Annotated in this window: 39 protein-coding genes (1 of these 39 running past the window's edge); 10 read left to right on the forward strand and 29 right to left on the reverse strand. The window is 41.7% G+C overall.

The window, feature by feature from the left end; genetic code table 11:
- The 10 genes from Q0E03_RS03650 to Q0E03_RS03695 form a co-directional block, all read right to left on the reverse strand.
- Positions 1-241, reverse strand: a 241-nt coding sequence (locus tag Q0E03_RS03650) for a TnpV protein (protein ID WP_297129649.1), incomplete at its 3' end; no start/stop codon positions are given.
- Positions 166-2,286 (reverse strand): recombinase family protein, encoded by a 2,121-nt coding sequence (locus Q0E03_RS03655; RefSeq protein WP_297129651.1) that lies wholly within the window; start codon positions 2,284-2,286, stop codon positions 166-168. The genes Q0E03_RS03650 and Q0E03_RS03655, both read right to left, overlap by 76 nt.
- A gap of 172 nt (positions 2,287-2,458) precedes the next feature.
- Positions 2,459-7,663 (reverse strand): DEAD/DEAH box helicase family protein, encoded by a 5,205-nt coding sequence (locus Q0E03_RS03660; protein ID WP_367270230.1) that lies wholly within the window; start codon positions 7,661-7,663, stop codon positions 2,459-2,461.
- Between the two features lie 44 nt (positions 7,664-7,707).
- Positions 7,708-8,247, reverse strand: a complete 540-nt coding sequence (locus Q0E03_RS09085; RefSeq protein WP_367270231.1) for a TnpV protein — start codon at positions 8,245-8,247, stop codon at positions 7,708-7,710.
- Between the two features lie 645 nt (positions 8,248-8,892).
- On the reverse strand, positions 8,893-9,108 hold the full coding sequence (locus Q0E03_RS03670) for a hypothetical protein (protein WP_297129653.1): 216 nt from the start codon (positions 9,106-9,108) through the stop codon (positions 8,893-8,895).
- 171 nt (positions 9,109-9,279) lie between these two features.
- A complete protein-coding gene (locus Q0E03_RS03675) occupies positions 9,280-9,552 on the reverse strand; it encodes a hypothetical protein (RefSeq protein WP_297129655.1) in 273 nt (90 codons plus the stop codon).
- Positions 9,545-13,273 carry a SpaA isopeptide-forming pilin-related protein gene (locus tag Q0E03_RS03680; RefSeq protein WP_297129658.1) on the reverse strand — a complete coding sequence of 1,243 codons (3,729 nt, stop codon included), beginning with the start codon at positions 13,271-13,273 and terminating at the stop codon, positions 9,545-9,547. The genes Q0E03_RS03675 and Q0E03_RS03680 overlap by 8 nt, the downstream gene beginning before the upstream one ends.
- Positions 13,191-13,727 (reverse strand): hypothetical protein, encoded by a 537-nt coding sequence (locus Q0E03_RS03685; RefSeq protein WP_297129660.1) that lies wholly within the window; start codon positions 13,725-13,727, stop codon positions 13,191-13,193. Before Q0E03_RS03685 ends, Q0E03_RS03680 begins: the two co-directional genes overlap by 83 nt.
- A 206-nt stretch (positions 13,728-13,933) precedes the next feature.
- Complete coding sequence (locus tag Q0E03_RS03690) at positions 13,934-14,872, reverse strand: ParB/RepB/Spo0J family partition protein (RefSeq protein ID WP_297129662.1); 939 nt, start codon at positions 14,870-14,872, stop codon at positions 13,934-13,936.
- The gene (locus tag Q0E03_RS03695) at positions 14,826-15,662 is read right to left on the reverse strand and encodes a ParA family protein (RefSeq protein WP_297129664.1); all 837 of its coding nucleotides are present in this window, start codon (positions 15,660-15,662) and stop codon (positions 14,826-14,828) included. Before Q0E03_RS03695 ends, Q0E03_RS03690 begins: the two co-directional genes overlap by 47 nt.
- A 466-nt stretch (positions 15,663-16,128) precedes the next feature.
- On the opposite strand from Q0E03_RS03695, the gene Q0E03_RS03700 reads away from it, so the two are divergent.
- A complete protein-coding gene (locus Q0E03_RS03700) occupies positions 16,129-16,458 on the forward strand; it encodes a hypothetical protein (protein ID WP_297129666.1) in 330 nt (109 codons plus the stop codon).
- Between the two features lie 21 nt (positions 16,459-16,479).
- Positions 16,480-17,517: a type II TA system antitoxin MqsA family protein gene (locus tag Q0E03_RS03705; protein WP_297129668.1), complete on the forward strand. Its 1,038-nt coding sequence runs from the start codon at positions 16,480-16,482 to the stop codon at positions 17,515-17,517.
- A gap of 285 nt (positions 17,518-17,802) precedes the next feature.
- Here the strand turns inward: Q0E03_RS03705 and ppdK are convergent, their stop codons facing one another.
- The gene (ppdK, locus tag Q0E03_RS03710; RefSeq protein ID WP_297129670.1) at positions 17,803-20,445 is read right to left on the reverse strand and encodes a pyruvate, phosphate dikinase; all 2,643 of its coding nucleotides are present in this window, start codon (positions 20,443-20,445) and stop codon (positions 17,803-17,805) included.
- Positions 20,446-20,676: 231 nt separating this feature from the next.
- On the opposite strand from ppdK, the gene glmU reads away from it, so the two are divergent.
- Both glmU and Q0E03_RS03720 read left to right on the forward strand, forming a co-directional pair.
- On the forward strand, positions 20,677-22,065 hold the full coding sequence (glmU, locus tag Q0E03_RS03715; protein WP_294835943.1) for a bifunctional UDP-N-acetylglucosamine diphosphorylase/glucosamine-1-phosphate N-acetyltransferase GlmU: 1,389 nt from the start codon (positions 20,677-20,679) through the stop codon (positions 22,063-22,065).
- 16 nt (positions 22,066-22,081) lie between these two features.
- Entirely contained in the window at positions 22,082-22,954 is an 873-nt protein-coding gene (locus Q0E03_RS03720; protein WP_297129672.1) for a VanW family protein, read from the forward strand.
- Positions 22,955-23,056: 102 nt separating this feature from the next.
- Here Q0E03_RS03720 and Q0E03_RS03725 read toward each other — a convergent pair whose 3' ends face one another.
- The gene (locus tag Q0E03_RS03725) at positions 23,057-24,538 is read right to left on the reverse strand and encodes a fibronectin type III domain-containing protein (RefSeq protein ID WP_297129673.1); all 1,482 of its coding nucleotides are present in this window, start codon (positions 24,536-24,538) and stop codon (positions 23,057-23,059) included.
- A 105-nt stretch (positions 24,539-24,643) separates the two neighbouring features.
- Here Q0E03_RS03725 and Q0E03_RS03730 point away from each other — a divergent pair, with 105 nt between their 5' ends.
- Positions 24,644-25,558 carry an NAD(P)/FAD-dependent oxidoreductase gene (locus Q0E03_RS03730; protein WP_297129674.1) on the forward strand — a complete coding sequence of 305 codons (915 nt, stop codon included), beginning with the start codon at positions 24,644-24,646 and terminating at the stop codon, positions 25,556-25,558.
- Positions 25,559-25,625: 67 nt separating this feature from the next.
- Here Q0E03_RS03730 and Q0E03_RS03735 read toward each other — a convergent pair whose 3' ends face one another.
- The 13 genes from Q0E03_RS03735 to Q0E03_RS03795 form a co-directional block, all read right to left on the reverse strand.
- Positions 25,626-26,849 carry a permease gene (locus Q0E03_RS03735; RefSeq protein WP_294835952.1) on the reverse strand — a complete coding sequence of 408 codons (1,224 nt, stop codon included), beginning with the start codon at positions 26,847-26,849 and terminating at the stop codon, positions 25,626-25,628.
- 385 nt (positions 26,850-27,234) lie between these two features.
- Positions 27,235-28,839, reverse strand: coding sequence for an FAD-dependent oxidoreductase (locus Q0E03_RS03740; protein ID WP_297129675.1), 1,605 nt, complete (start codon positions 28,837-28,839; stop codon positions 27,235-27,237).
- Positions 28,840-28,852: 13 nt separating this feature from the next.
- Complete coding sequence (locus Q0E03_RS03745) at positions 28,853-29,530, reverse strand: 4Fe-4S dicluster domain-containing protein (protein ID WP_297129676.1); 678 nt, start codon at positions 29,528-29,530, stop codon at positions 28,853-28,855.
- Between the two features lie 20 nt (positions 29,531-29,550).
- Complete coding sequence (locus Q0E03_RS03750) at positions 29,551-30,378, reverse strand: FAD/NAD(P)-binding protein (protein ID WP_294835959.1); 828 nt, start codon at positions 30,376-30,378, stop codon at positions 29,551-29,553.
- Complete coding sequence (locus tag Q0E03_RS03755; RefSeq protein ID WP_297129677.1) at positions 30,378-31,397, reverse strand: 4Fe-4S dicluster domain-containing protein; 1,020 nt, start codon at positions 31,395-31,397, stop codon at positions 30,378-30,380. Before Q0E03_RS03755 ends, Q0E03_RS03750 begins: the two co-directional genes overlap by 1 nt.
- A complete protein-coding gene (locus Q0E03_RS03760; RefSeq protein ID WP_297129678.1) occupies positions 31,397-32,377 on the reverse strand; it encodes a 4Fe-4S dicluster domain-containing protein in 981 nt (326 codons plus the stop codon). The genes Q0E03_RS03755 and Q0E03_RS03760 overlap by 1 nt, the downstream gene beginning before the upstream one ends.
- Positions 32,362-32,805, reverse strand: coding sequence for a hydrogenase iron-sulfur subunit (locus Q0E03_RS03765; RefSeq protein WP_078767539.1), 444 nt, complete (start codon positions 32,803-32,805; stop codon positions 32,362-32,364). Before Q0E03_RS03765 ends, Q0E03_RS03760 begins: the two co-directional genes overlap by 16 nt.
- Entirely contained in the window at positions 32,796-34,790 is a 1,995-nt protein-coding gene (locus Q0E03_RS03770; protein ID WP_297129679.1) for a CoB--CoM heterodisulfide reductase iron-sulfur subunit A family protein, read from the reverse strand. Before Q0E03_RS03770 ends, Q0E03_RS03765 begins: the two co-directional genes overlap by 10 nt.
- A 20-nt stretch (positions 34,791-34,810) precedes the next feature.
- Positions 34,811-35,197: a 4Fe-4S dicluster domain-containing protein gene (locus Q0E03_RS03775; RefSeq protein ID WP_297129680.1), complete on the reverse strand. Its 387-nt coding sequence runs from the start codon at positions 35,195-35,197 to the stop codon at positions 34,811-34,813.
- Between the two features lie 12 nt (positions 35,198-35,209).
- Positions 35,210-35,995, reverse strand: a complete 786-nt coding sequence (locus tag Q0E03_RS03780; RefSeq protein ID WP_297129681.1) for a CoB--CoM heterodisulfide reductase iron-sulfur subunit B family protein — start codon at positions 35,993-35,995, stop codon at positions 35,210-35,212.
- A 49-nt stretch (positions 35,996-36,044) separates the two neighbouring features.
- Positions 36,045-37,421 carry a class II fumarate hydratase gene (fumC, locus tag Q0E03_RS03785; RefSeq protein WP_297129682.1) on the reverse strand — a complete coding sequence of 459 codons (1,377 nt, stop codon included), beginning with the start codon at positions 37,419-37,421 and terminating at the stop codon, positions 36,045-36,047.
- A 352-nt stretch (positions 37,422-37,773) separates the two neighbouring features.
- Positions 37,774-38,727: an L-lactate dehydrogenase gene (locus tag Q0E03_RS03790; protein WP_297129683.1), complete on the reverse strand. Its 954-nt coding sequence runs from the start codon at positions 38,725-38,727 to the stop codon at positions 37,774-37,776.
- Positions 38,728-38,941: 214 nt separating this feature from the next.
- Positions 38,942-39,982: a 3-deoxy-7-phosphoheptulonate synthase gene (locus Q0E03_RS03795; protein WP_078767533.1), complete on the reverse strand. Its 1,041-nt coding sequence runs from the start codon at positions 39,980-39,982 to the stop codon at positions 38,942-38,944.
- 250 nt (positions 39,983-40,232) lie between these two features.
- Between Q0E03_RS03795 and Q0E03_RS03800 the strand changes: the two genes are divergently transcribed.
- The 4 genes from Q0E03_RS03800 (at position 40,233) to Q0E03_RS03815 (ending at position 44,227) form a co-directional block, all read left to right on the forward strand.
- Positions 40,233-40,589, forward strand: coding sequence for a cell division protein ZapA (locus Q0E03_RS03800; protein WP_297129684.1), 357 nt, complete (start codon positions 40,233-40,235; stop codon positions 40,587-40,589).
- 65 nt (positions 40,590-40,654) lie between these two features.
- Complete coding sequence (locus Q0E03_RS03805) at positions 40,655-42,655, forward strand: U32 family peptidase (protein ID WP_297129685.1); 2,001 nt, start codon at positions 40,655-40,657, stop codon at positions 42,653-42,655.
- Entirely contained in the window at positions 42,655-43,200 is a 546-nt protein-coding gene (locus Q0E03_RS03810; RefSeq protein ID WP_367270224.1) for a nucleoside triphosphate pyrophosphatase, read from the forward strand. The genes Q0E03_RS03805 and Q0E03_RS03810 overlap by 1 nt, the downstream gene beginning before the upstream one ends.
- A gap of 121 nt (positions 43,201-43,321) precedes the next feature.
- The gene (locus tag Q0E03_RS03815; RefSeq protein ID WP_297129686.1) at positions 43,322-44,227 is read left to right on the forward strand and encodes a PHP domain-containing protein; all 906 of its coding nucleotides are present in this window, start codon (positions 43,322-43,324) and stop codon (positions 44,225-44,227) included.
- 70 nt (positions 44,228-44,297) lie between these two features.
- On the opposite strand, the gene Q0E03_RS03820 is transcribed toward Q0E03_RS03815, so the two are convergent.
- The 4 genes from Q0E03_RS03820 to Q0E03_RS03835 form a co-directional block, all read right to left on the reverse strand.
- Positions 44,298-45,500 (reverse strand): leucine-rich repeat domain-containing protein, encoded by a 1,203-nt coding sequence (locus Q0E03_RS03820; RefSeq protein ID WP_297129687.1) that lies wholly within the window; start codon positions 45,498-45,500, stop codon positions 44,298-44,300.
- A gap of 98 nt (positions 45,501-45,598) precedes the next feature.
- Positions 45,599-46,996 carry a hypothetical protein gene (locus Q0E03_RS03825; RefSeq protein ID WP_297129688.1) on the reverse strand — a complete coding sequence of 466 codons (1,398 nt, stop codon included), beginning with the start codon at positions 46,994-46,996 and terminating at the stop codon, positions 45,599-45,601.
- A 14-nt stretch (positions 46,997-47,010) separates the two neighbouring features.
- Entirely contained in the window at positions 47,011-53,586 is a 6,576-nt protein-coding gene (locus tag Q0E03_RS03830) for an Ig-like domain-containing protein (protein ID WP_297129689.1), read from the reverse strand.
- Positions 53,587-53,967: 381 nt separating this feature from the next.
- Positions 53,968-55,131: a PAS domain-containing protein gene (locus tag Q0E03_RS03835; protein WP_297129690.1), complete on the reverse strand. Its 1,164-nt coding sequence runs from the start codon at positions 55,129-55,131 to the stop codon at positions 53,968-53,970.
- Between the two features lie 239 nt (positions 55,132-55,370).
- Here Q0E03_RS03835 and Q0E03_RS03840 point away from each other — a divergent pair, with 239 nt between their 5' ends.
- A protein-coding gene (locus Q0E03_RS03840) for a phosphoribosylformylglycinamidine synthase (protein ID WP_297129691.1) crosses the window boundary here: on the forward strand, positions 55,371-57,671 show its 5' portion. It continues 1,455 nt past the right edge of the window; the window shows 2,301 of its 3,756 coding nt (coding positions 1-2,301); the start codon lies at positions 55,371-55,373; its stop codon lies beyond the right edge, outside the window.

The raw sequence follows: 57,671 nt of genomic DNA on the forward strand, positions 1-57,671 counted from the left end.
GATACTCCGCCATATTACACGCCGAAGTATCAATTTCAGCAAGGTGTTCATATAACTTTCCGCTTGTAAGCAGATTGAAATATAAGACTTTCTTGTGTTCCCTTAAATATTTTTCCCTCGTTCTTCCGTATTTTATGAGCGTAGACGGTTCTTCGTTTTCTATCGTCAAGCAGGGATAGTAATAATCTCCGATGAGTTCGTACTGGATACCAGTTCTTTCGTCTGTAATAAATCTTTGCATTCTGATTTCTCCTTTTGCTTCTTGTGATAAAATTCCAAAGATTTCTCGTTGTGATTTTGCTTTTGACATTCTTCGGAACAGAATTTCTGCTGACTGTGTGTAGGCCAGTAGGTACTGCCACACACAGCACATACACGCTGACGATAATAATGATTTCCTTTTTCTGCTTCTCTGTCGGCTTTTGTCTTATCCTGCCTTGCCTGATAGCAACAATCCTTTGAACAGAATATCTGTCGGTTACTTGTAGGCACAAACTCTTTTTGACAGTGAGGACATATCTTTGTCTTGACGATTTCTCCACCGTTTTCAGCGAGTTTTTTCGCCTTTCGCTTCTCTCGGTAGGCTTTTTCACGCTCACGCTGTTTTGCCAAGCGTTCCATCTCGATCTGTTCTTCCTGTGCCTTTATTTCAGCAAGTTCTTCTTCTGTATAGGCAATATCGACCCGCCCGACATAGTTGAAGTAAATATCAACCTTTTGTGTCCTTGCTTTTCCCACACCCTCTGCTTCATATACCACAATCTTGTCAATGAGTTCAGCAAACATCAAATCGGAAATTTCTGTCGGCTCTTTGCACTTGCGAATTAAAGAAATGAAATGCTTAATATCAACAGCATTTACTTTTTCTTCGGCAAGTTCCTTTTCCATTACTTCAATCTTCGTTTCCAATTCAGCCTGCTCGTCATCGTACTGCTTCATCAGTTGCTTGTACTGTCTTTCGGGCAGTAAACCCGAAACAAGATTTTCATACAAACCACGAATAAGTTTGGATAGTTCATCGTATCGCTTCTGAAAACGGAGCAATTCCGATTTATTCTGCTTTGGCTTTTCTGTCTGCTTTTCATTCCATAAGGCTTGAAGTTCTTTTGCAAAGGCTTCTTCGTCATTCAGAACAAATCTTGATAATCGTTTTACAGCCGATAATATCAAGGTTTCAACATTATCAGCACTAATTGAATGGGCAGAGCAGGAGTTTACTTTGCTTGCATACCCACCGCAACGGTAAGAATACTGCACCGAACGGTCTTTTTTACTGTAATGCGTTTGCAGGGTCATTCTTCTTCCACAATCTGCACAGTACAGATAACCGCTTAAACGGTTGCTATGCGTACCTTTTGTGGCTGTTCTGTTTGCTCGTTTCTTTCGCTTCTGAACGCTGTCCCAAAGTTCCTGCGTGATGATAGGCTCGTGCGTATTATAAAATACATACTGTTCATCTTCATCGGTATTCTTCCTTTTGTGCAGTTTGAAATTCGTACTGACCGATTTACGCAAAACGGTATGACCGAGATATTCCTGTCTGCTTAAAATCCCTCTTATGGTTGACATTCCCCAAAGATACGGGTCTGTAAACTTTATTCCATTATACTGTTCGGGGTGATATTCCCTTGCGTGTGCCGCCGGAATTAAAACCTTTTCTTCGGTAAGCAATTCAGCGATTGCTCTCGGACTTTTGCCCTCGTTGGCAAGCAGAAAGATACGCTTTACTACCTCAGAAGCCACAGGGTCAACGACAAGCGTTTGTTTGTCGGTTGCTAATCGGTTATATCCATAAGGAATAGAACCGCTGCAACGCTTTCCGTCTTTCATACGGGCATCAAACACAGCCTTGATTTTATTGCTTGTGTCTTTGGCGTACCATTCGTTCATTATATTCAAAAATGGGGCAAAGTCATTATCCGAAGCATTATTACTGTCAATGCTGTTGTTTATTGCAAGAAAACGGACATCTTTCTGTGGGAACAGAACTTCCGTATAAAAGCCGACTTGCAGATAGTTTCGTCCTAATCGGCTCATATCCTTAACAATAATCGTTGCGACATTTCCTGCTTCTACTTCCTTAATCAACTCCTGAAAACTCGGACGATTGAAATTCACACCCGAAAAACCATCGTCAGTAAAATGGCGGATATTCGTAAAGCCATTTCTTCGGGCGTAATCTTCCAAGTATTGTTTTTGGTTGGTTATTGAATTTGACTCACCATTAAGGTCATCATCTCTTGATAAACGCTCATAAAGTGCTGTAATCTTTGAAGTCCTTGACATTCTCTTAACCTCCTTTCCTTATGTAATCTGTTTAGTATTAAAAGTATTACTCCCTCTACTAATAGGAGAAAATAGGGGTACAAAGCGGAACTGTTTTTCAAGAAAATCAAAAAAAATCTTGAAGTTCCAAAACCGATTTTGATATCCTATTTTCAATTTAGGAACGCATTATTTATCGTCCTACTAAAGTATAGCCCTCCGGCGTAAGCTCAATAGTAGTTACTGTTTCGCCGTATTGAGCCGCCCAACTGTCAAAATTGACATAACCGTACTCTCTCAATAAATCGTACTGCAAGTATCGTTGCATTGTGTAAAGCTCAACCATTGAATTGCTTATCGGTGTACCCGTAGCAAAGGTTATACCTTTGCTGTCTGTAAGCTCGTCAAGGTATTGGCACTTCATAAACATATCACTTGACTTGTTTGCCTCAACCTGTGATATACCGCCTACATTTCGCATTTTTGAATACACAAAAAGGTTTTTGTAGTAGTGTGCCTCATCAACGAAAAGGCGGTCAACACCGAGTTCTTCAAAGGTTACTACATCGTCCTTGTCGCTTTGGTCATTGAGCTTTTTAAGTTTAGTCTCAAGCCTTGTTTTCGTAGCCTCCAACTGCTTGACGGAAAACCTTTCGCCGTTGCTTGCCTTTAATTCGGAAATACCCTCAATAATTTCATCAATTTGTTTTTGCAGAGTAAACATCTGTCTGCCTATGCTCACGGGTATCTTTTCAAACTGCGAATGACCGATTATGATTGCGTCATAATCTCCCGTTGCAATCCTGCCGCAAAACTTCTTTCTGTTCTTTGTTTCAAAGTCCTTTTTAGTTGTGGCAAGTATCTTTGCAGAAGGATAAAGAGTTAAAAATTCGCTTGCCCATTGTGATACAAGATGATTAGGTACAACAAATAAAGACTTGGAGCATAAACCAAGTCTTTTGCTTTCCATAGCTGTTGCCGCCATAGTGTATGTTTTACCTGCACCTACAGTATGAGCAAGAAGTGTATTACCACCATACATTATGTGTGCTATTGCATTTATTTGATGAGATCTTAATTTGATTTCAGGATTCATACCGTAAAAATTGATATGTGAACCGTCATACTCACGGGGACGAATAGAATTAAATCTTTCGTTATATATCTTACAAAGTTCTTCTCTGCGTTCGGGTGATTTCCATATCCATTCTTCAAAAGCTTGTTCAATTAACTTCTGTTTTGCCTGTGCAACAGAAGTTTCTTTTTTATTGAGAACAGCCTTTCTTTTACCGTCTTCTTCAAAATAGTCAAAAACCTTAACGGTTTTCTGATTAAGCGTGCTTTCAATTATATTATAGGCATTTGCTCTCACAGAACCATATGTGTTTTTCGCTTTAACATTACCTTTATCATAACTTTTACCCTCTATGTTCCATTCACCCGTGTATTTAAAATAATGCACCTTGATAAGAGGTCTTGTATATTGTGACGGCTCAAGTAATTCAAACACAAATTCTTGTATATATTTGCTTGGTATCCAAGTAGCACCAAGGCGAACGGAAATTTCACTTGCTGTTAAATCTTTAGGTTGCACCTTTTCAAGACATTTGACATTAACGGTATAAAGTTCAGGATAAATTTCGGCATTTTTTTTTGCAGTGCACAATTTTTCTCGTACATTGCCGGAAAGATATTCATCTGCAGGAAGATATTCAGGCTCGTTGCTGTTTGGAGAATATATAGGATTGAGAAATATAACACCTTGCAAATCTGAATATATTTCATCTTCGCTTTTACCGGTAAGCGATTTCATATATTCAATGTCAACACTTGCTTTCTCACCGATTGATACCGCAAGTGCTTCGCTTGATGTATCAACCGAAGTGATTTCCTTATGAGGTTTAATAGTTCTTTTAGTGAACATATCGGCTTTTCTTTCAAGATTACCGTTTTCATCAAGTATTTCAAGTGCAGATAAAAGCGAATATGAACTGTCTTGTGAAAAAGCAGATTTATTACCTCTGCTTGAAATCAAGCCGTAATCTTTTATGAATTTATCATAAAGATTGTTTAAGCGTAATTGTTCTGATTTAATTTCATCCTCGGAATAATCTTGTTCCTGCATAGCGATAAGACTGCGAACGGTATCCCGCAAGGCAATCATACCTCGTATACGATTTTCGGCAGTTGCAGATACATCAATAGGCGTCATTCTTGAATTTTCTCTAAAGTATATCTTTCCGTCTACAAAAGTATATGAAAAATTTTTTACTGTCGGGTCGGCAGGAATAAAGTTATCAATTGAAACATCATCACTAATACCATAATCAATAATCTCGCCTTTAATATTATCTACAGCTTTATCAAGCAATGTTTCAAGGTTGGTATCTTCATGGGCTTTGCAAGCAGTTTCAATACCGAATCTGCCTGTTTGCTCGACCATTTCGCCAATAATCATTTTGGGATGGGAAACAAAATACGAATTCATTTTAATACCGTTTTCATCGGTATCAAGATAAATCCAATCGCTTTCAATATCAACTATTCTGTCTCGTTTTTGGAGTATGAGAATATCAGAAGTGACTTCGGTTCCGGCATTACCTTTAAAAGTATTATCGGGCAGTCTTATTGCACCGAGAAGGTCTGCTCTTTGAGCAATATATCTCCTGATATTACTGTTTTCTTTATCCATAGTACCTTTAGAGGTAATGAGTATCATTATGCCGCCTGTTCTGACTTTATCAAGTGACTTCATAAAGAAGTAATCGTGAATAAGCGGGTTGTGCTTATCATATTTCTTGTCTAATACTTTAAAATCGCCAAAAGGTACATTAGTAGTAACAAGATCATAGAAGTTATCGGGTAGTTCCACCTTTTCATATCCGTTATTAACAATACTTGCAGTTTGATAAAGCTGTTGTGCAATAGCTGCCGAAACCGAGTCAAGTTCAATACCGTACACCTTACTGTCAGCCATACTCTTTGGTTTCATACCGATAAAATTACCGATACCACAAGACGGCTCAAGAATATTGCCTTGCTTGAATCCAAGATTTTCAGCAATATCATAGCAAGCCTTAACTACTTCTTGAGGAGTATAGAAAGCCGTTAATGTACTTTCTCTTGCTGCATTGTATTCTTCGGGCGATAAAGCAGATATGAGTTCGTTATATTCATTTGCCCAAGACGAGTTGTTTTCATCAAACGCTTCGGGAATACCGCCCCAACCGACATATTTTGAAAGAACAATTTGTTCATCGGGAGTTGCAAAACGGTTATCGGCTTCACATTTCTTCAGAACCTTAATAGCTTCCATATTCCTGTGAAAGCGTTCCTTTTTGCCTACAACCTCAACAGGATGTGCGGCAAAATCAAAATCGTGCCTTTGCTCAACAGGAATTTCGGGATGAATATCCCACTGACTATGTTCAGTATGCTGTTTTGTGTTTTGAGCGGGAATAATCTGTTCTTTTTCTGTCGGTAAATATTGTCTTACAAATTCAACGGTCTCTTTGCGAAAGATAGGAAAGCCTGTCCCGTCGGCAAAAGTTTGGTCCGCCATAGATACATAACCGTTACTGACGGAATCAACAACAAAGTGCCTGCCGTCAATATCTATTTCTTCACCGATTAAGTCTAAACCTTCATCAACCTTTTCTTTTTCTGCCGGTTTAGCAAACTTACTCGGTTGCTTAACTTTTGGTGCAAGGTTGGGATAATCATAAAGTTTGAATGTGCCGTTTTTGTAAGCTATAAAGTCATCATAGATTTGCTTACGGTACTGATACATTCTGTCCTCTTTATCCATAAGAGCCAAAGCATTTGACATCATATTTTCAATATCATCAAGTGCCTGTGGGTTGTCAAGTTGAGCCTTAATAACTCTTGAAATCTTGTATGGTTCAATATCATTCGGATAAGGCTTTGCATCGTTCTCGGATAAATTTTCAAAGAACGATTCCAAATCTCTTGCTATTTCGTTTTTATATATATCGGGTATAGCGTCAATATCCTCTTGCGTTACGAATTTGTCTTGCTTGATAAGGGTATCTATTCTTTTTGCGACATCGCTCCATTTAATAAGGACTTTTGCATAAGGCTCCATAACCGAGCCGTGACTGAATTCGATACCTTTTGTTGTTTTATTAACGCTGTCATTACCGCCTAAATATCCGCTTTGATTATCCTTGCCTACATATTTAATTCTGTCTGCTTTATCAGGGTGATTAACAAAATAGGTGTAGGTTTCAAGCCTATAAGCGTGGCTGTTTTTACCGTTTGTGATAATCTTGTCTATCTCATCTTGCGAGATGAACATTTTTCTGTCAGGAAGATAACCCGATTCAGCTTTAAACCTAATAGGCTCTCGTTTCATACCCTCAATAATTTCTGCAATATATGGTATAGAATATTGAGCTGCATAATTAAAGCGAATGATTTTTATACCGGCATTGTAGTCATCCATCAGACTGCCGTACTCTTTGAAGATTTGAGTACGCTTTTCATCATCCTTGAGCATATCGGTGATTTTTTCAACCATATCGGGATAACCGAAAACACCATCAATTTCTTTTTGTATTGATTGCAGACAATTATCTTTATTGGGATAATCGTCACTCAAATCTCGGATAAATTCTGTAAGCCTGTCGGCAACTTTATTGAGTTCGTAGTCATCGACCTTGTCAAGTTCATACTGCGGCATATATCTGCCTACATCAAGAAGTTCACGAATACGAACAGCCGCTTGTTCCCAAGTGAGATGTGTTGCCGTACTTGTTTTAGCCGATGTACCTTTAGCAATATTTATACCGTTTTCGTCATACCAAAAGGATACTTTTTCGCCGTTAAAGACAAAGCCTGCACCGTTAGTACCGTAAAGAAATTTGAGCATTCTTGCGTTATACTCAACACCTCTGTCCCGTCTGAAATGCATAGCAATTTGCACTCTGCTGTTTTTATCATTAAAGCCACAGCAAAGTGCTTCATCAATAATCTGTTGTGAGATGCCAAAATCGGTAAAAAGTGATGTTTGAGGTATTTCATCATATACAGGCTCGTTATCATAAGAAAAGCTGAACAAATCAAGCTGTGTTTTTTCTTCCTTTTCTGCATTAAGATACTTGCCGTCATTGATAAGTTCTTTAATGATACCGATAACAATATCCCATGAAAAAACGGACTCCTTAGTTCGGGTTTTGTAGTTACCCTCATACATAAGAAGTCCGTTATCGGCTAAAGTAAAGCCAAAGTGTTTATTGAATTTATCGTACTCATCAAACCGTCTTGGATACAGCGTTTTGGTATAGTTTATGAGTTCATTATCCTTTTTGGTGGTTTGATAAGCCTTTATGATTGCAGGCTTTCTTTGCACCAAATCATCATCGGGATTGCTAAGCATATACCTGATAGCCTGTTCGTCAACAAAAGGTGGCAGCTCATCGGTTACATTGTGAAAATCAGTTCGTTCAAGACTGTTTCCCTCGCTGAGTTCTTGATATTGTTCATCATTCCCACCCAAGTCATCATATCCGTTTGCTTGAGTTTCTCGGTCACTCCTTGTGCTTTTGCCATCTGAGTTATGATTTGTTCTTCCATCTGCTGTGCCTGTTCCTGAATCGACATCAGGTGTTCCGTCAGTTTGCAGGTTGTCAATAAAGTTGTGAATGTCGCTTTCTTGTGATTTTTGAGATATTCCTGTCTTTTCTGTGCGTAATATCCCATTTGTTCCGTCTTTGTCGGCATAATCAGGTTCGGATAAAGTTGCCCTCCGACTTGTGTGTATGTTATCTTCATTTGAAGTGCTCCTTTCGTTTTTGTTTTCATCCTTATTGTAAGGACTTGTTGAAGTTTTTTCAAATATGCGATTTTCTTTTTCAAGTGCAAATATGGTTTTTGATATTTCAAGGAGTGCTGTTTTTGAAATATTGTTTGTTGCTTCACCGAGGGCATTAAAAGTATTCGGTGTATTGAAATTAACAACATCCTCAAAATCTTCCGTATCAAGCATTAAATCAGCGTCAACACCAAGCCTTAAGAGAACTGTATACGAAACGCTGTTTGAAACCAATTTACGAAACTTTGATGAAATAATATCATCGGAGAAATCTTCAAGAAAGCTGTCTTGCTTTGCACTGCAAAGTTCAAAAAGATAATCGGACAAATTGTCGCTTACAGCGTTTTCACAAGCAGAGATGACAGCACTGCCTAAATCGGATTTGTTATCAACTGAACCGAAAGTATTTTCAAGTGTCTTAATCACATTATCGGTGTATTCATCTTTCATATGCCAAATAGGGACTTCTTTTGCCTGCTCGACTTCGTGTGTATCGCTGACATCAAACACATATTTAAGCCTTGGATAGTTTTGATTTGACACATCAAAAAGTGCAATGCCTTTAGCACCTTTATTGACCCATCTGCCAAATTTCCTGTTCCAGCTTGCCATAGGTAAAACTGCAACAGCGTCAGGCTTTTGAGCATAAACAAGAAGTTGTTCACTAAACGGCAAGCCGTAGTTATTGCAAGAACTTTTTAAAAACTCCTGCCAATTACTCGGCGAACGGATAACATCCTTTGAAACATCATCATAAAGAGCAGAAATGAGTTCAAACCTTGTAGCCATAGTCATCACCTTTCATCTTGTTTACCTCCGAGATATGAATAGAGCGTGTGCTTTTTAACATTTTCTTTAATGGCACATATAACCTTAATTTCTTTAATAGAAACATTCGGCAAATCAAGCATCTCTTCCGTTTTCATATTCAAAATATCTGCCTCACTGCATTTACCTGCCTTAAACAGCTTTAAAAGTACTTTCGTTTTTGTTTGGAAATCTGTATCCATTTTTACCTCCGTATATATTAAAAGCGGCAACCGAAGTTACCGCCCAAATAAGTTTATTTATCGTTTTTATTTTTATTCCTGACTTGAAGAAATACAAGCCCTGCAACAATAAAGACAACGAGTACAATAGACACAATCGTTTTAACTGTCATTATCTTTTACCTCCTTTTATTATCGTTCATCACGTTCTCGGTTATGTCGTTGTCTGTCTTTGTCAAAGGAGCGATACATTTCAGCCTTATCGGCAACTCTTTGACCAAAGTCTTTTAACGCATCAAATTTGTTTTCAATATAATGACCGTAATAATACGAGCCGTTATTACATTCCCAAGTGACATATTGCTTTTCTTTATTTGCGGTAGTCCTTTCGCCGAGTACGATTTCACCTTTACCGATGGTTACGGCATTGATAATGGTGTAGCCTGCATTAGTTCTGTCACTCATTATCTGTGTCTCCTTTTTTCTTTCTCTTGATAAAGAAATATACACAGCCTGCGATACCGACAAGTGAAGCACCTGCAACACCTAAAATTTGATTGATATTCCTTTCGTCTCCTGTCTTTGGATTTTCAAGTTCAGGGACTTTAATCGTTACTGTTTGTCCGTCATCGTTAATGTCAGCGTGAGTAGTTAATTCAACCCTGTCACGATACAATGTCTCAAAGACTACAAGTTCGGTATCCTTTTTAATAGCCGAACCGTCAAAAGTAAAGGTAACCTCTACTTTGCCATCAGCCTTATCGGGTACAAACTTAACTGTTGAAGTGATTTCTTTGCCTTTAACTTTGAACGGTTTACCTGTGGATTTATCCATCAATGTGCCTTTGATAACATATTCGGTATTAGGTACTAAATGCTTGTACTCAACAGTATCTTTTATGGATATTTCGCCTTTTGCAACTGCTTCCTTTTTACCATTAACGGTTGCCGTTGTCTTCAGTTCGGGTACTTTATTATTGATTGCAGTAAGTTCAACCACTTGCTCATTATCTTTGATTATCACGGTAAAAATATCTTCATTATCAAGATAGCCGTCGGCAGGTTTGATTTCTTTGATAAGGTATTCACCGTAAGGAATATTGCTAAAGTTGAAGATACCGTTTTCATCGGTAACGGCAGTTAAAATTGCTTTATCTTCTGTAAATTCGGTAGTGTCCGATTTAAACAAACCAAAGGTTGCACCCTTGATTACTTCCTGCGTTTCTCTATCGACTTTTAAGCCTTTAACAGAACCATAAATGAGATTGTTTTCGATAGCTTTATCGTTATTGACTTTAATATCAATAACCTTGACATCTTGACCTTGATATTCGGTATCGAACTCATATTTTGTATCAGACAAGATATAGTGCTCATCGGTTGCGATTTCTTTTACATACCACTTAAAGCCTACCGGTAAATCACAATCAAAAGATATATTTCCGTTCTTGTCACAATTTGCAAAGGTAATTAAAGCGTCTTTTGGAATAACATCGCCGTTATTTGCTTTGATGTCTTCACCGGCATAAATACCGAATCTTACAGAAGTAATTTCACCGTTATTGCCGATACCGAATGTCTTATCATTTGCCATAATCTTTTTAAATGAAACCGAAACCTTTTGTCTATCGTTATACACCGAAAGGTCGATTGAGGTAACGGAAACATTCTGTCCTGCATAGGTGAGTTCAGCATCATACTTGGTGGCATTATGAACATATCCGTTTGGTGCAGTCTTTTCAATCACAGTATATTTACCGAGATAAAGTTCTTTTGATTTAGCCACACCGTCATCATCGGTTGTGATAGTATCAACCAATGAGCCTTGATCGTATCTTACAGTACCATCAAGTGTAGTAATATCTTCAGCAGCATAAATTTCAAATACCGCACCTTTAAGATTGCCTACGCTGTATTTTGGGGTATATACACCGTTATTTTCTTCAACAGATAAAAAAATCTCACTGGTTTTTGTAATGTTGATTACGCCCTTTTGAGCCATATCCTTTGCTTTGACCTTTACTACGGTTACGCCTGTATCGGTTGAAGCGTTTTCCTGTGAAATTACAAACGGAATAGGAGTATCGTCAAGAACATATCCATACGGTGCTTGTACTTCTTTGAGTGTGTAATATCCATACGGCAGTTTTTCGGGCGTGATTAAATATCCATCCTTGTTTGTGTAAAAGGTATGAATCGATGTTACTTGAGGGTAGGTGTACTGCATTGTAATTCTATGATTGTTGCTATCGTAAATTTCAAAAGCAGCACCTTCGTATGGGATTCGTTTACCTGTTTCTTTATCAAGTTTGACCACCTTGAGATATGATTCAAAATTCTTATTGTTGATAAGGAATTTGTAAGTCTTGCCGTCTGTATTGATAAACACATCAAAATCGGTTATTTTTTCTCTGCCATCCCATCCCTTTGTTTGATGAACTGTATATATACCGTATGGAAGTAGTTTTGTACTTGCAAAACCATCCTGATCACAGACGATTGTATCTCGCTCGTCTTTATCGGCATTTACAAATGAGCCTGATGATTTAAGATAGACTTGAAACTCTGCACCTTTTTCGGGTGTTTCGATTTGAGTTTCACCATCATCCGTATGTTTGATAATGCTGATTTTACCCTTGATAACTTGCTCCATAACAGTCATATCGGGTGCTGTGTTATATTCAATGTTGTAATCCCTTGGATCCGCACCGACTCTATACACAGTATCATTTAAAAGATAACCTTCACTTGGACTGATTTCTCTAACAGTCCAGTCTGTACCGCATACGAAATAGTCTGTTGTAAAAGAGCCGTTACTGTCGGTTGTATATTGTGCAACAAGTTCATCGCCTTTATACAAACCATAAACAGCACCGCCTAATTTTGCATCACCTTGTGCGTGACCTTTTTCGTAGTCTTGTTTTGTGACATTAACCCTAAATTTTTTAAGTGTGTTATGAAACGCTACCGAAGTTGACTGATTACTTGCAATAGTAATTGTCTTAGACTGATTTGGTACATATCTATCCATATTTTCCTCTGTGATAGTGTATGTTCCCGGTGCTAATCCTGAAAGTGGTATTTCTCCGTTTTCATCTGTTGTGAATGTTTTTGAAAAATCTTTTGGACCCGTAAAATGGAATTTTATTCCACTTATAACTCCATCTTCGGATGTCTTAATGAGTTTCATTCCACCGACAGAAGTTATTGAACCTGAAAACGCTATTGAAACAGGGTCATAATATGCCGAATAGATAAGCTTTTGATATGATTCACTTCCATAGGGATAGTAAAGCAAAAGTTCATCGTCATCGCCTGTACCGTCTTTGTAATATTCACCGTTAGAAACTCTAAAACTTGATGCTGTACAAGATTCATCAACCTTAACAGTCAATGAATTAGAATTCTTTTTATGAATAATGCTCCAGCCGTTACCTTTTTTAGTAAAGGCAGGATAATCACACAATACTTTATTTGTGTCTGTAACAATAAGGCTTCCTCCGGGAAGAACTCTACCAACATTTGTTTTATTAAACGAAGGCTTTTTATCAAGTTTACTCATACGCTTTTTTGCATTATCACACCAAGTTTGATAGCCGCTGTCACTAAAAGTCCAATTTGTATTTGAACCAAAGATTGACCACACTTTTTTCTGACAGTAAGCCATATCCTGCCAATCTATCGAGTTTCCGTGTTCAAGGTAATATCCTGCAAATATCCATTTTGCCGCTTTAATTGCATTATCGCTTGCCATAGCTTTTTTGCCTTTAAGATATGACGAACTCGGCGATGTTGTGCCGTATTCAATACAGAAAAGGGGATAAGTTGTACCGCCTTTTTTCGTAATATGAACTTCGTGTCCGTAATGCTTTGAAACGCTTACATCAAGTTTGTTTGCACCCGACACCGCACCGAGGTTTTCCGTTGCTGCAAAAGCACTTAACGGAAACATCATTGTAACTGTTAATACCGACAAAAGGATCGCCACAATTCTTTTGCCAAAACTTTTGAATTTATCTTTCATAACTTTTCCTTTCTGCCTGTTTTTAGGCATAAAAAAAGAGAAGATTGTTACATCTTCTCGGCTTTGATTTATGATATTGTTATTTGAAATTGCCTGTCCATTTACCGCAGTAACCGCAACTCCAGCATTCATAACCTTGTGGGCAGTTAGCAAAATATTCATTGTCGGATATTTCTCCGCTTTCCCATTTGTCTGCCCATGATTTCATTACCGAATCAACATATGCTTTAACATCCGATTTGCTGTCAAACCATCTGCCCATATTGCCGCATTTCATTGAATGATTATTGTTATTACTGCATTGGCTTGCTTTTTTGGTTGTTGGTTGTTTTGATGTAGTTGTCGGTTTTGTTGTGTTTTGTATTACCTTTTGAATTGCAGTTGTTTCTTTTCGTGAGGAAGTTTCAGCAGTTGTTGGCTCTGTTGTAGTAACCTCTGTACTACTTTGATTTTCTTTGACAATTTCACTATTGTTATTTTCTGTATTACCAACCGAAGAAGAAACAGCCAAGCTTTCATTAACTGTTGTCTTATTATCAACGTTATTGCTATTTCCATAACCTGCAATAAGCATTGTTGCAATCACAATCGTTGCTATTAAACCGACTCTTTTCATAATTAATCGCTCCTTTCACTTTCATATTATTCCTGTGTAATTTTAAAAGCAATAGTGCGATTTTAATTAGTTCATAAGCATCATTCCTTTTAGTTTTGTATTGTTTATATATACTCTCTTATATAGAGATGTTTACTCTTTTCGGTAGGTTATTGAATTATTAGGGTTAGGGTGTGGGAAAGGGATAGAAAAAATTTGTAATTACATTACCTGCTTTCTCTATCCCTCATTCTTTGCAAATGTTTACCGTAATGCTCCAAAGCCTTGCATATATAATCTTGCCTTTTCTCAGGTGCAACAGATTTTGGAATATACTTTTCAAGCGTCTTATGTGGAATTATGAGCCTTTCCTGTTGATTTGGTTTCAATTCACACATAACCTCAAGAATAGTATCGCTGTTTAGTTCTCCGTCATTAAACATCTTGTGCATACGAATAGCCTGTGCGTGAGACGGAGTACAACATTCGCTTTCTATTGCTTCCAACAAATCTTGCTGACATTCCTTATCAAGAAATGATATTTCAACAGCCGGTAACATTTTCATTTTACCCTCGTCAACCATTTGCAACAGTTCGGGGATAAGATAGGTAAGGCGAATATATCTAAAGACTTGTCTTGTACTTTCGCCTGTGTTTTCTGCAATTATTTGAGCAGAATTTAACTTTGTGCCAACTTGGCATAAAGTTAAATCGTTTCTTTTACCTTGTCTATTCATCGCATCCAATTTCATTTTGTATGCAAACGCCTTTTCGCTAGGCAAAATGTTTTCTCTTTGGATATTGCTGTCAACCATAATAACGGTTGCGGCGTCATCGTCCAAATTTGAAACGATACAACGCAATGTGCTTTTACCGGCTATCTCACTTGCAAATTTTCGTCTGTGTCCTGAGATAATTTCATAATCACCGTTATTTTTCTCACGAACAATGGCAGGAACCAACACTCCATTTTCAGAAACACTTTCAACAAGTTTATTCATTTCTTCATCGTCACGCACTTTAAATGGATGATTCGGAAATGGTACAAGTTTTTCAAGCGGAATATCTTTTATAGTCGGAGTAAGTCCGTTTTCTCGTTCGCTTTGTGATGTAAATAAATCATCGAGCCTGTTCAGACTGAAATCTGTTTTTCTCTTTTCGCTCAAGTTTCAACACCTCCTTTGTAAAGTCCTCATACGCTTTTGCGACCTTACTGTTTTTATCATAAGCGAATATTGATTTACCGCTTATTGCAGTTTCAGCCGCTTTAATACCCATAGGTATCTGCGTATCAAAAATTTTAAGATATTTGCCGTAGTCATTTACGATAGCTTCCTTTGTACTTTTAGAAAGATTAGTTCTGCCATCTACAAGTGTAAGCAAGATACCGTCAATTTTAAGCGATGGGTTAATTTGTCTTTTAACCTTGTCTATGGTTTTAACAAGTTGTGTCATACCTTTAGCTGCAAGAAATTGCGACTGCACAGGAATGATAACCGAATCGGCAGCAACCAAGGCATTAACTGTAAGAACACTCAAAGACGGCATACAGTCTATAACCACATAATCATACGCAGTTTTGATTGAATTTACATAACCTTTCAGCACAGTTTCACGGCTCATTGTGTTGACCAAGCTAAGTTCAAGTGCCGACAAATCAAGGTTAGCCGGAAGCAAATCAATATTCTCTTTATGGTGAAGAATACCGTTTGTGGGATTCTTGTTTCTTTCTTCGATATACTCGACGAGTTTGTCTGCAAGAGTAACCGAAAGTTCGTCTGTATCTCTCCAACCCAAAGCTGTTGTCAAATCACCTTGTGGGTCACAGTCGATAAGCAAAACTTTCTTACCCTCATTTGCAAGACCGACTCCAAGATTTAAGGCGGTTGTAGTTTTTCCTACGCCGCCTTTTTGATTGCATATTGCAATTATTTTTGTTTGTTTCGTTAAAAACACCTCCGTTTTAGTTCTATATATACAAAAAAGCCTGCCGATTTTAACCGACAGGCTTTTAACTATATACAGATGTTTGGTTGTTAATAAATATTGATTTAAAATTATTACAATTTTGGTAAAGGAAAATCAATGAGAAAAGCTTATGTTTTCAAATTAACATAATTCATATTTTAATAAATGTGATATTGAAACTATTATCAACAATAGAATGTCTATCATACTACTGTTTCAATAAACTATTCAAAATATAATATAATTAAGATTATCTATAGTGATATAAATTTTTTCATAAAACATTTCAAATAACACCAAAAATACGTACTACGGTTAAGATTTCGCTTGACAACTATCAATTGATAGTTTATAATAAAATTGAAAAAAGATAGCAAAAAGGAAGTGATTTCATATAGCTAAATTACATAGTTTAAAGTCAGATAAAAAATATATAAAAGACGAGTTACATAAATTGAATAAAACAATTTGTGATGCCAATTTCGACAAAACTAGTCAATTGAAATTTACTGAAAGTGAAAAGAGCACTAATACTTTGCTTGATTTGGAATACGATACTAATGATATAATTGACACATTACTTTCTTTGAAATTAGATAATTATTCAGAAACACTGATGGATAAAAACAATAGCGATCCACCACTTCTCCTTGTTTTTGGGAAATTAATTAACGGCAAAGAAGTTTATATAAAATTAAAAATCAGAGAAAAAACAAAAAATTACATTATTTGTGTTTCTTTCCATTACTCTGAATATAAAATGAATTACCCTTACGCAAATTGAATATCGAAAGGACTGATTTGAATGAAAAGAAATGATAAAGTAAGAATAAAAAAATATTGTCCTATTTGCGATTGTGAACATGAAATAATTATTAACGAAAAAGAATGTATAGCAACTATAAAAGGTGAAGAAATAAAATACATGAAGAAAGTGTATTTTTGTCCAAATGCTGATGAAGCTGAATGCGAATTTTCTGATTCAAAAATTATGGACAGTAATCTTTTAGCTGCAAAAGATGCGTATAGAGTAAAAACCGGACTTTTGACATCATATGACATTAAAGATATTAGAAGCAAATATGGTCTTACACAATCCGAATTTGCTTTATTATTAGATTGTGGCGAAATAACAATAACAAGATACGAAACTAAACAAATTCAAGACAAATGCCATGACGAACAAATGAGATTATTTAGAGATAATCCTAGATATGCTTTTGAATGTTTAAAATCACATAAAGAACTATTTGATTACAAAAAGTATTCCGAATTGAATGATTGCTTTTTAAACATTGTCGAGACTGAAGGTAAAGAAGCTTCAAGCAGAGAATTGTTAAGGACTATATATTCTAAATATGATTCTCCGTCACTTGATAACGGAAATAAAACATTAGATATTGACATACTTGAAGCAATAATATCTTATTTTGCTAGTAAAATTAAATATTTGTACAAAGTCAGGTTGATGAAACTACTGTGGTATACCGACATGATTTTCTATAATAATTATGGAGTCTCTATGACGGGATTAGTATACACACACAAACAATATGGAGCACTACCTATTGGACATCATGAAATTATCGGATTATATAATGTCTATACTGAAGAAGAGTATGATCAAAGCTCTGAAAACTTTCTTACAAGAATATATGATAATAAAAATTTAAACTATAAATTCACCGATGAGGAATTAAAAGTATTAGAATTGGTAAAAGATAAATTCATACAGTATAGTGGTGCTGAAATTGCTGAATATATGCATAAAGAAAAAGCATACATTCATACTAATTTTGGAGATATTATTTCATACGAATGGGCAAAAGATTTAAACAACTAGAAAAGAGGAGCATTTGCTCCTCTTTTTATAATTTTATTCCAAAATGGTTGTACTTGTGATATTGGATAACAAAGTATTCAACCATATTCCACGCCTCAATTCTTTATTATCTATATAAAGAGCAAATATAAAAGCAGGTATGCTATTTTTCAATAACATACCTGCTAATTTCATATTACCACGCTTACGGTTATATCTTTCCATTGATATGGACGAAGATATTGATTTGTTGCGTGTCTAAAGGCTTTTGCCTGCTCAAAACCAATCTTAAAACTAAAAGTAAGATTAGTCCTCCATTTCTGCAATAGCAGCCTGAGCTGCTGCAAGGCGAGCGATAGGCACACGGAATGGTGAGCATGAAACATAGTCAAGACCAATCTTGTGGCAGAATTCAACTGATGTTGGGTCGCCGCCGTGCTCACCGCAGATACCGCAGTGGAGTGATGGACGAGTTGCCTTACCGTTTTTAACTGCCATTTCCATAAGCTGACCAACACCTGTTGTGTCGAGTCTTGCGAATGGGTCGCTTTCAAAGATCTTCTTGTCATAGTAAGCGTTGAGGAACTTACCTGCGTCATCACGGCTGAAACCGTATGTCATCTGAGTAAGGTCGTTTGTACCGAAGCAGAAGAACTCAGCTTCCTTAGCGATGTCAGCTGCTGTAAGAGCTGCACGAGGAATCTCAATCATTGTACCAACTTCGTACTTCATTTCTACGCCTGCTGCTGCGATTTCTGCATCTGCAGTTGCAACAACGATATCCTTAACATACTTGAGTTCCTTAGCGTCACAAGCAAGAGGAATCATAATTTCAGGAGCTACTGTCCAATCAGGATGAGCCTTCTGAACATTGATAGCTGCACGGATAACAGCCTTTGTTTGCATCTTTGCAATTTCAGGATATGTAACTGCAAGACGGAGGCCACGGTGACCCATCATTGGGTTGAACTCGTGAAGAGATGCGATGATAGCCTTAATGTCTTCTACAGACTTGCCCTGAGCCTTTGCAAGCTTTTCGATGTCAGCTTCTTCTGTAGGAACGAACTCGTGAAGAGGTGGGTCCAAGAATCTGATTGTTACAGGACAACCCTCAAGTGCTTCATAAAGAGCCTCGAAGTCGCCTTGCTGATAAGGGAGAATCTTCTCAAGAGCAGCTTCTCTTTCTTCTACTGTGTCTGAGCAAATCATTTCTCTGAATGCAGCGATTCTGTCTTCTTCAAAGAACATATGCTCTGTACGGCAAAGACCGATACCCTCAGCGCCAAGCTCTCTTGCCTTCTTAGCGTCAGCAGGAGTATCAGCGTTTGTGCGAACCTTAAGCTTTCTGAACTCGTCAGCCCAAGCCATAATTCTGCCGAATTCGCCTGCGATTTGAGCATCGGCTGTTTCGATAATACCATCATAGATATTACCTGTTGAGCCGTCGATTGAAATGTAATCACCTTCGTGGAATTCCTTGCCACCAAGTGTGAACTTCTTGTTTTCTTCATCCATGTTGATGTCGCCGCAACCTGATACACAGCAAGTACCCATACCACGAGCAACAACGGCAGCGTGAGATGTCATACCGCCACGAACTGTGAGGATACCCTGAGCAGCTTTCATACCTGTGATGTCTTCAGGTGAAGTCTCAAGACGAACAAGGATAACCTTTTCGCCTCTTTCGTTCCAAACTTCTGCATCTTCAGCTGTGAATACAACCTTACCGCAAGCAGCACCAGGAGAAGCGCCGAGACCCTTACCCATTGGAGTAGCAGCCTTGAGAGCAGCAGCGTCAAACTGTGGGTGGAGAAGTGTGTCGAGGTTACGAGGGTCAATCATAGCAACTGCTTCTGCAGGAGTCTTGTGGCCTTCGTCAACGAGATCGCAAGCGATCTTAAGAGCAGCAGGAGCTGTTCTCTTACCGTTACGACACTGAAGCATATAGAGCTTCTTGTTTTCTACTGTGAATTCCATATCCTGCATATCATGGTAGTGATTCTCAAGAGTTTCGCAAACCTTGATGAACTCAGCGTATGCTTCAGGGAATTCTTTTTCCATCTGAGCGATTGGCATTGGTGTACGAACACCGGCAACTACGTCCTCGCCCTGTGCGTTGATAAGGAATTCACCCATCAACTTATTTTCACCGGTTGCAGGGTCACGAGTGAAAGCAACACCTGTACCTGATTGATTGTTAAGGTTACCGAATACCATAGGCATTACGTTAACTGCAGTACCCCATGAATATGGAATATCGTTATCTCTACGATAAACATTTGCACGAGGGTTGTCCCATGAACGGAATACAGCTTCGATAGCAAGCTTGAGCTGTTCAACAGGGTCTGAAGGGAAGTCTGAACCGAGTTGCTTCTTGTACTCAGCCTTGAACTGTGTTGCAAGTTCCTTAAGGTCAGCAGCAGTAAGTTCTACGTCATACTGAACGCCTTTTTCTTCCTTCATCTTGTCGATAAGTTGTTCAAAATACTTCTTACCAACTTCCATAACTACATCAGAGAACATCTGGATGAATCTTCTGTATGAGTCATATACGAAACGCTCGAAAGCAGGGTCATCGTTGCCTGCGATCATTGTTGCAACTACTTCGTCGTTAAGACCAAGGTTGAGGATAGTATCCATCATACCAGGCATTGATGCTCTTGCACCTGAACGAACAGAAACGAGGAGAGGATTTTGCTTATCACCGAACTTCTTGCCGTTGATTTCTTCCATCTTCTTAACGCCGTCCATAACCTGAGCCATGATTTCGTCATTAATTTTACGACCATCTTCGTAATACTGTGTACAAGCCTCTGTTGTAACAGTGAAGCCCTGTGGTACAGGAAGACCGATCTTGGTCATCTCTGCAAGGTTTGCACCCTTACCACCAAGCAAATTACGCATGGTCATGTCGCCTTCTTCAAACATGTATACCCATTTGTTTGACATTTGAGTTACCTCCTAAAATATTAAATACATTGTTGTTTATTCTGCGGAAAATACGACAACGCAGAATAATCCGATAAAAGTATAACATAGAACAACAGCAATTTCAAACATTTTTTTGAATATTTAAGGAATAATTATAAATATACTATAAAACGGTTGAAAATTCGGTGGAAAAGGTGCATAATATAGCCAACTGATAATTATTATTACTATCGAAAGAGGATAAACTATATGAAATGTGCAATCATACTTGCAGGCGGCAAGGGAACAAGAATGAAAACGGACGCACCAAAGGTTATGTGCGAAGTTATATTTGAACCGATGATTAAATATGTTGTTGACGCCGTAAAGGAGGCAGGCGCTGAAGATGTCTGCGTTATCACGGGATACAGGCACGACATTGTTGAGGGCTGGCTTGCAAACTACGACAGCAACATCAAAACAGCGCTTCAAGAGCCACAGCTCGGCACGGGACATGCTGTTATGCAGGCAAGAGAATTCATCTCTGCCCACAAGGATGACGACATTTTGATTCTTAACGGTGACGGTCCGCTTATGGATGCCGAAACAATGAACAAGGCATACGAATACCACAAGGAAAACGGCAACGCAATCACCCTCATTTCTGCAATTGTTGAGGACACAAACGGAATCGGTCACATCAAGCGTGACGAAAACGGCGTGCTTGAGCGTATCATTGAGCACAAGGACGCAAACGAGGAGCAGAAAAAAATCAACGAATCAAATGCGGGAACATATTGGTTCAAGGGAAGCGAACTTCTCTATGCGCTTGACCACATTACAAACGAAAACGCACAAAACGAATACTATCTCACCGACAGCCTTGAAATCCTCATCAAAAAGGGCGAGAACGCAGGCGCATACATCTGCGAGAACAACGAAACCGTTTTAGGCGCAAACGACAGAAAACAGCTCAACATTCTCAACAACATTATGAGAAGAAACATCAACGACAACCATATGACAAACGGTGTTGACATTCCTTGCACAGACGGTGTTATGATTGGCAAGGATGTAAAAATCGGCTCATCAACAAGAATTTTGCCAAACACAATCATCATCGGCAACACTGTAATCGGTGACAACTGCGTTATCGGTCCGAACACATGGATTGACAACTCAAACATCGGCAACGATGTTGTTCTTGACAACTGCAAAATCACCGATTCGGCAATCGAGGACGGTGTTGACTGCGGTCCGTTTGTTAAGGTAAGGGCAAACAGCGTGCTCAAAAAGGGCGTGCACATCGGCAACTTTGTTGAAGTTAAAAATTCTGTTGTCGGCGAGGGCACAAAGAGTGCTCACCTCACCTACATCGGCGACAGCGATGTGGGAAGCAATGTAAACTTCGGCTGTGGCACAGTAACCTGCAACTATGACGGCAAGGTTAAATCAAGATGCGAAATCGGTGACGGAGCGTTCATCGGTTGCAACACAAACCTTATCGCTCCCGTTAAGGTGGGCGAAATGGCATACATTGCGGCAGGCTCAACAATCACCGACAACATCCCTGACGAAGCACTTTCTATTGCAAGAGCAAGACAAGTGAACAAAGAGGGCTGGGTAGCCGAGAAAAAGCCATACAAAAATCAGAAATAATCAAAGGCACTTTGTGATGAAAAATAAAAGAAACAGAAAAATTCTTGCGGTTTTGCTTGTGATCACCGTGATTGTCTGCACAGTTACAGGCTGTACGGCAGACGGTGGCAAAGAGGAGGAAACGAGCGAAACAACAACCACGACTACAACCAAACCTACCACAACGGAGGATTTGGAAACAACATTCAGAGAAAGCAACACTATGAAAGTTTATCCCGGCTTGTCGAAAGACAGCGAGGGCGACTATCCGTATGAGCTTGCAACATACACTTCTTATTACCGTTCGAGTGACGAAACAAGAACGGCAAACCTCAAGGCGGCAGTCGGCAAGCTGAACAACATCAAAATTCCTGACGATGCGGTGTTCTCGTTCAACCAAACGGTCGGCAAGCGAACAATCACGGCAGGCTACGAAACCGCAAAGGTCATCAACGGCGGCGAATTTGTTGACGGACTCGGCGGCGGTGTTTGTCAAGTCAGCTCCACCCTGTTTGAGTGCGTGCTCCGTGCAAATGTTGAAATTGTGTACAGAACAAATCATTCGCTTGAAATCGGATATGTTCCGCTCGGCGGAGATGCCACGGTGCAATGGAACAGCAAGGACTTCAAGTTCAAAAACAATCTTGGCTGTGATGTCAGAATAAAGATGACTTGCGAGGGCGGAAAGCTCACTTGCAAGCTCTACGGCAAGAAAGATGTGAAGCCGAACAATGTGAAAATCAACATCAAAAAAGACGGCGAGCAATACATCCTGACAAGAACGGTTGACGGCAAGCAAAACTACCGAACCATCAGCAAATACAGCAAGCCGAAACCGACCACAACCAAAAAGAGTGACAAGAACAAGAAAGACAAAAAAGACAAAAAAACCACAACTAAAAAGTCATAAGAAAAACCGTAAGCGAAAACGCTTACGGTTTTTTTAACCCCTCCGTCTGCATATAAAATGCAGACACCTCCCCTTGCAACAAGGGGAGGCATATAATGTATATTATTTAGAAGTCTTTGCTTTGATGTTTGACCACGGACCGTAATATGTTTTGCCGCCTGCCTTTTTGTAGGCTCTGATTCTTACATAATACTTTCTGCCCTTGGTGAAGTTTTTGCCTGTGTAGGTAACCTTTGACCTGCCTTTTGTGGTTGTCTTTGCAACAACTTTCTTGAACTTCTTGTCCTTTGCCCAATAAATTTGGTAGCCTGTTGCAGAAGTTGAGCACTTGTTCCATTTTGCCTTAATCTTGTGACCGCTCTGTGCAGTAAGGCTTGTGAGTTTAACCTTTGCCGGGGTGTAGTTCTTTGTTGTGGTTGTCGGAGCAGTTGTTGTTGCGGAATCATCATTCGGCATATTGTTGAAAACAGGAATGTAGAATGTGTGAGCACTGTTGAGAAGTCCTGCATTTGCATATCCGCTGTAAAGATGATAGCCCTCACTTGCCGCACCGCTGACATTTGTCATATACTCGTGTCTGTACAAACTGCCAGACTGAGCATTGACATTGTACTTTTGCAAATACATTGTGAACTGATATGTAAGATAGCCGTTTGCAATGTACTTTGCACCGTAATAAATAGCCTTGTTAGGGTCTGTCCACGGTCTGCCGTAATTGCCCATATAGGTTGTGTTTACATCCGATTTGAGAATGTAGCCGATTTCCTTATCGTCATACTTGCCGTTTGGAAGTTCGTTATAAAGAGTAACTCTGTAATAGTCGCCGTCCTCTTTGATATATACCATTCGCTGACCGCTTGAAACGGTAACAATCGGATTGGCAGAAGCGTTTGGAGCGTCAAAAAGCACGGTGTCCTTGTTTGCCTTTAAAAATCCTGCCGCCCAAGCAAGACCGTCCATAGCGGTTGTGTAAGCACCGATATTAAAATAGTTGAAAATGCCCTGAAACGGTGCTCTTGTTCCGCAAACAGCAGTTGCGGAATATGTTGCTCCGCCGTTTTCCTGACGGATTTTTGCAGCGATATAGTTTGCACTCAAATTCGTGTCGTTTGAAGCCTTAATCATTGCATCGGCATATGTATTCACTTCTGTGACCGTTTTGCTGACACCTTGAGTGTCAAAATAATTTATCTTGCTGTTTGCCATCCAAGTGTTTTTGAGAATAGCGTTTACACTTGAAACAGACTGAACGGCGTCGCTCTTTCTGATGCTTTCAAACTGAAAAACATATTTTTCATTAAGCCAATTGCGAGGGTCGAGATAAGCTCTGAGATTTTCCTCCGTTGTAGGTGTTCCCGACAATTCGCCTTTGACAGCGTCATCAAAATCAAGACCTGTTTTAAACGCAACAAATTTCCAATTCGGGTGAGCCTTTTGCAAGCTTGCCAAATCCTCAATATATGATTCAGGGAAGCCCTGTGCTCTCAAATTATCTTCAACTGTTCCTGCCTGAGCAACCGTGCCGACAGCGACGCTTGAAACAAACATTACAGCCGACAGCACAAGCGAAATAAACTTTTTCATTTTGTACCTCCTGTGTAGCACATTCAAATTATTACAATTTGTAACTTTATGCCTATATATTATCACAGATTGTAAAAAAACGCAACACACTAAATTTTGTTATCAATGGAAATTGAGCGCAAGATGTGGTATAATACATATTATAAAGGAAGTGACGCTATGTTTGATGTTGCAATCATCGGCAGTGGACCTGCCGGAATTTCATCTGCAATCAACTGCAAAATCAGGAACAAATCCATTGTGCTGTTCGGTCAAAACGAGCTTTCGCACAAGGTGGAAATATCGGAAAAAATCAACAACTATCCGGGTTTTCCGAATATTTCAGGCAAAGAGCTGAATGCAAAAATGCGTGAACACCTCGACTCGATGGGGATTGAAATCACCGAGGAACGAATCACGGGCATATATAATATGAAAGGCAAATTCACCCTGCTTGCAAACCGCAAAATGTTTGAAGCGAGGTCTGTCATTCTCTGCCTCGGTGCGGAAACAATCAAGCCGTTGCCGAATGAACGAGATCTTCTCGGCAGGGGCGTGAGCTACTGCGCAACCTGTGACGGAATGTTGTACAAAGACAAAAAAATCGCCGTGTTCTGCGACAATGCAGACGGCGAGGAAGAAGTTGAATATTTGAGCGACCTTGCAAACGAGGTCTACTATTCGCACAAGTTCACATCGAAAATTGACAAGGAGAATGTTACGCATCTTAAATCAAGAATTACTGCGGTTATCGGTGACGGCAAGGTGTCGGGCATTGAGCTTGCAGACGGTTCAAAGCTTGATGTTGACGGCGTATTTTTCATCAAACAGGCTGTTTCTGCGGATGTTCTGCTGAACAAACTTGAGGTGCAAAACGGCAGTATTATTGTGGACAAAAATATGAAAACGAGCATTGACGGATGCTTTGCCGCAGGCGACTGCACAGGCACTCCGTACCAAATTGCAAAGGCGGTCGGCGAGGGAAACATTGCCGCCCACAGCGCCGTAAAATACTTGAGTGCGCAGAACAATCAGTCTTAAACATTTATACAACCAAATCAAAAACGCTTCGTCCGCAGATGTGGAACGAAGCGTTTTGTTTTATTTATCAGCAGAACATAATAATCAATTTTGATGCGATTACTACGCTGATGAGGGCAACAGGATAAGTTGCCGCATAAGCCGAAGCAACATCCTCCGAGCCTGCAACGCTGATGAGCGTGCCGAGCGCCGGGGTACTTGTCATGCCGCCGGTGATTGAGCCGAGGTTGTTGAGAAGCGGCATTTTAAGAACGAATTTTGCAAACACATAGCCGATGACCATCGGAACGAGTGTAAGCAACGCACCGTAGAGGAAATAGACAGGCTCAAAATACTGCACGAATTTTGCACCGCCCGATACACCTGCACCGATGAGGAACATCATCAAGCCAAGCTCTCTTGATGTGCGGAGAACCGACTGTTCGGGCATAATGCTGATTTTGCCGATTCTGCCGAAGTGGCCAAACACGAGAGCAACCAAAATGCAACCGCCCGTTGTGGTGAGCGAAAAGCCCTTGAACTTGATTGAGCCGAGCATAACGCCCAAAATTGCTGCGAGTGAAAACGGAGTAAATCCGAGTTCGTCAAGCAAAATAATTTTTTTGTCATCTTTCTTTTTTGATGACTCGCTTGCCTCAACAGAGATTTTTTTGAGTTCCTCTGCCATATCTGCCTTTGTGATTTTCGGAATAATCTGAACGAAAAGAACAACGCCGATTACACCAAAAAGATAAGCTATTGCATAGCCTGCCGAAACAGCGTCCTCATAGTGAGCGCCCATTTCGGCAACCGCCTCTTTTGAAGCGGAGAACGCCGGGGTTGAAGTCAACGCACCCGCAAACAAGCCGACCATGGTTGACTTGAAAGTTTCGTGGTCAACAGATGTGAACTTGCCGCCGATGAGCACACAAAGTGCGCACATAAGCGAAGCGGAAGCAATAATCACAATTCCCAAAAGAACATAGGACTTAAAATTCTTTTTCATATTTCTGAAAAACTTTGGTCCTGCGATGAAGCCGACCGAAGTGACGAAGAAAATAAGTCCGAGATTTTCTACAATTTTAAGAGCTTCTTTGGTAAACGAAACCGCCTCATCGCCTACCATAAGCTGGTCGTCAAGAACAGGGAACAAAAAAGCACCGAACAGCAAGGCAACGATGAAAACGCCTGCTGTGCCGAGATTTACTCCCTTGATGGTAATTCTGCCGAGAGTGTAGCCAACTGCCGCAATAGCCAGCACACTAAAGGTTAAAAACGCTACGCCCGTAACGGACACAATACCGAAATCCATAATTTCTCCTTGTAAATTAAATCATAAGTCGCACACAAGCTACGACATTTTGTTGCTAAACCTCTGACATATAATAGTACAGGTATTAATTAGACTGTTGAGAAAGGTTCTGAATTTCGTTTTCTTGCGAAGGAAGATGTACGATGGTACCTCGACTGAGCAAAAAACGAAAAACGCCAAAAATGCTGTAAGTTCGATACTTACAGCATTTTTAAAACCCCACCGTCAACACTTCGTGTTGCCACCTTTACTGCGTAGACGCCCCCTTTTGTCTGCGTTGCAGACATTTCCCCCGATTAACGGGGGAATCACCTTTTAAAAAGAGGAGGCATAATTTGGATATTATATTTTGGCGTGTTTCAGGGGCTTTAACAACAGTCTGTTTTTATTTGTCGTTTACTTTGCGAGTGTAGTCCGGGAGAAGCTTTGGTGAAACAGTTTCTGTTTCAATGCCTGCGTCCTTGATTTCTGCTTCAAAGCTGTCAACATGTGAAAGGGTGAGGTCTGCAACATCAACGCTCTTTGACTTTTCGGAAGCATTTTTACCTGCGTTTCTGCCGAACACGATAACATCAAGAAGTGAGTTGCCCATAAGACGGTTTCTGCCGTGGATACCGCCGACAGCCTCGCCTGCAACATAAAGGTTTTCGATATCTGTCATACCGTCAGCCTTGATGTCAAGACCGCCGTTTTGATAGTGAAGGGTCGGATAAACGAGAATAGGCTCTTTGCGGATATCAATTCCGTACTTGCCGAACATTCTCATCATAGCAGGAATTCTCTTTTCGATTGTGCCCTCGCCGCCCTTGATTTCAATCATAGGGGTATCGAGCCAAACGCCCACGCCGTCATCTGTGTGAACACCGTTGCCGTTTGTTGAGCACTCACGAATGATAGAAGCCGCAGAAACATCACGGGTTTCGAGCGGATGCATAAATACTTCGCCGTTTACATTGACAAGTTTTGCGCCGAGAGAACGAACTTTCTCTGTTACGAGTGCACCGAAAATCTGCTCAGGATAAGCCGCACCCGTTGGGTGATACTGAAGTGTGTCGGCATAAAGAAGCTTTGCACCTGCACGGTAGCCGAGAATAAGACCGTCGGCTGTTGCACCGTAGTGGTTTGAAGTTGGGAAGCCCTGATAGTGAAGTCTGCCTGCACCGCCTGTTGCGATGATGACAGTCTTTGCCTTTGCAATAAGGATTTCGTCTGTTTCCATATTAAGGAGAACAGCACCGGCAACCTTGCCCTCTGTGTCTTTGATAAGTTCGATTGCCGATGTGAAATCAACAACAGGAATTTGTCTGTTTTGAACTTCATCACGGAGAGTTCTCATAATTTCCGCACCCGAATAGTCCTTTGCGGCGTGCATTCTCTTGCGTGATGTTCCGCCGCCGTGGGTGGTAATCATTGTTCCGTCGGGAGCTTTGTCGAACTCAACGCCAAGGTCATTGAGCCATTGAATAGCCTCAGGAGCATCGTTTACAAGTTTGTAAAGAAGTTCAGGCTTTGCGGCAAAGTGACCTCCGCCGAAAGCGTCAATATAGTGCTGTGCAGGAGAGTCGTTCTCCTTGTCGGCAGCCTGAATACCGCCCTCTGCCATCATTGTGTTGGCATCACCGATACGGAGCTTTGTAACAATCATACAAGAAGCGCCGTTGTTGTCTGCCTCGATTGCAGCCGATGCACCTGCACCGCCACCGCCGATGATGAGGACATCAACATCATAATCAACCTTGTCAAGATTGATGTTTTTTGTGTTGATTCTGCTGTGAGCCTGGAGCAAATCCGCAAGCTCAAGAGGCACTTTTTCGCCCTTGTTAGGACCGATTTGAAGTGTTGCAAATTCTTCCTGCTTATAGTCAGGGTGATAGGTTGCAAGGAGGGTGTCCTTTTCCTCTGCTGTCATACGACGAGGCTCAAACGCTGTGTTTTCGGCTCTGTTTGCCGCAACCTTTTTCATAGATTCCTGCATTTCTTTGTTGTACATTTCGGTCGCCTCCTTACTTCTCAATTTCTCTGTTGTTGTAGAGTTCTTTCATTTCCTCAATCGGCTTTTGCATAAGATTTTGGAGAAGTTCCTCAAATGTGCCGTCCTTGATTTCCTGAACTCTGTCAGTCAAGTGCTTGCTTTCCGGAGCAAGATACTTGCCGTTGATTCTTCTTGCCAAAAGTGCAACCTGCGGATGAGAAATACCGGCAGGGCAACGAGATGAGCAAACACCGCACATAACGCAGTCGAAGCTCTCCTCTGCACACTTTTCAAACTCGCCACGCTGTGCATATGCAATATACTGCATAACATTAAGTCCCTGTGTGCACGCATTTGTGCAGGCATTACAGCCGACACAAGCGTAAATCTCAGGATAAAGTTGCATCATAATAGTTTCGTTTGTGCTGATTTTTTCAATATCATAAGGCTCTTTTACAAGAGGGAAGAACGGCAAAGTTGCAATGTACATTCCATCCTCAACCTGTGTTTGACAAGCAAGGCAAGCCTTTAAATCCTTGTCGCCCGCAACTCTGTATATTGTTGCGCAAGCACCGCAAAAGCCGTTACGACAGCCACAGCCTCTTTTGAGCTGATAGCCGGCATATTCCATTGCTTTCATTATTGTCAAATTTGACGGCACGGAATATTTCTTGCCGAACAAATATATATTAACCATATTATTTTCCATAATCCAATATCCTCCCAATCTTAGTATTCATCAGGCAATTCGTCAAGTTGGTCACAGCGGAACACAGGACCGTCCTTGCAAACATACTTGTCGCCGATGTTGCATCTGCCACATTTGCCCACACCGCATTTCATACGAAGTTCCATTGTGGTGTAAACCTGTGTTTTTTCGAAGCCGAGTTCAATAAGTCCCTGAAGTGTAAACTTAATCATAATCGGCGGACCGCAGATGACGCAGGTCTTGTTTGTGTCGAAGCCGAGTTCCTTGACATAGTTCGGAACAAAGCCTACATGACCGTCCCAGCCCTCTTGTTCACGGTCGATGGTGAGGTAAACATTGATGCCGTCCTCTTTGCACCACTCGTCGATGATTTCCTTGTAATCAACAAGGTCATCCATACTGCGTGAGCCGTAAACAATGTCGATTGAACCGTACTTATCTCTGTTATCTCTGCAATAGTTGATTACCGAGCGGAGCGGAGCAAGACCGATACCGCCGGCGATAAAGAGCAAATCTTTGCCTGCAAATTCCGTATCAACCGGGAAGCCGTTGCCGTACGGGCCACGGATTGCGATTTCCTGACCGACATCCATCAAATGAAGCCAAGTTGTGAGGCAACCGCATTTTTTGATACTGAATTCCATATATTCTTCGTTTGTAGGAGAAGATGTGATTGAAAACATACCCTCGCCTGCGCCCGGAATAGAAAGCATTGCGCACTGTCCCGGAATGTGCTCAAACACCTTTCCGCCCTCAAGTGCGTTCACTCTGAAGGTTTTTACATCAGGTGTGTCCTGACGAATGTCGGTTACAACACCAACCTGAGGAATTAAGGTTTCACTATTCATTATGCTTCAACCTCCAATGCTTTTTCTACCTTAACGATATTCATCGAAATTGGGCACTTTGCAATACATCTGCCACAGCCTACGCAACCGAAAATGCCTTCGTTATTGTCGGGATAATACACAAGTTTGTGCATAAATCTTTGACGGAAACGCTCAAGCTGAGAAGTTCTCGGATTGCCGTGAGCCATCTTTGTGAAATCGCTGTACATACAGCTGTCCCAACATCTGAACTTCTTGACTCCGTTGCCGGTGTCGAATTCTCTGATGTCGTAGCACTGACAGGTTGGGCACACAAAGGTGCAAGTTCCGCAACCGATACAGCTTTCTGAAAGTCCTGCCCATTTTTCATTTTTAAAGTGAGCCAAAAGGTCGCTTTGCTTCATTCCCTCAAAAGAAGTGTTTGCAAGCGGAAGTTTTGACATAACCGTTTTAACCGCACTCTTAACTTCTTCAACAGGGGCAGAGTCCGCATCTTCAAGCACAGCGCCCAATTTTGCGATAAGTGCCTCGCCCTTTTCCGTCTTTGCTTCCATATAAAGAGTGTCGCCGTGCTTCCAAGCGGTGATGTCACCGTTCGGGTCGGAAGCGTCAATGCCGAAAGCGTTGCAGAAGCAAGTTTCTTCAGGACGGTTGCACGCAAGAGAAATAATTGTTGCGTGGCTTCTTCTGTTCTTATAATATGTATCAATCGGGTCAACAAGGAACACTCTGTCGAGAATGTCAAACGCTCTGACATCACATCCTCTGACGCCGAACACTACAAAATCCTCGCACTCCTTACGGGTGTCCTTGATTTCAAGCTTCAATCCGTTCATACGAATGTCGTACAAATTCTCGGTCTGTGGGAAGAAGAAATCCTTTGCGGAACGGTTTGTGTTGTACTTTTCGGTAAGTGTCATACCGTCCTTGTATCTTGCAAACTCTGCAATGTCGCCCTTATCGGTCGGGATATAAAGTGCCTCGTTTTCTGCGATAGCATTAAAAAGAGAGTCGATTTGTGACATAGAAATCTTTTTCATTACTTTTGTCCTCCTCTCTCATAAACAACGCTCGGCTCGCAATCATCAAAATCAAAGTTAACAAGCGGATAACGGCTGTCTGCGTCTTCGCCTGCCTGATACTCGCCGTAAAGTTCGTTGGCGTCCTTGATGAATTTGCGATTGAGAAGATGAAGCGGAATGTTTTGAGGGCAAACTCTTGAACACTCGCCACAGTCGGTGCATCTGCCTGCAACATGGAATGCACGGATGATGTGGAAATTGCTCTCCTCAAAACTTGTTTGAGCCGCCTTTTGAGCAACGCCCGAATTGTCGTTGTCGAACACGCACTTTTCGCAAGTGCAGGCAGGGCAAACATTTCTGCAAGCGTTGCATCTGATGCACTTTGAAAGTTCGTTTTGCCAGAATTCAAAGTGCTCATCAGGAGTCATTGCTTCAAGCTCGGCAACTTGGTCAAAGCGGTTTGAATCGAGAACTTCGCCGTTTTCGCCGATAAGTTCATCATAAATTACGATTTTCTTGCTCTTGCAAGAAAGGCAACGCTCTGCCATAACTTCAAACTTCTTGAAAGTCTTTTTGTCGCCGTAAATTGTTTCAACAACGATTGAATCATCAGCTTCCGTAATGTCCGAAATACCGCTGAGCCCCGTTGCTTTAATCTTGTTAATGTCGGTCTTGCCAAAACATTCAATGCCGACAATGTACACTTTTTCACGGTCTACTCTGTGCTCCTTGATGAGCTGTTGGAGGCTGTAAGAATCGCAAGGTTTTACGAAAATTGCGATTTTGCCCTCGCCTTTTCTTGTTTGCTTTACAAGATATTTTGAAAGGTTGGCACCTGAAAATGTGTTGTAAACAAATTCACGGTCAACCTCGTCTGCCGAAGTGAACACGCCCGGAGTGAGGTCGTACTTAAATTCGCCGACTTTCCAGCCGAGAACACGGTCAACAGTGCCGTTTTGGAGGAGTTCCTTTGCCTTTGCAATTATTTGTTCTTGCATCTCAAATCCTCCAATCTCTTATTTTCGCCAAGCTCGTAGATAGTTTCCACAAAGCTGTTCATAGTTTCCGCAAACTTTTGACCCTCTGCTGCGGATACCCATTCAACACGGGTTCTGCCCTTTTCGATGCCGAGATAATCAAGCATTGAGAAAAGGAGAGTCATTCTGCGTCGTGCATAGTAATTACCTGTTGTGTAGTGGCAGTCACCCGGATGGCAGCCGCACATAATTACACCGTCTGCACCTCTTTGGAACGCACGGAGAATAAACATAGGGTTTACTCTGCATGAGCAAGGCACACGAATGATTTTTACATCGGCAGGATAGTTAAGTCTGTTTGTACCTGCCAAGTCAGCCCCTGCATATGAGCACCAATTACAGCAGAAGGCTACAATTTTTGGCTTGAATTCGTTATTCTCTATTTGCATATTGCATCTACCTCCGCCATAATTTGCTTGTTAGAAAATCCGTTGAGGTCCATTGCGCCTGACGGACAAGCAACCGTACAAGCACCGCAACCCTGACAAACAGCAGGATTTACGCTGGCAACTCGTCTGATTTGAGTTGTTCTGTCAGGCATACGGAATTCTTTTTCCTGATATGTAATTGCTCCGTAAGGGCAAACCTTTTCGCAAGATGAACAGCCGTTGCACATCATCTCGTCACTGTGGGCAACACAAGGGTTGCAAGTGAGTTTGTCTTTTACAAGAAGTCCGATAACCTTTGCCGCACAAGCCGAAGCCTGCGATACGGTTTCGGGAATATCCTTTGGACCTTGGCACATACCCGAAAGGAACACGCCTGCCGTAGGTGATTCAACAGGACGAAGTTTTGGGTGAGCCTCGGTGAAGAAATCGTTTGTATCCATTGAAGCTGTGAGCATTGTTGCAAGAGGTCTTGCGCTCTTTGACGGTTCAATAGCCGCCGCAAGAACAACCATATCCGCATCAATGTGAAGCTGTTTGTTGTTGAGCAAATCGGAAGCCTGAACCTTGAGCTTTTTGCCGTCCGGAACAACCTTGCCGACCATACCCTTTACATAATGAACTCCGTATTCCTCAACCGCTCTGCGATAGAATTCGTCAAAGTTCTTGCCCGGAGTACGAACATCGATGTAGAACACATAAACATCTGTGTCCGGATATTTTTCACGGGTGAGCATTGCGTGCTTTGCTGTGTACATACAGCAAACCTTTGAGCAATACGGCTTGCCCTTTGGGTCTGTTTCGGCACAACGGGAGCCGACGCACTGAACAAATACGATAGTATGCGGATGCTCATGGTCGGACGGACGGAGAAGTGTACCGTTTGTAGGACCTGCCGCATTCATAAGTCTTTCGTATTCAAGAGAAGTTACAACATCAGGCGACTGATTGTATGCAAACTCGTCAAACTTATCAACCTTAATCGGCTCAAAACCAGTTGCAACAACGATTGCACCGTACTGTGCGTCAACAAATTCGTCCTTTGCGTCATAGTTGATAGCCTTTGCCTCGCAAACCGTTGAGCAAAGTCCGCACTTGCCTGTTTTCATCTTGATGCAATAATTAGGGTCGATAGTTGCAACCTTCGGTACAGCCTGTGCAAACGGAATATAGATTGCACTGCGGTTATCCATACCGAGATTGAACTCGTTAGGCACTTTCTTCATAGGGCATTTTTCGGTGCAAAGTCCGCAACCTGTGCATATGTCCTCGTTTACAAATCTTGCCTTACGCTTAATTTTAACATTGAAGTTGCCCACGAAGCCCTTAACTTCTTCAACCTCGCTGTAAGAATAAATCTTGATTTTTTCCTGCTGTGCCGCCTCAACCATTTTTGGGGTCAAGATACAAGCCGCACAGTCGAGAGTCGGGAAAGTCTTGTCTATCTGCGCCATCTTTCCGCCGATAGTAGGTGACTTTTCAACAATATCAACTTCAAAACCTGCCTCGGCAATGTCGAGTGCGGTTTGAATACCCGCAATACCGCCGCCGATGACAAGCGCACGCTTTGTAACAGGGCTTTCGCCTGCAACAAGCGGAGTGTTGAGCTGAACCTTTGCAATAGCGGTTCTGCCCAAAACAACAGCCTTTTCTGTTGCTGTTGCCATATCTTTGTGAATCCAAGAGCACTGCTCACGAATGTTTGCAATCTCAACCATATAAGGATTAAGACCAACCGAAGCAGCAGCCTTGCGGAATGTGTTTTCGTGCATACGAGGTGAGCAAGAGCAGATTACAACGCCCGTAAGGTTATATTCCTTGATAGCGTCCTTAACCATATTTTGTCCTGCCTCGGAGCACATATATTGATAATCGGTGGAGTAAACTACGCCCGGCTCATTCTTCAAAGTTTCCGCAACTTTGTGAACATCAACCGTACCGGCGATATTGCTACCGCACCAACAAACGAATACGCCTATTCTGTGCATATTTTTCTACTCCTCCCTGCTTATTTCCAATACTTTCTCATTGCAGACACGATAGCCTGCTGAGGTAAATCTTCATCCCACATTTCAGGAATGTCCTGCGGGTGCAAATGTTCCTCACCCTGACGGCGAATCTTGGCAACTCTTACTGCCTCAACAAATCTTGCCGGCTCAACGCCTCTCGGACAACGCTCCAAGCAAGCAAGGCAAGAAAGGCAAGTGTACAATGATTCGCTATCCAAAAGCGGTTCGATATTGCCGTTTGCCACCATAGACACAAACTGATGCGGATGATATTCCATATTATCATAAGAAGGACAGGTTGCCGAGCATTTGCCGCAGCCCATACATTTGAGCGGATTGATTCCTGCCGAACGGATAACCTGCTCTTTAAGATAATTATTTTCCATTGCAAGCCCTCCTTATTCGCCAATCAAACCGAGCGCCTCTGCAAGCACCTCTGTGAAGTACTTAACTGGCACATCATAATCTGTTGCATTCTTATTGAGATTATACATACAAAGCGGACAAGCCGTGATAACCATCTCTGCTCCGTTTTTAACAGCGTTTTCAAGCACTGCGTTGCCGTTTGCTTTTGCAATCTCCTTGTTTTCAAGGGTGGTGTAGCCGCCGCAGCACTCGTTGCGCATTGAATACACAACAGGAGTTGCGCCCAATGCCTTGATTAAATCCTCCATAATTGTCGGATTTTCAGGGTCGTCCATCTGCATAACTCTGCTTGGACGAAGAAGCAAGCAACCGTAATAAGCCGCAATCTTTTTGCCCTTGAGAGGATTTTTTACCGCTGCCTTGACATTGTCAAATCCCACCTTGTCACGCAAAACTTCAAGATAGTGAATGACATTTGTTTCGCCTCTGTAAGGCTCGTCAAGTTTCATATATCTTGCAACCTTGTCTGCGATTTCTTCATCGAGCATATCGTTGTTTACCTGCTTGATGACATTGTGGCAGGCGGAGCACATAGTTACAAGATCCTGACCGAGTTCTTTTGATTTATTGAGCGCACGAACAGAAGAAAGTTTTGTTGCAATCTCGTCCCTTGCCATAGGATAAACACCGCCGCAACACTGCCAATCAGGGAGTTCCTCAAGTGTAACACCGAGAGCCTCTGCCGACATTCTTGCGTATTTATCCAAATCCTGCGCCTTTGTTTTCAAGGTGCATCCCGGATAATAACTGAAAGTCATTATTCTATTCTCCTTTATCCTAAATCCAAAATTCTAATTTTTACGAAAATCAAACCATCTGTTCCGGATGGAAAACTTCGTCAAATCTTTCTTCTGTGAGGAAACCGAGCTGAACGCAAGCCTCCTTGAGAGAAATGTTGTTCTTGTATGCAAGCTTTGCAGTCTTTGCTGCATTTTCGTAGCCGATATATGGGTTGAGAGCAGTAACAAGCATAAGAGAGTTGTGGAGGTTTGAAGCCATCTTATCCTCGTTTGCTGTGATACCGACAGCACAGTTGTCGTTAAATGAAATCATTGCTTCCGAAAGAAGTCTGACCGACTGTGTGAAGTTATAAATGATAACAGGCATAAACACATTGAGTTCGAAATTGCCCTGTGAAGCAGCCATACCGATTGCTGTGTCGTTGCCGATAACCTGAACCGCAACCATTGTCACAGCCTCGCACTGTGTTGGGTTAACCTTGCCCGGCATAATTGATGAGCCCGGCTCATTTTCAGGGATTTTAATTTCGCCAAGACCAAGACGAGGACCGGAAGCAAGCCAACGAACATCGTTTGCAATCTTCATAAGGTCAGCCGCAAGAGCCTTGAGTGCGCCGTGAGCAAACACGATTTCGTCCTTTGAAGTGAGGGCGTGGAACTTGTTTGGAGCTGTGATGAAGTGCTTGCCTGTAATTTTTGTTACAGCCTCTGCAACCTTAACATCAAAGTCCTTTGGTGCGTTAAGACCTGTGCCTACCGCTGTTCCGCCGAGTGCCAATTCCTTAAGTTCTGGAAGTGCGATTTCGAGGAGTCGTCTGTCCTTTTCAAGAGAAGATCTCCAGCCGCTGATTTCCTGAGAAAAAGTGATAGGAGTTGCGTCCTGAAGGTGAGTTCTGCCCGACTTTACGATGCCCTCGTGCTTTTCTTCAAGCATTTTGAATGTTGCGATGAGCTTGTCAAGAGCAGGGAAAACCTTGTCCTCGATTCCGAGAACAGCCGCAATGCTCATAGCTGTCGGGAATGTATCGTTTGATGACTGTGACATATTGATATCGTCATTCGGGTGAAGAATCTTTTTGCCTGCAATCTCGTTACCTCTGTTTGCGATAACTTCGTTTGCATTCATATTTGACTGTGTGCCTGAGCCTGTCTGCCAAACAACAAGCGGAAAGTGCTCGTTGAGTGAACCGCTCATAACTTCGTCACAAGCCTGTGAAATAGCGGAAAGCTTTTCGTCTGTCATTTTTTCAGGCTTAAGCTGATTGTTTGCAATAGCGGCAGCTTTTTTAAGCACGCCGAATGCGTGAGTGATTTCTCTTGGCATAACCTCGATGCCAACGCCAATCTTGAAGTTTTCATGGCTACGCTCTGTCTGTGCTGCCCAATATTTGTCTGCAGGTACTTTAACCTCGCCCATTGAGTCGTGTTCAATACGATATTCCATAATCTTTACCTCCTGATATACGGTTGGGTTTAATTTTTTTCTATTATATTATATATTTCTGTTATTCTAATATCAAGGGCAAATTGTTAAAAAAATAACAATTTTGACATTTTCAGATACTTCTACAAAAAAGTAATCGTTAAAACTTTATTTTTCGTAATTTTGCCTGTTGAATGATAAAAACCTGCACAACTTTGCTCAAATCTTTTACAAATTGTTAAAACCCGTGCCAAACGGAGCAATCTCATTCAACCCACACGCCCCGATGCGCAAAAAAATTACCTCTCCCTTATAACAAGGAGAGGCATATATACAATAGACGGGAGGGGGATTCCAATCTTATTGTGCTGATTTACATAGTAATTCCGTCGTATGATTCCTTGAGGATATTATACGAATTGCGGAGCTTTTCAATCTCCTCCTCTGTAAGGTTGAGAGGGAGAATTTTTCTGACGCCGTTGCGGTTGACATAAGCAGGCAATCCGAGATAAACATCACGCATACCGTACTCGCCATTGAGTCTTGAAGAAACTGTGATTACGCTGTTTTCGTCGCCGAAAATCGCCTTTGTGATTCTGACAAGGCTCATACCGATTCCGTAATAAGTTGCACCTTTGAGCTTGATAACTTCTGCGCCGGAATTCTTAACTTTTTCGATAATTTCTTCGATATCTTCACGCTTATAATCGTTTGCAAATCTCTCGTCATTAAAGAATTCTTCAACATTTTTTGTTGAGAGATTGAGCTGGCTGAAAGGAACGAACTCGCTGTCGCCGTGCTCGCCGATAACATAGCCGTGAACCGAATGAGGGTCAGCCTGAAAATAATCACCGATAAGATAACGAAGTCTTGCCGTGTCAAGAGTTGTGCCCGAACCGATAACTCTGTTTGCCGGGAAGCCCGAAAGCTCATAGGTCACTCTTGTCATAACATCAACAGGGTTTGAAGCAACAAGGAAAATGCCGTTGAAGCCCGATGCAACGATTTTTGAAATGAATGATTTGAAGATTTTTACATTTTTATTAAGTTGGTCAAAGCGGGTTTCGCCCGGTTTTCTTGAACCTGCCGAAGCTGTGATTACAACAAGGTCGGCATACGCACAGTCATCAAATGAGCCTGCACGAATTTTCATATGAGAGCTTGAAAAGCACAAGCCGTGATTGAGGTCCATAGCTTCACCTTTTGCCTTGTCCTCGTTAATATCAATAAGAATTAACTCATTGCACAAATCGGAATTAAGAAGAGCATAAGCATAGCTCATACCTACCATACCACAACCGACAAGTGCTACCCTTCTGTTTGCCATAACTGTCTTACCTCCTAAACATTGTTAAATATATAACAATTCGATTTGATTAAATTTTATATCAATAGCAGTAAATTGTCAATAATTTAACAAGTTTTGATACAAATTTCTCTTTTTGCTACAAAAACAACGGCAAATGAGAGCCGTATTTTGTTTACTAATAAAAAAAATCACCTGCTGAAGTGGCACAGCAGGTGATTTGAATTCGGTTTTATTATAATTGTTCCGCAATAATGTGGATGAGTTCCCTTGTTTTATCCCATCCGAGGCACGGGTCGGTGATTGACTTGCCGTAAACGCCGTCCTCAACCTTTTGGTTGCCATCCTCAAGATAAGATTCAATCATAAAGCCCTTGACCATCTTCTTGATGTCGTTGCTGTGGCGCATAGAATGAAGCACCTCGTTTGCAATACGAACCTGCTCAAGATACTTTTTGCCCGAATTGGAATGGTTTGTGTCAATGATAACAGCAGGATTTTTGAAACCGCCGTTGCAATATTGTGTGCAAAGGTTCATCAAATCCTCATAGTGATAGTTAACGTGATTAATGCCGTGCTTATCCACGCTTCCACGAAGAATAACGTGAGCCATATCGTTACCGGCAGATTCAACTTCCCAACCTCTGTACAAGAACATATGTCCCGACTGCGCCGCCTTGATTGCGTTGAGCATAACGGAAATATCGCCCGATGTAGGATTTTTCATTCCGACAGGGATATTGAGAGCAGAGGACACAAGTCTGTGCTCCTGATTTTCGACACTTCTTGCACCAACCGCAACATATGAAAGAAGGTCTGACAAATATCTGTGATTTTCAGGGTAGAGCATTTCGTCTGCGCAGGTAAGACCTGTTTGCTCGATAGCGTCCTTGTGGAGCTGTCTGACCTCGATAATACCCTCAAGCATATCGGGTTTCTTTTCAGGGTCGGGCTGATGAAGCATACCCTTGTAGCCTTCGCCCGTTGTGCGAGGCTTGCCTGTGTAAATTCTCGGAATGATGAGGATTTTGTCCTCAACTTCTTTTTGAACCTCGGCAAGTCTGTGGATATATTCAAGAACAGGCTCAGGCTTGTCGGCAGAGCAAGGACCGATAACAAGAACGAGCTTGTCGCTTTCGCCCTTAAAAACCTTTTCGATTTCCTTATCTCTGATTTCTTTTTTTGCCGTAGCTTCTTCCGAAAGCGGATACTGTGCCTTGATATCCTTAGGTACAGGCAGCTTTCTGATGAACTTCGTGTTTTTCATATTATCCATACTTTTCACCTCTCAAAACTTCTGTAGTTTGTTATAATAGTAATATTTTATCACCGATTATATCGTCCGTCAACAAATAGAATAAATTTTAATTACAGTTAAAAAATCAAGTAATTTCATTTATCCTTTTCAGCACTTCCCCAAAAACAAGCAAAAGCACAATCGGTTTATATTGTTGACATTTTTATATTAAATTGTTATACTAAAAGAGAATAAAAATTTGAAGTATTATGACGAAAAAGGTGATACTATGGAAAAAAACAGAGTTACTCTGAAAATTTACGGCAATTCATACACCATCTTGACAGAAGATGACCCTGAATATGTAGAACAGCTCGGAGAGCTTATCAACAAGGAAATGCACAACATTTCCAACGAGTCGCCAAATCTTTCGCAAACACAATGTGCCGTGCTTGTGGCACTTGACCAGGCGGACGCTTGCAAAAAGGCAAACAGCGAAGCAGTCAACCTGCGTGTTCAAATCAAGGATTATATCGAGGATGCCGCAAGGGCAAAGCTTGAGGTTGATGTTGCAAGACGAGAGATTGAAAGACTCAACAGAGAACTTTCAGCGCTCAGAAGCAAAAACGCAAGCGACGGCAAATAAACCATAAACTACGATTAATGGACGCAGAGTGTGTCCATTAATTTTTTTGAAAGATGAAAAGAGATATGAACAAAAGACCCGAAATTTTAGCACCTGCGGGAAGTATGGAAAGCTTGATTGCTGCCGTTAGGTGCGGAGCAAACGCCGTTTACCTCGGCACAAAAGGAATAAATGCAAGACGAGGCGCAACTAACTTCACCTTTGAAGAACTGAAGCAGGCGGTGGAATACTGCCACGCAAGGGAGGTCAAGATTTACCTTGCGCTCAACATCCTCATTTCAGACAGCGAGAGGGAGCTTGCATACAAAACCGTTGAAGCAGGCTTGTCGCTCGGAGTTGACGCATTCATCATCCAAGACCTCGGACTTGCAAAAATTATACACAATCATTTTCCGACAGCAAGATTGCACGCTTCAACCCAATGCAGCGTCAATTCGCCGAAGGGTTTTAAGGCTCTTGAAAAAATGGGCTTTGTTCGTGCTGTTTTGCCGAGAGAAATGAGCCTTGACGAAATAAAGGAAATCCGACAGGCAACCGATATGGAACTCGAAATGTTTGTGCACGGCGCACTTTGTATGTGCGTGAGCGGTCAATGCTATTTGTCGGCAATGCTCGGCGGGCGTTCGGGCAACCGTGGACTTTGCGCACAACCTTGCAGGCTCGGTTTCAGCGCCGATGCAAGCAGAAGCTGTGACTTGTCGCTAAAGGATTTGAGCCTCATCAAAAGCATAAACGAAATTGTGCAGGCAGGAGTTGTCAGCCTGAAAATCGAGGGCAGAATGAAGCGTCCCGAATATGTTGCGGCTGCTGTCACTTCTTGCAAAAAGGCGATTGACGGCGAATACACCGCCTCTGACGAAAACACGCTGAAATCCGTATTTTCCCGAACAGGATTTACGGACGGATATTTCACGGGCGAGCGCAAGGATATGTTCGGCACTCGTCAAAAAGAGGATGTTGTGGCGGCAAAAGATGTGCTCAAAGAATTATCGCACCTTTACGACAACGAAAATCCGCTTGTGCCGATTGACATTGAGTTTATCTGCAAGGCGAACCGCAAAGCGGAACTGACGGCAAGGGCACTCGGCAAGGAAGCGACCGTTGTGGGCACCGTGCCCGAAACGGCTATCAACAAGCCGATGACCGAAGAAACCGTTACATCAAGGCTTGCAAAGTTCGGCAACACACAATTTTATCTGAACAACATCACGGTTGACCTTGATGACGGATTGATTTTGCCGGCAAGCGTAATCAATTCTATGCGCAGAGAAGCGGTTGAAATGCTTGACAAAGTTGAAATTCAGCCGTTTACACAAATGCCGTACAAGGCAGACCGCTATGCGGAAAAGAACTGCACACCGTACTACACGGCAAGATTTTTGAATCCCGACAGTATTCCCGACAAGCATCCGTTCAAGAGGATATTCATCCCGATTTGGAGCAAGGATGAAGATTTTGTGGACAACCGTGCAGGGGTTGAAATTCCGAGAGGACTTTTCGGTATGGAAGAAAAGCTCACAAAAAGGCTTGAACATCTGAAAAAAATTGGTGTCAGAAAAGCGCTTTGCTCAAACCTCGGTGCATATTCGCTTGCCCAAAAAATGGGATTTGAGGTTTACGGCGACTTTGGACTGAACATATTTAACAGCGAGTGTGCACAACTTTTCAACTCTCCGATTTTGTCATTTGAGGCAACTCTGGAACAGGCAAACCGAATCGGTGCAAAGGACACGGGAATTATCGGCTACGGTTATTTACCGCTTATGCTCACACGAAACTGCCCGATTAAAAATCACCTCGGCTGTTCCCGTTGCACAGGCAAGCTCACCGACCGTAAAGGATTTGAGTTCAAGGTGAAGTGTTCGCCTTATCCGTGCGTTGAGGTGCTCAACCCTGTTCCTGTTTATATGGGTGACAGACAAAAGGAAATCAAAACCGACTTCATTCATTTTTACTTCACCGACGAGAGCAAAAATCAGGTGGAGCAAATCATCAATTTGTTCAAAACAGGCGGTCAGTTTGACGGCAAATACACACGAGGCTTGACATACAGAGGGGTAGAATAATGATAATTTTGGCATCACAAAGCCCAAGACGGCAGGAATTGCTCAAACTCATAACAAACAATTTTGAAATAAAGGTCAGCAATGTTGACGAAAGTTTGCCAAGCGGAATTTCTCCGAAAAATGCAGTTTTGTATCTGTCAAAAATCAAGGCGGAACCGTTCAAAAACGACAGCGACATCATCATCGGTGCAGACACGGTTGTTGCGCTTGACGGCAAAATCCTCGGCAAGCCGAAAAACGACGAAAACGCAAGGGAAATGCTCAAATTTTTGTCGGGCAAGGCTCACAGCGTGTTTACGGGCGTGACCGTAATCAAGGGCGACATCGCAAAGAGTTTTGCCGTTGAAACAAAGGTGAAATTTTTTGATTTGACCGATGAAGAAATAGACGAATACATCAAAACGGGAGAATCTGCCGACAAGGCGGGAGCGTACGGAATTCAGGGCTACGGCTCTCTGCTTGTCGAGAAAATCGACGGCGACTACTTCAACGTTGTCGGACTGCCCGTAAGCAGGCTCGCAAGGGAGCTTTTGGCAATAAAATAACAATCTTTTCTGTGTAGAAACAACAGATTTATTGTTGAAATTTCTCCATTTTTATGTTATAGTATAAACAGATAGTGTGCCCATAAAACGGTACAAAACAGAAAGGAGACCGTAAGAAATTATGGCGGCGGATTTACATTGTCATACAAAGCTGAGCGACGGCTCGGTTGGCATTGAAGATTTAATAGTTATCGCACAAAAAAGCGGAATTGATACATTAGCCATCACCGACCATGACTGCCTTGCAGGTGTTGTCAGAGGTCAGGTAATCGGCAAAAGATACGGCGTCAACATCATTTCAGGTGTTGAAATCAGTGCATTTGATGAAATAGCAGGCAAAAAGGTTCACATCATATCATACCTTGCAGACGCACCGGACAGACTTGAGCGAATTTGCAAAAAGACTTCCGTTGCACGCAAAAGGGCAGGTCAGATTATGATGCTTAAAGTTGCGGCAAGATTTCCTGTTACAAGCGAGTTCATCATCAGTCACGCAAGCGGTTCAACCAACCTTTACAAGCAACACATTATGCACGCACTTATGGATGCAGGCTACACCGACGAAATTTTTGGAGATTTGTATTATCAACTGTTTGACACGGGAAGCGAAAACAATGTTCTTGCTCCAACCAAGTACCCATCCGTTAAAGAGGTTATTGACGAAATTCACGGTGCGGGCGGTATTGCCGTGCTTGCTCATCCGGGCAAGTTCAACAATCGTGACGAAATCGAAGACTATATTGAACTCGGACTTGACGGCGTTGAGGTTTGGTCTCCTGAAAACAGCGACGAATTGACAGAAGAACTTATCGCACTTTGCAAAAAGAAGAAACTTTTGCAAACAGGAGGTTCGGACTTCCACGGAACATACGGCAGACAATCGGTTACGGTTGGTGCATATTCAACTCCGCAGGAGCACCTCGACAAGCTTATGAGCTACAAATCTCGCAAAAAGAGTGCGGCTCGCCGTGCCGAAAAAAAGGCAGCAGCCGAAAAAGCGGCACTCGAAGCAGAACAGAATAAATAAAAACAAACGCAATGAATTTTAAAATCAAAGTTCACTGCGTTTTTGTTTTGGTCAAGGGCAACCTTGACTTTTATTTTTCGCTTTTGCACAAATCCTTTTTATAAAGAATTGCATAATCCTTTGCGTTTATTATTCCGTCGGAATTTACATCAAACTTGCGGTTTTCATCGGTTGCAGGCTCGTTGTAATAATTCATAAACGGTTCTTTTTCTGTTGCGTCGCATCTTGAACATTCAAGCACAATGTCGTGATTTTCGATATGGCACGGAGCAAAATCATGTCCGAGAGGAGCTATGCTCTCTTTATACGAATTTTCACAACCTATGCAAGAATAAACATTGTAGCCGCTTTCCGCACAGGTCGGCTCGATTGTTGAAGTGATTTCATAAATATGATTTGTACAAGTAAACTTTGCATAAACATCATATTTTACATATCTGTAACGGCTTTCGTCACTGCTGCTTTCAGACGTACGAAGCTTTGTGCCGAGATAATATCTCTTGCCTGCCTCTATGTTATATGTAATCTTAAAATTAAAATCACCGTTGCTGAAATTATCGCCATAAGCAAGTGCAGAAGGTATCAATTCCTCAATTTTTTCGCCATACACATAATTTTCGGAATCGAACAAAAAGCCCACATTGTTCTTTTCACCGGTTGAATAAAACTGCAATTCTCCGTCCGTAGGCGAAACAAACGACCAAAGTTGAACCTCGTTTGTTTTGTTATAAATAGATGCAGTTGCGTGCATATCCTGCAAAGGTGTCTCAAACGGAACCTGATTTTTGAAGCAATACTTCTGCGCAGCGCTTTGGCTTGAACAATAAGCAACAAAGCCTTTTGTGAGTCGCATATTTTCATTATATCCAAAAGCATAATCACCGACTGACTCAACGCTGTCAGGCACATTGATTTCCGTAAGATTGCTTATACCCGCAAAAGCTGCTGTGCCGATGCGCTTCACGCTGCTCGGAAGCTCAACGCTCTCAACATATTTGAACTGAGCAAACGAATAGTCGCCTACAGAAGAAACTCCGTTGCTTATCACAACATGTCTTGTTTCGTCCTTATACTTATTCCAAGGTCGTTTTGAACTTAACTCAGACTCGATATAATCGTCCATATCGCCGCTGCCCTTGATTGTGAGAACGGCAGTTTCCGCTTCGTATTGATATGAAATTGTATTTGCAAATGCTGTAAAACTAATGCTGAGAATACCGGACATAATCACTGCAACAGCCAGAATGACACATATTAACCTTTTGTTTTTCATAATTCACATCCGTAAAATATCTAAATCTAAAACGTTAACAAGAACGCCTGCAACGATTATACTCATTGCAGGCGAAAAAATCAAGACTTTTTATTAATTTATTGTTTATAATCCTTATAAATAATTGCAAAGTCCTTTGCGTTTACAACACCGTCATTATTCACGTCGGCATCAGGATTATAGTTTTCATCACCCTTGAAGCAATTATACGTGTCCATAAAATTGAACTTCAAAGTCTTTTTGTTGCACTTTGTACACTTGAGGTCGATATCGCCTGTTTTGGAATCGATGCTGCCAACGATGTTGTGGTCATCTGCCCAAACAATATAGATATCCTTATCGCTCTTAACGTTTTTGCAGTCTTCCGACCAAGAAACAAATTTTTTACAGGTTGTTGCGTCCGGCACAGCAGGTGCAGTAGCGTCACCGCCTGATTTTACAAGAACGTAGCTGAGTCTTTCGCTCTTCGTTTCGTCAAGATAGAAATTGACCTGATACAAATTTCTGATGACAACGGTGTTGACCGTCATCAATTCGCAATTTGAATTGCCCGTGTTGTATCTGTAAACAAAGCCGTCTTGAGCTTCCTCATTTGGGTCAACAAGTTTGCCCGAAATGTTGATAAGTTCATCTGTTACAAATTCGCCGTTTGAATATGCAAGAACTCTCTCCTCGCCGTCCTCGTTTTGAACAACCGTGTCGAGGCTTGTTGAAATGATTCTTGAAGAATCGGCAAATGTTTTCGGAATCGAAATCTTGCCTTCGTTTACCGTTGCAGGAAGTTCAATCCATTGATTTCCGATTGAATCGGATGATGTTTTTTCAAGAGCGGTGTTTGACGAAAGGTCGAGTTCCGCAAGATGATTCTTTGTGCAATAGATTTCCTGAAGTTTTGTGTTTGCACTCAAATCAAGTTCGGAAAGTTCATTTTGAACTATGCTGAGAATTGTAAGCTCAGAATTTTTCTTCAAATCAATGCTTTTGATGGCGTTGATATCTGCTCTTAAAACCTGAAGCTGCGGACATCCCGAAACATCAAGGCTTGTGATGCTGTTGTTGATACAGTTCAAGCTGACCAAATTCGGGAGAGAACCCACTTTGATTTCCGAAAGTTCGTTACCCATAACAGAAACCGTGTTGAGCTGCAAGTTTTTGCTGAGGTCAAGTGTTTTCAATCCATATGAATCACAATAGATTTTTTCAAGATTATAAAACTTATCAATTCCTGTGAGGTCAACAATTTTTTCGTCATCACCCAAATAAGCATTTGGCATAAGCAATTTTACACGTTTAAGCTCTTCTTCTGAAAAATAGCCATCGCCATTTGAGTCATACACATCAGAAACAAAATCGCGAAACGTTTTGTCAGGAAAGTTTTGCTCATTGATGGCAACCAAGCCCTCGGCAAACGCCACACTGCCTATTGAAAGGCAGGTGGCTAATGTGAGCAAAGCCAAAACAGAGGCTATACTCTTTTTTATATATAATTTTAACATATTTAGTATACCTCTTATCTTTTAATCACAACAGGAATTTTAACCGACGCTGTTGAGCCGTCTGCATTTGTTACAGTACAAATAATATTTGAATTGATTACACTTCCGGTAGAGGCGGCAAGTTTACCTCTATAAGTAAGATTAACAACACCGTTTTCATCAACTGTGACATGTTCCGGATTTGTTGACTTCCATTCAACCTTTACAGGAGCTGCTGCACCAATGTCATCAACGCCGTAAGAAAGAGTGAACGGTTTAAAATCTGTGAGTCCTGCCTTGTATCCCGACTTTGTTACAGATTCAACCTTTTGACCGTCAAGAGTCATATAGATTGAAGTGATGTAAATAAGTTTGTTAACAATAGTGATATTGTAGGTGTATGTTGTTTCTCTGTCGTAATCATCAACAACTCTTGCATTGATTGTGATTGTTGCGGTTTCGGCAGACTTTGTGAGAAGAATGTTGTCTTTCTTGTCGCTAATCTCGGCAGTAACATTGTTTTCGTTTTCTGTTACAAGCTCAAACGTCTTGTACATATCGCCTGCAATAGCAACAGAAATATTAAGCTTATCTGCTATTGACTCATAAGTCATTCCGTTTGAAAGAGCCTTGCCGTCTGCTGTCATAGTTACAACAGGAAGAACAAACTTGTGGAATTCAAGATCGCTGATAGTTGTTTGAAGCTTTGTGCAAGCTGCGTCAATGTCTTCTTGTGAAGCATCAGGATTGTTAAATACACTTTCTGCTGCTGCCAAATCATCTTGAAGCATCATACCGTATTTATATTCATAATCCTGATAATTGATTGCTCTTGCTTTTAGGATTGCTTCTTCAAGTGCCGAAGTGTCCCAAGTTGTTTGAACTTGAACTTCTCCGACAAGACCGCCGTCAACAGTTGTAACCTTGATTGTTGTCTTGCCTTGTGACTTGAAGGTAACAAGTCCGTCTGCATTGACAGTTGCAATGTCGGTGTTCATTGACTCATACAAGCAATCCGTTACGGAAGCAGGAATATCCTTAATTGAGGAATCGCTTGCCAAAACAGGAGTAATCTGCTTTTGCTTGTTTGGAGCACCGTAGATGTTTGCATTTTCAAACGAAATGCTCTTTACGGCATTTCTCACAAATGAAACATATACGCTGTTTGAATAACTGTCGCCGTATGCATTTGTTACTGTTGCAGTAATCTTTGCACATCCCGGAAGCAGGCTTGAATTTGTTACAAGACCGTTTTCGTTGACAGTGATTGCAGAATTTGACGAAGTCCACTTGATTGATTTGAACATACCGTTTTCAGGAACAAGCTTTGTTCCGAAATTGATAGATGCTCCGTTGAGCGATGTTTCTTTATATCTTACAAATCCAGGGTTAACCTCGGATATTGCGTTTTGTGAATCATTGAGGAAAATGTTAATGCCGATTGCAGGAATGTAGCCTGAAAGGTTGCCATATGCTTCGTTAAGCTTGCGAAGTGCCTCGTTAACCTCGGACTGATTTGCCTTGCCGTCGTTAATCATCTCCTTGCAGATGTTAACCTGCTCAATCAATGCATTTCGTGATTCCTCTGTATATTGGTCGGTATCCTTAGTATCTTCAATAATCTTTTCGTATTCCTTAACCTTTTGTGCAAGTTCGCTGAAATCGGTTGTAACACGAACAACTACCTTTTGAGTATATCCGCCGTCAAGAGTTTTAACAATGATATTACATTCACCTGCATTTACAGGAGTAACAACACCGTCCTTAGAAACCTTTGCGATTTCTTCATTGTCGGAAGCAAATACTACGTCTTTAATATAGCCTGTGCCTGTGCCCTTTGTTGTGAAATTGAGCTGATAAGGCTCCGAAGTGCCCTTGAGATTAAGTTCAAGAGGTGAAACATTGAGTTCCGTACAAACAACGTCTGCCATTGTTATCCAAATTTCACGCTCGGTTGTCTTGCCGTAGTGGTCGGTATAAACAGCCCTTACTTTTGCCCAAGCATTTGACGACATCGAATCAGGCTTGAGAGTCAGAGTCTCACCTGCCGACTCAGTGTTCATACCTGATACTTTATCAATCATCCAAGAAAAAGACTTGTACATTGAACCCGGTGTTCCTGTGGATGCCGTGAGAACAACGCTGTTTCGTGAATTGTTGCTCTCGTATGTTTTTGAGAGGTCAACAGAAACTGCATTATATGAGCCAACCGTACCGTTTGCAACCTTTGATGACGGCTTGCCTGTAACGGTAAGCTTATATGTTTCGTATTTTACATCGATTGCTTCAACCGAAATATACGGATGCGCTGCAAGAGCTTCGCCTGCTGTTGTGAGTGAAACAGTCGCATCATCAATGGCTTCCTGACTCATTGTCTTGTCATTAAGAACGTCGAGAGCATGCTCATAAGCGCTCTTGAATGCCATACCGTATTCATATTCGTATTGAGTATAATCAACGTTTTCGTATTTTTGGATAGCTTCTTTAAGAGCTGTTCTGTCGCCCTCGGTTGAAACCTTACATTCGGAATAAATACCGCCGTCATATGATACGCAACGAACAACTGTTGAACCTGCGCTTACAAAGGTAATAACGCCTGTCTTTTTGTCGATTGTTGCAATATTTTCGTCATCCGACTCCCAATAATAATCCTGGATGTCGGCAGCATTGATGTGAAGTGCCGAAGAACCGACCGGCTCAATAGTTGCGAAAATTTGTTTTTGCTCACCGATAGAGCCTGTGATGTTATCATCTGACAAGCGAATACCTGTAACCGGATTCTTTGAGAACGATACCCAAACGGTGTCGTAGAATTCCACGCCGAACGCGTCTGTTACAACGCACTTGATTTCGCCATAGCACGGCTTATTTGCTGTTGGTGAGCATACACCGTCAGACGAAACAGAAATATCCTGAGTTGACGAGAACCACTCTGCTTTTTGATATGTAGCATTGTTCGGATAAATTCTAACCTTGAGGTCAAGCCTTGCCCTTGTGTAGTTCCAACCGCCTGTGAGGAGGTTAAGGTCGTATTGATAAAATTCCTTAGTCTGCTCACCGTCGAGATAAAGTTCAACTCTCTTGATGTCTACATATTTTTTGAGGTTCTTGTGCGCAGTGTCGAGTTTTTCATACTGTGCGTCAACTTCTTCCTGTGAAAAGCCCTTGTTTGCAATCATATATTCTGCTTTTTCTTTTTCTGCAACATATGGTGCCCAAGTTTCAGGATAGTAGTTCTTTTCATCAAGAACAAGGCTGTCGAGCTGATTCAACAAAAGTTTGAGTTTGTCGTAGTTTGTGGTTACTGTAATTTTACATTCTGCCGTAAATCCGCCGTCGGCTGTTGTTGCAACAACTCTTGCGTTGCCTCCGTAAAGGAATGATACCACGCCTTCTTCGTCAACCGTACATACTTTTTCGTTTGTTGAACGCCAAGTAACAGCTCCGACAGAAGCTTCGGACTTGTTGATTACACTCTTTGGACTAACAAGTGCTTCAAGCTTTTTGGTTTCGCCGATTTTTGCCTCGGTGATTTCGTTAGGCTTGATTTCAACGCCGATTGCCTTTGTTCTTGCAAACGCAACGTGAACAATGTCAATTACCTTAGTTCCGCTGTAATCCGTTACAGAACAGGTGATGTCTGCTGCGCAAGCCTTGTTTTCTGACGGACGGCAAATACCGTTTTCGTCAACTGTAACAGAATCGTTTGATGAGCTCCACTCTGCCTTTGAATACATTGCGCCCTTTGGGTTAACCTTGTAATCAAAGTCATAGCTGTAATTCTTATAATTCTTTGTTGCACCAACCTGAATTGTGACATACTTGCTGTCAAGTGCCACACCGTTTGTGCCCTTGATTTGAAGGTCTGTGATGCTTACAAATCCGCCAATCTTTGTGAATGCCGCAAGAAGATTTGCAGCTGTTGTGTCAACAACATTTTGTGATGCCATATCTTCTTCATAAAGCACGATATATGCAAGACTGAGTTTTCTGCAATAGTCTTTATAATAATCTTTATTAAACTTTGTTTTGAGAACTACTGTCTTTTCACAAAGATTTACAAGCTCGCTGAGTGTTTGCTTGTCAGGTCTTACGGTTACCTTCTTTTTGTCGATATACGCACCGTCGGCAGATACGCAATAAAGGAATGCTGTGCCGACATCGTGAGCTGTAAGAACAGCGTCCGAATTATCATTGCCCTTGTTTTCAACCGTGAAGACTTCTTCATCGGTAGAATACCAGTTTGCATCATAGCAAGCATATGCCGAACTTTCCAAAGTGCCGTCAAAGGTCATTGTGTGAGTTGCCTCACCTGTTTTGCCGTTGATGAGATTGATTGATTCCTCGTTAATCTTATTTCCTGTTGCGTAGTTTCTTGTGATACAAACAGTGATTACATTTGACAATACCTCGCCGTCTGCCGAAACTGCATAAACATCGAATTTTTGAGTTGTTTCGTGACTCGGCTTAACGGTGATTTCGTTTGTATGAGTATCTTCCGAAATCTTTTGGTCAAAATTGGAATTGTTTACAACCCACTTTACATTTTGATAGGTTGCGTTTTCAGGATAAACCTTTGCTGTTACGGCTGTGCCTCTGCCGTTGTAAGCATTGCCGAGTCCGATTTTTTCGGTGCAATAATAGTAATCTTTACCGTTGATAGTTACGGTTTTGTTTTTGCCGATTGACGGATTGCCAAGACCGAGCGCCTTTGTAACGCTGATGTCAATCTTTTCAACCGGAACGCCTGTTTCCACCTCTTTAACGGCGATATATGAACTGATTTCGTAGAAGCTTCCGTCAGAAATACTGTATCCTGTTTTTACTTCAAGTGCAATTTTGCACTTGCCGCCGTTGAGTGGAGTGAAATGACCCTTGCTGTCAATCTTGCCGACATTGTGCGGGTCTACCGCTTCATTTTCGTCATCTGCCCAAATATATGTAGGGTTGCCATCCTCGTCCTCAGGACCTACCATACCCCACTTGATATAAAGATTGTCGCCCTCCGCTACACGCTTTGGATAAACAGTATAGCCGAAGTTTTCCGTTTCCTCAATGCCGACAAGGCTCTTGCCCTTGATGTCTGCCTTTGAGATGTACTTACCTGTTTTACCTGTTACGGTAATCTTCAGAGTTTTGTCAACATTGTTTGTTGTTGAAGTTGCGTGAATAACAACGCTCTGTGATGAAAGCGAACCGAGAGAACCGCCTGCATCAAGACCTGTTACAATACCTGTTTCTCTGTCAACACAAGCAATGCTTGGATTTTCCGATGTCCACACGATATCCGACGGGTCGCCGACAGCCGGGTCGATATTTGTCGGAGCAAGCTGAATTTGCTGACCTTCCTTAACCGAGTTAAGTCCCTCGATGTCAAAGTTTTTAATCGGCTGTGACGGAACAACCGTAAAATCGATTGTGTCATTGTATGCAAACTGCAAGCAAAGGTTTGCAATGAGCTTTACTGCTGTTGCCGTGAGCTGAACAGGGTCGGCAGCATCACCGACAATGTCGGAAATTGCAAAACAAGCGTCCAAAATTGCCGCAAGTACATTTCGGTTAATATCAAGACCGATGTACTTGATGATGATATCGGCTGCCTTTTGAGAGTCGATAGTGCCTGTGTGTTGAAGTTCATAAAAATAATTGATGAACTTGAGCAAGCCCTGAATAACGTCATCCGAGTCAGGAGAAACCATAATGGTTGCAGTGCCTACGTTTTTGAACTTAACAAGACCGCTGTCGTCAACCGTTGCGACAACCTTGCCCTGTGACAATATTGATGATGATTTTACGGAATATACTGTGCCAAAATGAAGTCTTTGCGGTGTTGTGATTGCGTGGAGCTGAACCTGTCCGCCCTTTGCAACAGTGTCCGGAATTTGTGACTTGTTTGTGATGTGCGTGCCGTTTGGCAAGAAAGCAGCGTACCATTCCTCGCACTTTTTTACAACAATCTTGATAACATCCTCTGCCTGTTTTTCGCCGTCCTTATTGTAAAGTACGCAGTGAACATTTGAGTTAACCTTATCAAGATATTCACGAAGTGAGTCGATAAGCTCGCCCTTGTAAGATTCAATCTGCTCTGCAATCCAAGAATTTGAGCCGAGTGTATCCTCAAGAATTTTGACTATTTCATCTGTGTCCATCGAGTCGATATCAACATATTCATTGAAAAATGCCTTTTCAAGAAGTGCGCCGAGAGGTTTGCCCAAAAGCGGAATAGTCTTTACCTCGTTGTCAATCCAAAGGTGGATTACAGCACCCTTTGAGGAGTCGAATGCTTTTACCTTACCTGTTTGGTCAACGTCTGCAAGTGCCGGTGCTTCCGAAAACCACTTGACGTAACCGTTGTCAGGAAATGACGAGTCAATCAATTTGTAAGTGAATTGTCGTTCGTCACCCTCTGTCATATAAACAACATACTCTGTTACACCATCCTCTTGATAGCTTGGAATAACCGTGTCTGTTGCGCCGTCAAAAATTTGAAGGTCATATTGTCCCTCTACGCCATCGCCTGCAAATGCACTCACTGCAGGTAACGTAGCCGTAATCGAAATTACCACAGCAAGGAATATGCTGATGGCTTTTTTAACAAAAGTCCTTTTCATAAATTTTTCCTCCATTAATTTACTCCGTAAGAATCTTTATTATATATTTTTATATAAATAAGGTCTTATGTATATTATAAACCGATTATAATTTTTCGTCAACATTTACTATATCGGCATAAATTACAAACTTTTTTTGTATAGTTTGTGCATTAACACGACGCAAAGTTTACTAATTGTATAAAAAATAAGCCTCCTCTTGAAGTAAGAGGAGGTGCTGAATGCAACGAAGCGGAGGGGTTTTACTTACCGAAATTAACCCCTCAGTCGTGCAAGCACGACAGCTTTACTGCGTAGACGCCCCCTTTTGTCTGCGTTGCAGACATTTCCCCCGATTAACGGGGGAATTACCTTGCAACAAGGGGAGCCTAATCGGTAAATTTACGACTCAAAATACATATCCAAATTTTTGGAGGTTATGTCGCTGATCATACCGATGAGCGACTTTTCGCCGGAGTCGAGTTCAACAATTTTTCGCCTGTCGAGAACAATCAATTGCTTGCCGCTTTTTGTGCGGAGCGAGTAGGTTGCACGCAAAACTTTTTTGTCGTTTTCCATATCGGATTCGATTGCGTGACGGGCAACTTCCACCTCACGGGGAACAATCAATTTTGTCAAATCGCCGCCGAAATCCTCAAAAAATTCGGCTCTGGAATAGCCAATGAGTTTTAGGAAATCGCTGCTTGCAACGGTTAGCAAAAACGGCTCGTCATACGAAGTTGAAAACATCGGACCCGGAACACTTTTGAGCACTTTGAGAAGCATCTCTTTCTGCGTTTCAGCCTCTTTTTCAGCGGCTTTCAGCGCAGTTATATCGGTGAGCACAGCGTGAAAAATCGGGCACTTATCCTTTTTGTCGTAGCGCTGAATATCCGAATTGAACTTGACCCACATATACTCATCCTTGTGGGTGATTATGCGAAGCTCCATATCAATCGGTTTTTTGGTTGCCATTGCACCGCCGATTGCGGTGAGGGCACGGCTCTTGTCATCGGGATGAACAAGGTCGCTGATTCGGTAACTGTCCCTCGACACAGCCTGCTTGGTTGTGCCGAAGAATTTGCAACACGCCTCGTTTGCATAAAGCACTTCAAAACGCATATCGGAATTGACCTTGAACAAGCAAACACCGCCCGTTACAAAATCGATGAGATGGTTCATGGTTTTTGCCTTTTCACGAAGTTGCTTGCTCTTTTTTTCGGACTTGCCGACATCGGCAAAAGTGATTTGGCACAGCGAACTGTCCTCATTATTCTTGGCAGTAGCGTGAACAAAATTATACTTAGAGGAATTATCCTTAAGGTACAAGTCAAAATACACATAAGGTGAATCTTTCTTGCAAATCTTAGTCATCACATCTTCTCTGTCCTGCGGAACAAGTATGTCGAGGAGCGACAGTTTGCCCTGCTTAATCTTGGAATAGTGAATGCCGACGAATTCGCAAAAATGACTGTCTGCATCAACGACCTCAAAGTCCTTCTTTTTATCAACAACGCAAGAGAGGAATTCAACCTCAAATGCGAGTTCATCAGTATTGTCTAACATTATAAATGGATACACTCCGTTGTTAATAGTCATAGTCCTTAAACTATATTTTGATTATAGCACACCTATGACAAAAAAGAAACAATGTTCACAATTTTTTAACTATAAGTTAGGAATAAATTATAAAATCGGCATAAAAAGGGACTAATTGTAAAAAAGGGGTGAAAAATCGTTGTAATCGACTATTAAATATGATAAAATATTATACACTAAATATTTATATAAATAGGAGCAAGTTTATGAGCAAGGTTTATCGAGTATTCGCAGAGAAGAAAAAAGGTAACGACATTGAGGCTGTTCATATGTTGAACGACCTAAAAAACAATGTTGGCATAACCGGACTTGAAGAAGTGCGCATCATCAACAGATATGACGCAGAGGGTTTGTCTGAGGAAAGCTTCAAAGCAGCCGTTAAGGGTGTTTTCAGCGAAGCTAACCTCGACGATGTTTATTATGAGGAAATCACATTTTCACCTGAATGGAAAGTGTTTGCAACCGAATTTCTCCCGGGTCAATACGACCAAAGAGCGGACAGTGCGGCACAGTGCATTCAGCTTCTCACAGTGGGTGAGCGTCCAACCGTTACTTCGGCAAAGGTTATCGCAGTTAAGGGCGACATCACAGATGCCGAGTTCGACAAAATCAAGGCATATGTAATCAACCCTGTTGAATCAAGACTTGCATCTATGGACAAGCCTGAAACACTCGACATCAAGAGTGATGTTCCGGCTGATATCGTTCGCATAAACGGTTTCATCAATATGACCGATGAAGAAATTGCAAAATACCACGCATCAATGGGCTTTGCAATGAGCATTGCGGATTTGTGCTGGGTTCGTGATTATTTCAAGAATGACGAAAACCGTGACCCGTCACTCACAGAACTTAAAGTTATTGACACATATTGGTCTGACCATTGCCGTCACACCACATTTGCCACCCAGCTTGACGAAATCAAGATTGACGAGGGCAAATATTCAAAGGCTATCGAAGAAGCTCTTGAGCAATATTTTGAACTCCGCAAAGAAGTTTACGGCGACAGAAAAGACAAGATTGTTTGCCTTATGGATATGGCTTGCCTCGGCACAAAGGTACTCAAAAAGAGAGGCATTGTCACCAACCTTGACGAAAGCGAGGAAATCAACGCTTGCTCCATTAACGTTGATGTTGAAATTGACGGCAAAGTTGAACCGTGGCTTGTTCAGTTCAAAAACGAAACTCACAACCACCCAACAGAAATTGAACCGTTCGGCGGTGCTGCAACCTGCCTCGGCGGTGCAATCCGTGACCCACTTTCAGGCAGAGCATATGTTTATCAGGCAATGAGAGTTACCGGTGCAGGCGACCCGACAACACCGTTTGAAAAAACTCTTGATGCAAAACTTCCGCAGGCAAAAATCACCACAGGTGCGGCACAGGGTTATTCATCATACGGCAACCAAATCGGTCTTGCAACAGGTCAGGTAACAGAGCTTTATGACGAGGGCTATGTTGCAAAGCGTATGGAAATCGGCGCTGTTATCGGTGCATCACCAAAAGAAAATGTTATCCGTGAAGTTCCGCAAAACGAGGATGTAATCATTCTCCTCGGCGGTCGCACAGGTCGTGACGGCTGTGGCGGTGCAACAGGTTCATCAAAAGCACACGACAGTTCATCAATCGAAACCTGCGGTGCGGAAGTTCAAAAGGGTAACCCACCTACAGAAAGAAAAATTCAGCGTTTGTTCCGCAACAGCGAAGTATCAAAGATGATTAAGCGTTGCAACGACTTCGGTGCAGGCGGTGTTTGCGTTGCTATCGGCGAACTTGCAGACGGCTTGCAAATTGACCTTGACGCTGTTCCAAAGAAATATGAGGGTCTTGACGGCACAGAGCTTGCCATCTCCGAATCACAGGAGAGAATGGCAGTTGTTGTTGACAAGGCAGACGCAGAAAAGTTCATTGCACTTTCTAATGAAGAAAACCTTGAAGCAACAATCGTTGCAAAGGTTACGGACAACAACAGACTTGAAATGACTTGGAGAGGCGACAAGATTGTTGACCTCAGCCGTGACTTCCTCAACACAAACGGTGTTGTTCAGCACGCAAATGCCGAAATCGCAAGCATTGACAATGTTTCGTACCGTGACGAAGTTCCGTCGGAACTTCAAAATATGAGCAACGCAGAGGCACTCAAAGCAAACCTTTCAAGACTTGAAGTTGCAAGCCAAAAGGGACTTGTTGAGAGATTTGACGCATCAATCGGCGCAAGCACCGTTCTTATGCCTTATGCAGGCAAATATCAGCTCACACCCGAAGAAGCAATGGTTGCAAAAATTCCGCTTCTTGAGGGCGAAACCGACACGGCAACAGTTATGTCTTACGGCTTTGTGCCAAAGATTTCACGCTGGTCACCGTTCCATTCGGCAGCTTTCGCTGTTACGGAATCACTTGCAAAACTTGCGGCAGTAGGTTGCAATCCGAAAGACGCAAGACTTACATTCCAAGAATATTTTGAAAAACTCGGCAACGAGCCAAAGCGTTGGGGCAAGCCGACAGCG

Source organism: uncultured Eubacterium sp. (assembly GCF_934525195.1).
Taxonomy (GTDB): Bacteria; Bacillota; Clostridia; order Oscillospirales; family Acutalibacteraceae; genus Eubacterium_R.

Bases quoted from the DNA above. Each gene is read 5' to 3' on its own strand.
- Q0E03_RS03655 (WP_297129651.1), bottom strand. From the start codon at position 2,286: ATGTCAAGGACTTCAAAGATTACAGCACTTTATGAGCGTTTATCAAGA.
- Q0E03_RS03660 (WP_367270230.1), bottom strand. From the start codon at position 7,663: ATGCTTAGCAATCCCGATGATGATTTGGTGCAAAGAAAGCCTGCAATC.
- Q0E03_RS09085 (WP_367270231.1), bottom strand. From the start codon at position 8,247: ATGTTGTTAATTTCAATACACCGAATACTTTTAATGCCCTCGGTGAAG.
- Q0E03_RS03670 (WP_297129653.1), bottom strand. From the start codon at position 9,108: ATGGATACAGATTTCCAAACAAAAACGAAAGTACTTTTAAAGCTGTTT.
- Q0E03_RS03675 (WP_297129655.1), bottom strand. From the start codon at position 9,552: ATGAGTGACAGAACTAATGCAGGCTACACCATTATCAATGCCGTAACC.
- Q0E03_RS03680 (WP_297129658.1), bottom strand. From the start codon at position 13,273: ATGAATATTTTGCTAACTGCCCACAAGGTTATGAATGCTGGAGTTGCG.
- Q0E03_RS03685 (WP_297129660.1), bottom strand. From the start codon at position 13,727: ATGAAAAGAGTCGGTTTAATAGCAACGATTGTGATTGCAACAATGCTT.
- Q0E03_RS03705 (WP_297129668.1), top strand. From the start codon at position 16,480: ATGAAAAGAAATGATAAAGTAAGAATAAAAAAATATTGTCCTATTTGC.
- ppdK (WP_297129670.1), bottom strand. From the start codon at position 20,445: ATGTCAAACAAATGGGTATACATGTTTGAAGAAGGCGACATGACCATG.
- glmU (WP_294835943.1), top strand. From the start codon at position 20,677: ATGAAATGTGCAATCATACTTGCAGGCGGCAAGGGAACAAGAATGAAA.
- Q0E03_RS03720 (WP_297129672.1), top strand. From the start codon at position 22,082: ATGAAAAATAAAAGAAACAGAAAAATTCTTGCGGTTTTGCTTGTGATC.
- Q0E03_RS03725 (WP_297129673.1), bottom strand. From the start codon at position 24,538: ATGAAAAAGTTTATTTCGCTTGTGCTGTCGGCTGTAATGTTTGTTTCA.
- Q0E03_RS03730 (WP_297129674.1), top strand. From the start codon at position 24,644: ATGGAAATTGAGCGCAAGATGTGGTATAATACATATTATAAAGGAAGT.
- Q0E03_RS03735 (WP_294835952.1), bottom strand. From the start codon at position 26,849: ATGGATTTCGGTATTGTGTCCGTTACGGGCGTAGCGTTTTTAACCTTT.
- Q0E03_RS03740 (WP_297129675.1), bottom strand. From the start codon at position 28,839: ATGTACAACAAAGAAATGCAGGAATCTATGAAAAAGGTTGCGGCAAAC.
- Q0E03_RS03745 (WP_297129676.1), bottom strand. From the start codon at position 29,530: ATGGAAAATAATATGGTTAATATATATTTGTTCGGCAAGAAATATTCC.
- Q0E03_RS03750 (WP_294835959.1), bottom strand. From the start codon at position 30,378: ATGAATAGTGAAACCTTAATTCCTCAGGTTGGTGTTGTAACCGACATT.
- Q0E03_RS03755 (WP_297129677.1), bottom strand. From the start codon at position 31,397: ATGAAAAAGATTTCTATGTCACAAATCGACTCTCTTTTTAATGCTATC.
- Q0E03_RS03760 (WP_297129678.1), bottom strand. From the start codon at position 32,377: ATGCAAGAACAAATAATTGCAAAGGCAAAGGAACTCCTCCAAAACGGC.
- Q0E03_RS03765 (WP_078767539.1), bottom strand. From the start codon at position 32,805: ATGCAAATAGAGAATAACGAATTCAAGCCAAAAATTGTAGCCTTCTGC.
- Q0E03_RS03770 (WP_297129679.1), bottom strand. From the start codon at position 34,790: ATGCACAGAATAGGCGTATTCGTTTGTTGGTGCGGTAGCAATATCGCC.
- Q0E03_RS03775 (WP_297129680.1), bottom strand. From the start codon at position 35,197: ATGGAAAATAATTATCTTAAAGAGCAGGTTATCCGTTCGGCAGGAATC.
- Q0E03_RS03780 (WP_297129681.1), bottom strand. From the start codon at position 35,995: ATGACTTTCAGTTATTATCCGGGATGCACCTTGAAAACAAAGGCGCAG.
- fumC (WP_297129682.1), bottom strand. From the start codon at position 37,421: ATGGAATATCGTATTGAACACGACTCAATGGGCGAGGTTAAAGTACCT.
- Q0E03_RS03790 (WP_297129683.1), bottom strand. From the start codon at position 38,727: ATGGCAAACAGAAGGGTAGCACTTGTCGGTTGTGGTATGGTAGGTATG.
- Q0E03_RS03795 (WP_078767533.1), bottom strand. From the start codon at position 39,982: ATGGATAATATGAAAAACACGAAGTTCATCAGAAAGCTGCCTGTACCT.
- Q0E03_RS03800 (WP_297129684.1), top strand. From the start codon at position 40,233: ATGGAAAAAAACAGAGTTACTCTGAAAATTTACGGCAATTCATACACC.
- Q0E03_RS03805 (WP_297129685.1), top strand. From the start codon at position 40,655: ATGAACAAAAGACCCGAAATTTTAGCACCTGCGGGAAGTATGGAAAGC.
- Q0E03_RS03810 (WP_367270224.1), top strand. From the start codon at position 42,655: ATGATAATTTTGGCATCACAAAGCCCAAGACGGCAGGAATTGCTCAAA.
- Q0E03_RS03815 (WP_297129686.1), top strand. From the start codon at position 43,322: ATGGCGGCGGATTTACATTGTCATACAAAGCTGAGCGACGGCTCGGTT.
- Q0E03_RS03820 (WP_297129687.1), bottom strand. From the start codon at position 45,500: ATGAAAAACAAAAGGTTAATATGTGTCATTCTGGCTGTTGCAGTGATT.
- Q0E03_RS03825 (WP_297129688.1), bottom strand. From the start codon at position 46,996: ATGTTAAAATTATATATAAAAAAGAGTATAGCCTCTGTTTTGGCTTTG.
- Q0E03_RS03830 (WP_297129689.1), bottom strand. From the start codon at position 53,586: ATGAAAAGGACTTTTGTTAAAAAAGCCATCAGCATATTCCTTGCTGTG.
- Q0E03_RS03835 (WP_297129690.1), bottom strand. From the start codon at position 55,131: ATGTTAGACAATACTGATGAACTCGCATTTGAGGTTGAATTCCTCTCT.